At 58.5% G+C, this 56298-nt stretch carries 56 protein-coding genes and 2 pseudogenes (1 of these 58 cut by a window edge); 30 read left to right on the forward strand and 28 right to left on the reverse strand.

Annotated features, from left to right (window positions below):
- Positions 1-909 carry the 5' portion of a TAXI family TRAP transporter solute-binding subunit gene (locus ACH79_RS00300; protein ID WP_161849238.1) on the reverse strand. Its footprint begins 519 nt before the window's first position, so the window shows 909 of its 1428 coding nt (coding positions 1-909); its start codon is at positions 907-909; its stop codon lies beyond the left edge, outside the window.
- Positions 910-1459: 550 nt separating this feature from the next.
- Here ACH79_RS00300 and ACH79_RS00305 point away from each other — a divergent pair.
- The 4 genes from ACH79_RS00305 to ACH79_RS42805 all read left to right on the forward strand — a co-directional run bounded on the left by ACH79_RS00305 (position 1460) and on the right by ACH79_RS42805 (position 3835).
- Entirely contained in the window at positions 1460-1693 is a 234-nt protein-coding gene (locus tag ACH79_RS00305; protein ID WP_161849239.1) for a hypothetical protein, read from the forward strand.
- Positions 1694-1921: 228 nt separating this feature from the next.
- On the forward strand, positions 1922-3184 hold the full coding sequence (locus ACH79_RS00310) for an acetamidase/formamidase family protein (protein WP_161849240.1): 1263 nt from the start codon (positions 1922-1924) through the stop codon (positions 3182-3184).
- Between the two features lies 1 nt (position 3185).
- On the forward strand, positions 3186-3641 hold the full coding sequence (locus ACH79_RS44955; RefSeq protein ID WP_161849241.1) for a twin-arginine translocation signal domain-containing protein: 456 nt from the start codon (positions 3186-3188) through the stop codon (positions 3639-3641).
- A complete protein-coding gene (locus ACH79_RS42805) occupies positions 3596-3835 on the forward strand; it encodes a hypothetical protein (RefSeq protein ID WP_202639385.1) in 240 nt (79 codons plus the stop codon). Before ACH79_RS44955 ends, ACH79_RS42805 begins: the two co-directional genes overlap by 46 nt.
- 498 nt (positions 3836-4333) lie before the next feature.
- On the opposite strand, the gene ACH79_RS00320 is transcribed toward ACH79_RS42805, so the two are convergent.
- Positions 4334-5365, reverse strand: a complete 1032-nt coding sequence (locus ACH79_RS00320) for an IS110 family transposase (protein ID WP_161849242.1) — start codon at positions 5363-5365, stop codon at positions 4334-4336.
- Positions 5366-5625: 260 nt separating this feature from the next.
- On the reverse strand, positions 5626-6009 hold the full coding sequence (locus ACH79_RS00325) for a PRC-barrel domain-containing protein (protein WP_161849243.1): 384 nt from the start codon (positions 6007-6009) through the stop codon (positions 5626-5628).
- 322 nt (positions 6010-6331) lie between these two features.
- On the opposite strand from ACH79_RS00325, the gene ACH79_RS00330 reads away from it, so the two are divergent.
- From ACH79_RS00330 to ACH79_RS00340, 3 genes are all read left to right on the forward strand, one after another.
- Complete coding sequence (locus ACH79_RS00330) at positions 6332-6553, forward strand: hypothetical protein (protein WP_161849244.1); 222 nt, start codon at positions 6332-6334, stop codon at positions 6551-6553.
- A gap of 285 nt (positions 6554-6838) precedes the next feature.
- Entirely contained in the window at positions 6839-6982 is a 144-nt protein-coding gene (locus ACH79_RS44960) for a hypothetical protein (protein WP_371419348.1), read from the forward strand.
- 389 nt (positions 6983-7371) lie between these two features.
- A complete protein-coding gene (locus ACH79_RS00340) occupies positions 7372-7566 on the forward strand; it encodes a hypothetical protein (protein WP_161849246.1) in 195 nt (64 codons plus the stop codon).
- Positions 7567-7673: 107 nt separating this feature from the next.
- Here the strand turns inward: ACH79_RS00340 and ACH79_RS00345 are convergent, their stop codons facing one another.
- The 5 genes from ACH79_RS00345 to ACH79_RS00365 all read right to left on the reverse strand — a co-directional run bounded on the left by ACH79_RS00345 (position 7674) and on the right by ACH79_RS00365 (position 11187).
- Entirely contained in the window at positions 7674-8600 is a 927-nt protein-coding gene (locus ACH79_RS00345) for a GcrA family cell cycle regulator (protein ID WP_246738784.1), read from the reverse strand.
- Positions 8567-8881 carry a hypothetical protein gene (locus ACH79_RS00350; protein ID WP_161849248.1) on the reverse strand — a complete coding sequence of 105 codons (315 nt, stop codon included), beginning with the start codon at positions 8879-8881 and terminating at the stop codon, positions 8567-8569. Before ACH79_RS00350 ends, ACH79_RS00345 begins: the two co-directional genes overlap by 34 nt.
- Before the next feature lie 199 nt (positions 8882-9080).
- On the reverse strand, positions 9081-9380 hold the full coding sequence (locus ACH79_RS00355; RefSeq protein ID WP_371419349.1) for a hypothetical protein: 300 nt from the start codon (positions 9378-9380) through the stop codon (positions 9081-9083).
- Positions 9381-9601: 221 nt separating this feature from the next.
- Positions 9602-10273, reverse strand: coding sequence for a hypothetical protein (locus tag ACH79_RS00360; RefSeq protein WP_161849249.1), 672 nt, complete (start codon positions 10271-10273; stop codon positions 9602-9604).
- A gap of 710 nt (positions 10274-10983) precedes the next feature.
- Entirely contained in the window at positions 10984-11187 is a 204-nt protein-coding gene (locus ACH79_RS00365) for a hypothetical protein (protein WP_161849250.1), read from the reverse strand.
- Between the two features lie 429 nt (positions 11188-11616).
- Here ACH79_RS00365 and ACH79_RS00370 point away from each other — a divergent pair.
- Positions 11617-12140, forward strand: a pseudogene (locus ACH79_RS00370) (SOS response-associated peptidase family protein); the annotation flags it as partial.
- Complete coding sequence (locus tag ACH79_RS00375) at positions 12137-12346, forward strand: hypothetical protein (protein WP_161849251.1); 210 nt, start codon at positions 12137-12139, stop codon at positions 12344-12346. The pseudogene ACH79_RS00370 and the gene ACH79_RS00375, both read left to right, overlap by 4 nt.
- 1080 nt (positions 12347-13426) lie before the next feature.
- Here the strand turns inward: ACH79_RS00375 and ACH79_RS00380 are convergent.
- Positions 13427-13576 (reverse strand): hypothetical protein, encoded by a 150-nt coding sequence (locus ACH79_RS00380; protein ID WP_161849252.1) that lies wholly within the window; start codon positions 13574-13576, stop codon positions 13427-13429.
- A gap of 418 nt (positions 13577-13994) precedes the next feature.
- Here ACH79_RS00380 and ACH79_RS00385 point away from each other — a divergent pair, with 418 nt between their 5' ends.
- Together ACH79_RS00385 and ACH79_RS00390 are read left to right on the forward strand one after the other, a co-directional pair.
- Positions 13995-14336, forward strand: a complete 342-nt coding sequence (locus tag ACH79_RS00385; RefSeq protein ID WP_161849253.1) for a DUF1236 domain-containing protein — start codon at positions 13995-13997, stop codon at positions 14334-14336.
- A gap of 654 nt (positions 14337-14990) precedes the next feature.
- Entirely contained in the window at positions 14991-15215 is a 225-nt protein-coding gene (locus ACH79_RS00390; protein ID WP_161849254.1) for a hypothetical protein, read from the forward strand.
- A gap of 6 nt (positions 15216-15221) precedes the next feature.
- Here ACH79_RS00390 and ACH79_RS00395 read toward each other — a convergent pair whose 3' ends face one another.
- Both ACH79_RS00395 and ACH79_RS00400 read right to left on the reverse strand, forming a co-directional pair.
- Complete coding sequence (locus ACH79_RS00395) at positions 15222-15434, reverse strand: hypothetical protein (protein WP_161849255.1); 213 nt, start codon at positions 15432-15434, stop codon at positions 15222-15224.
- 5 nt (positions 15435-15439) lie between these two features.
- Positions 15440-15688: a hypothetical protein gene (locus ACH79_RS00400; RefSeq protein WP_161849256.1), complete on the reverse strand. Its 249-nt coding sequence runs from the start codon at positions 15686-15688 to the stop codon at positions 15440-15442.
- A gap of 302 nt (positions 15689-15990) precedes the next feature.
- Between ACH79_RS00400 and ACH79_RS00405 the strand changes: the two genes are divergently transcribed.
- Positions 15991-16158, forward strand: coding sequence for a hypothetical protein (locus tag ACH79_RS00405; protein WP_371419350.1), 168 nt, complete (start codon positions 15991-15993; stop codon positions 16156-16158).
- A gap of 252 nt (positions 16159-16410) precedes the next feature.
- Here ACH79_RS00405 and ACH79_RS00410 read toward each other — a convergent pair whose 3' ends face one another.
- Positions 16411-16611 (reverse strand): hypothetical protein, encoded by a 201-nt coding sequence (locus ACH79_RS00410; RefSeq protein ID WP_371419351.1) that lies wholly within the window; start codon positions 16609-16611, stop codon positions 16411-16413.
- A 206-nt stretch (positions 16612-16817) separates the two neighbouring features.
- On the opposite strand from ACH79_RS00410, the gene ACH79_RS00415 reads away from it, so the two are divergent.
- Positions 16818-17162 carry a response regulator gene (locus ACH79_RS00415; RefSeq protein WP_161849257.1) on the forward strand — a complete coding sequence of 115 codons (345 nt, stop codon included), beginning with the start codon at positions 16818-16820 and terminating at the stop codon, positions 17160-17162.
- Here ACH79_RS00415 and ACH79_RS42810 read toward each other — a convergent pair.
- Positions 17113-17352, reverse strand: a complete 240-nt coding sequence (locus tag ACH79_RS42810; protein WP_202639154.1) for a hypothetical protein — start codon at positions 17350-17352, stop codon at positions 17113-17115. The genes ACH79_RS00415 and ACH79_RS42810 overlap by 50 nt on opposite strands.
- A gap of 319 nt (positions 17353-17671) precedes the next feature.
- On the opposite strand from ACH79_RS42810, the gene ACH79_RS00420 reads away from it, so the two are divergent.
- From ACH79_RS00420 to ACH79_RS00430, 3 genes are all read left to right on the forward strand, one after another.
- On the forward strand, positions 17672-17869 hold the full coding sequence (locus tag ACH79_RS00420; RefSeq protein WP_161849258.1) for a hypothetical protein: 198 nt from the start codon (positions 17672-17674) through the stop codon (positions 17867-17869).
- Positions 17870-18740: 871 nt separating this feature from the next.
- On the forward strand, positions 18741-19121 hold the full coding sequence (locus tag ACH79_RS43565) for a hypothetical protein (RefSeq protein WP_246738363.1): 381 nt from the start codon (positions 18741-18743) through the stop codon (positions 19119-19121).
- 101 nt (positions 19122-19222) lie between these two features.
- Positions 19223-19723 (forward strand): ferritin-like domain-containing protein, encoded by a 501-nt coding sequence (locus ACH79_RS00430; protein ID WP_161849260.1) that lies wholly within the window; start codon positions 19223-19225, stop codon positions 19721-19723.
- A gap of 178 nt (positions 19724-19901) precedes the next feature.
- Here the strand turns inward: ACH79_RS00430 and ACH79_RS00435 are convergent, their stop codons facing one another.
- Positions 19902-20138, reverse strand: a complete 237-nt coding sequence (locus tag ACH79_RS00435) for a hypothetical protein (protein WP_161849261.1) — start codon at positions 20136-20138, stop codon at positions 19902-19904.
- A gap of 145 nt (positions 20139-20283) precedes the next feature.
- On the opposite strand from ACH79_RS00435, the gene ACH79_RS43570 reads away from it, so the two are divergent.
- On the forward strand, positions 20284-20796 hold the full coding sequence (locus tag ACH79_RS43570) for a hypothetical protein (RefSeq protein ID WP_246738364.1): 513 nt from the start codon (positions 20284-20286) through the stop codon (positions 20794-20796).
- A gap of 5 nt (positions 20797-20801) precedes the next feature.
- Here ACH79_RS43570 and ACH79_RS00445 read toward each other — a convergent pair whose 3' ends face one another.
- Both ACH79_RS00445 and ACH79_RS00450 read right to left on the reverse strand, forming a co-directional pair.
- The gene (locus tag ACH79_RS00445; protein ID WP_161849262.1) at positions 20802-20978 is read right to left on the reverse strand and encodes a hypothetical protein; all 177 of its coding nucleotides are present in this window, start codon (positions 20976-20978) and stop codon (positions 20802-20804) included.
- Positions 20975-21400 (reverse strand): hypothetical protein, encoded by a 426-nt coding sequence (locus ACH79_RS00450; RefSeq protein ID WP_161849263.1) that lies wholly within the window; start codon positions 21398-21400, stop codon positions 20975-20977. Before ACH79_RS00450 ends, ACH79_RS00445 begins: the two co-directional genes overlap by 4 nt.
- Before the next feature lie 345 nt (positions 21401-21745).
- Here ACH79_RS00450 and ACH79_RS00455 point away from each other — a divergent pair, with 345 nt between their 5' ends.
- The 3 genes from ACH79_RS00455 to ACH79_RS00465 all read left to right on the forward strand — a co-directional run bounded on the left by ACH79_RS00455 (position 21746) and on the right by ACH79_RS00465 (position 24705).
- Positions 21746-22213: a Phasin protein gene (locus ACH79_RS00455; protein ID WP_161849264.1), complete on the forward strand. Its 468-nt coding sequence runs from the start codon at positions 21746-21748 to the stop codon at positions 22211-22213.
- 1767 nt (positions 22214-23980) lie between these two features.
- Complete coding sequence (locus ACH79_RS00460; protein WP_161849265.1) at positions 23981-24178, forward strand: hypothetical protein; 198 nt, start codon at positions 23981-23983, stop codon at positions 24176-24178.
- 326 nt (positions 24179-24504) lie between these two features.
- The gene (locus tag ACH79_RS00465; RefSeq protein ID WP_161849266.1) at positions 24505-24705 is read left to right on the forward strand and encodes a hypothetical protein; all 201 of its coding nucleotides are present in this window, start codon (positions 24505-24507) and stop codon (positions 24703-24705) included.
- Here the strand turns inward: ACH79_RS00465 and ACH79_RS00470 are convergent.
- A protein-coding gene (locus ACH79_RS00470; RefSeq protein WP_246738128.1) for an IS3 family transposase occupies positions 24702-25879 on the reverse strand; the annotation gives its coding sequence in 2 pieces (ribosomal slippage) (positions 24702-25582 and positions 25582-25879; 1179 coding nt in all). The two genes, ACH79_RS00465 and ACH79_RS00470, sit on opposite strands and share 4 nt — an antisense overlap.
- A 201-nt stretch (positions 25880-26080) precedes the next feature.
- Between ACH79_RS00470 and ACH79_RS43575 the strand changes: the two genes are divergently transcribed.
- Positions 26081-26278 carry a hypothetical protein gene (locus ACH79_RS43575; RefSeq protein ID WP_246738365.1) on the forward strand — a complete coding sequence of 66 codons (198 nt, stop codon included), beginning with the start codon at positions 26081-26083 and terminating at the stop codon, positions 26276-26278.
- Positions 26279-26456: 178 nt separating this feature from the next.
- On the opposite strand, the gene ACH79_RS00480 is transcribed toward ACH79_RS43575, so the two are convergent.
- Together ACH79_RS00480 and ACH79_RS00485 are read right to left on the reverse strand one after the other, a co-directional pair.
- On the reverse strand, positions 26457-29093 hold the full coding sequence (locus ACH79_RS00480) for an AMP-binding protein (RefSeq protein WP_161849267.1): 2637 nt from the start codon (positions 29091-29093) through the stop codon (positions 26457-26459).
- A gap of 544 nt (positions 29094-29637) precedes the next feature.
- The gene (locus ACH79_RS00485; RefSeq protein WP_161849268.1) at positions 29638-31053 is read right to left on the reverse strand and encodes an exopolysaccharide biosynthesis polyprenyl glycosylphosphotransferase; all 1416 of its coding nucleotides are present in this window, start codon (positions 31051-31053) and stop codon (positions 29638-29640) included.
- Between the two features lie 1206 nt (positions 31054-32259).
- Between ACH79_RS00485 and ACH79_RS00490 the strand changes: the two genes are divergently transcribed.
- Positions 32260-33063, forward strand: a complete 804-nt coding sequence (locus ACH79_RS00490) for a Crp/Fnr family transcriptional regulator (protein WP_161849269.1) — start codon at positions 32260-32262, stop codon at positions 33061-33063.
- Between the two features lie 414 nt (positions 33064-33477).
- Positions 33478-34281, forward strand: coding sequence for an FkbM family methyltransferase (locus ACH79_RS00495; RefSeq protein WP_161849270.1), 804 nt, complete (start codon positions 33478-33480; stop codon positions 34279-34281).
- Positions 34282-34346: 65 nt separating this feature from the next.
- Here ACH79_RS00495 and ACH79_RS00500 read toward each other — a convergent pair whose 3' ends face one another.
- The 8 genes from ACH79_RS00500 to asnB form a co-directional block, all read right to left on the reverse strand.
- Complete coding sequence (locus ACH79_RS00500) at positions 34347-35150, reverse strand: class I SAM-dependent methyltransferase (protein ID WP_161849271.1); 804 nt, start codon at positions 35148-35150, stop codon at positions 34347-34349.
- A 44-nt stretch (positions 35151-35194) separates the two neighbouring features.
- Positions 35195-35932, reverse strand: coding sequence for an FkbM family methyltransferase (locus ACH79_RS00505; RefSeq protein WP_161849272.1), 738 nt, complete (start codon positions 35930-35932; stop codon positions 35195-35197).
- Positions 35933-36123: 191 nt separating this feature from the next.
- Complete coding sequence (locus ACH79_RS00510) at positions 36124-37413, reverse strand: hypothetical protein (protein WP_161849273.1); 1290 nt, start codon at positions 37411-37413, stop codon at positions 36124-36126.
- A 137-nt stretch (positions 37414-37550) separates the two neighbouring features.
- Positions 37551-38870, reverse strand: a complete 1320-nt coding sequence (locus ACH79_RS00515) for a glycosyltransferase family 4 protein (protein WP_161849274.1) — start codon at positions 38868-38870, stop codon at positions 37551-37553.
- A gap of 9 nt (positions 38871-38879) precedes the next feature.
- Positions 38880-40259 carry a nucleotide sugar dehydrogenase gene (locus tag ACH79_RS00520; RefSeq protein ID WP_161849275.1) on the reverse strand — a complete coding sequence of 460 codons (1380 nt, stop codon included), beginning with the start codon at positions 40257-40259 and terminating at the stop codon, positions 38880-38882.
- Complete coding sequence (locus ACH79_RS00525) at positions 40256-42037, reverse strand: heparinase II/III family protein (RefSeq protein ID WP_161849276.1); 1782 nt, start codon at positions 42035-42037, stop codon at positions 40256-40258. Before ACH79_RS00525 ends, ACH79_RS00520 begins: the two co-directional genes overlap by 4 nt.
- Entirely contained in the window at positions 42034-44208 is a 2175-nt protein-coding gene (locus ACH79_RS00530; RefSeq protein ID WP_161849277.1) for a bi-domain-containing oxidoreductase, read from the reverse strand. The genes ACH79_RS00525 and ACH79_RS00530 overlap by 4 nt, the downstream gene beginning before the upstream one ends.
- Positions 44209-44261: 53 nt before the next feature.
- On the reverse strand, positions 44262-46184 hold the full coding sequence (gene asnB, locus ACH79_RS00535; RefSeq protein ID WP_161849278.1) for an asparagine synthase (glutamine-hydrolyzing): 1923 nt from the start codon (positions 46182-46184) through the stop codon (positions 44262-44264).
- A 222-nt stretch (positions 46185-46406) separates the two neighbouring features.
- Between asnB and ACH79_RS00540 the strand changes: the two genes are divergently transcribed.
- The 3 genes from ACH79_RS00540 (at position 46407) to ACH79_RS00550 (ending at position 50959) form a co-directional block, all read left to right on the forward strand.
- Positions 46407-47411: a glycosyltransferase family 2 protein gene (locus tag ACH79_RS00540; RefSeq protein WP_202639155.1), complete on the forward strand. Its 1005-nt coding sequence runs from the start codon at positions 46407-46409 to the stop codon at positions 47409-47411.
- A 105-nt stretch (positions 47412-47516) separates the two neighbouring features.
- Positions 47517-49064, forward strand: coding sequence for a glycosyl hydrolase family 28-related protein (locus ACH79_RS00545; protein ID WP_161849279.1), 1548 nt, complete (start codon positions 47517-47519; stop codon positions 49062-49064).
- An 11-nt stretch (positions 49065-49075) separates the two neighbouring features.
- Positions 49076-50959 (forward strand): AAA family ATPase, encoded by a 1884-nt coding sequence (locus tag ACH79_RS00550; protein WP_161849280.1) that lies wholly within the window; start codon positions 49076-49078, stop codon positions 50957-50959.
- On the opposite strand, the gene ACH79_RS00555 is transcribed toward ACH79_RS00550, so the two are convergent.
- Positions 50929-52272, reverse strand: a complete 1344-nt coding sequence (locus ACH79_RS00555; RefSeq protein ID WP_161849281.1) for a polysaccharide biosynthesis/export family protein — start codon at positions 52270-52272, stop codon at positions 50929-50931. The two genes, ACH79_RS00550 and ACH79_RS00555, sit on opposite strands and share 31 nt — an antisense overlap.
- Positions 52273-52613: 341 nt before the next feature.
- Between ACH79_RS00555 and ACH79_RS00560 the strand changes: the two genes are divergently transcribed.
- The 4 genes and pseudogenes from ACH79_RS00560 to ACH79_RS44965 form a co-directional block, all read left to right on the forward strand.
- Positions 52614-53945, forward strand: a complete 1332-nt coding sequence (locus ACH79_RS00560) for a hypothetical protein (RefSeq protein WP_161849282.1) — start codon at positions 52614-52616, stop codon at positions 53943-53945.
- A 9-nt stretch (positions 53946-53954) separates the two neighbouring features.
- Positions 53955-55175: a glycosyltransferase gene (locus ACH79_RS00565; protein WP_161849283.1), complete on the forward strand. Its 1221-nt coding sequence runs from the start codon at positions 53955-53957 to the stop codon at positions 55173-55175.
- Between the two features lie 311 nt (positions 55176-55486).
- Positions 55487-55930: a pentapeptide repeat-containing protein gene (locus tag ACH79_RS00570; RefSeq protein WP_161849284.1), complete on the forward strand. Its 444-nt coding sequence runs from the start codon at positions 55487-55489 to the stop codon at positions 55928-55930.
- 199 nt (positions 55931-56129) lie between these two features.
- A pseudogene (locus tag ACH79_RS44965) lies at positions 56130-56210 on the forward strand (DNA ligase); the annotation flags it as partial.
- Positions 56211-56298: the final 88 nt, after the last annotated feature.

Here is a 56298-nt window from a genome sequence, read left to right on the forward strand (position 1 = left end):
GACGGCGAATAGTTGCCGGAAAAATGCCGCCACCGTCGTTTCAGATAAAGCCTTTCGCGCCATGATCAGGTGGCTGACGCTGACCGTCTCGACCTTGTCATCCGGCCTGGCCGGATTCGCATTGAAGACGCTGGGTGGAATTTCCTCGGACTCGTAGCGCGGGTGCTTCAGGGCGATGGCTTCCGATGCCTCGATCGCGAGAAACTTCGGCTCGCCTCGCGACCGGACCGTCGCGGTGATGGCGTCCGAGGTGATCTTGCTGTCGAGCGGACCGACCGCCATGAATGCATCGAGGGTCGGGTCGCGTGCGAGCTCCTCGATTTGGTCCGTGCCAAATTGCGTAACCGCGACCTTGTCCGCCTCCACGCCGGAGGCGCTCAGGATGACCCGCAGCAACGCGGCGTTCGCCGGCGTCCGGCCGATCACGCCGACCCTGTGCCCTGCGAGATCGGCGACCTCCTTGATTTTCGGCGTGGGCTTTCTTTTGGAGCGCTTGCCCGCGAGTCCGGAAGGCGACCACAGCACAGCAAAGTTCTTGCGCACGATGGCGACGGTCTGCGCGTCGGCCGGCATCTCCAGATCGCCACGACCGACCGCAAGGTCGGCCTTGCCAGCACCAAGCAGGGCGAGGGCTTCGACCGCTCCGTCGGTCGTGATCGGAGATAGCTTGACAGTCCTGCTTTCGCTGGCGAAGGCCTCGGCCGTCGCCTGAATCACTTTGTGGTCGTCGCTTCCCGGCGGTCCGACGGCAATCCGGAGAGTTACCGGCCGCAACACATAATACAGTGCGCCCGCGGCGGCGCCAAAAACAAAAAATCCAACGGCCAAGACCAACAGTAAGGAATTGCTCCTTCTCCGCCGTCGGCGGGCAGCGTCACTGGTTTCATTTGTACCATCGGACGAGGACATTGCCGCTGCCAGTCGGAGATCAAAAGCGCTTCCTGTTTTGCAGGAATATCACGTTTTTCCGAGGAAAACGTCGGAGCAGCGGCCCTGGTTTCAGGCGGAACACCTGGTGGCCTGAAAAATTCGCTGGCTGGCTCTGGGGTTGAAGACGTGTACGCCGAACAGCGCGACACCGAATGACGTCCGATACTGGCAACGGTCGATGGCGGAATGGGACGACATACCATTGCCTAGAGGCCGCATAGGTCATTCGCAACGGTTTGGTCGGCCGCCAGTCACCTCCGGTCTTCCCCGAACTTCGGACATAATCAGATCGCCTCAGCATGTCTCAAAAGTGCCAGAAGCGGACGTCGCTATGAGTTGGCGCCGGTGGCTTCATGCGTTCACACTCGACCAGAGGCGACAGGCGCGCCCCCGCCCTCGAACTGCTGAGCCGCCGTCTTCTGGAAGCCATCGGCGCATGGCCGCTCTTTCGCGCAATCCGCGGTGAGCCGCACCGTCACCGTGGGACTTGTGGCGGGTCTCGTACCGTGCCCGCCTCACGTTGTTCGCGATGGTCTACGCCTTGGTAAACGGTGTCCCAGCGGTCGGCGTTGCTTTCGCCGCCGCGATGCTGCTGGGCGTCGCCCTGACGCTCTGCGTCGTTGCGTTGCTGACGATCTTCGCACGCGAATGGTGCGTGCGCAGCTGGACCCGGCATGGCGCATTCCTAGCCCATCAGTCCCGTCTCCTGGAAGGTGCCACGGGCGTCGCCCTAGCGCCGACGCTGAAAACGCTGCACATTTGAGGGCAAGGAAATGCTGGACCGACAAGAACGCTATGGCGGTGAAGAAGGCCGTTGTTCTTCCGCCCTTTCGACCTATGGTGGTTGGCACTTACCCCAAAGGGGAGTAGCTTCGCCGGACGGTCGTCAGGACGAGATCTTGATCTCCTCATCGTGCCGCCGGGCGCCCAAGGCGTTGCCGATTGTCGTCCCGACCAGAATAGGGTCACGATTCTGCTGAGGGAGGAGCGAATGGTGCAATCCGGGCAATTCTGGATCATCACTGCGGCCGCGACTTTGCTGCTCAGCGCAACCGCAGCGCATGCGGATACGACGTCCGTTAAGGCGTGGCAGGTTGTGCGCGTCGCGAAGACCGGCGCGCACTGCGTCGACGACAAGAACTGCATGAACCGCATGCACCCGGCCATCAAGCCGGTGAGTCGCGCCAACCCCGGTCAACATATCGTCTTTGAAACGCGCGACGCCTTCGACTCCGACTTCAACCTCGGCTCCAAGCCCGAGGATGTGTCGGCGGCCGATCTCAATCTCGTCCACCCGCTGACCGGCCCGGTCTTCATCGAGGGTGCCCAGCGCGGCGACGTACTGGCGGTGACACTCCTCGACGTACAGCCGGACGACTACGGTTACACCGTGATCGTCCCGGGCTTCGGTTTCCTGCGCGATCGCTTCACCAAGCCGTTCATCGCCAATTGGAAACTCAACCGCAAGGAGGCGGTCTCCGACCAGATCCCGGGCGTCGTCATCCCCTTTAACGGATTTATGGGCACGGTCGGGGTGCTGCCGGGCCAGCCCGAGGTGGCCACGATCCTCACGCGCGAGGCGGCGCTGCAGAGCGCGGGCGGCGTCGTGCTGACTCCGCAGCCGCTCGGTGCGCTGCCGAGCGATGTCTGCGGTCAGAACGGAAGCAGCAAGAATGAGTGCCTGCGCACCATTCCGCCGCGCGAGAACGGTGGCAACATGGACATCAAGCAGATGGTGGTGGGCACGACGCTGCTGCTGCCCTGCTTCGTGGACGGGTGCGGGTTGTTCGTCGGCGACGTCCATTTCGCGCAAGGCGATGGCGAGGTCTCCGGCACGGCGATCGAGATGGGGGCGACGGTCACGCTGGTCACCGAGATCCGCAAGGCGCAAGTCGCGAAGGTCAAAGTCCCGCACTTCGAAGGCGGCGATCAGCTCATCCGGTTGGCGCCGACCGAGTTCTACGCCACCACCGGCTTCCCGCTGAAAGCCAAGGGCCAGATCCCGCCTTACCATACCTACCTCGACAGCCAGAAAATCGGCCCGCTCGAGAACCTCTCGGAGGATCTGATGCTGGCGGCGCGCAACGCCCTGATCGAGCTGATCGACTGGATGGTTGGCGAGAAGGGCCTCACGCCGGAGCAGGCATATGTCGTGGCGAGCGTGGCCGCCGACCTGCGTATCGGCAATGTCGTCGACGTGCCGAACTACGCAGTCTCCGCCATCCTACCGACCACCATATTCCGCAAGAAGTAGCATGTGGCATAAGACCGAAGGTCCTGAGGTTGGCGGGAGGCCGAGCCGCCGGGAATTCCTCCGAACGGCGGGGGCCGGCGCCGCAGCCATGTTCCTTTGTGGCCACGCACCCTATGGCCAGTGGGGCGTCTACCGCCGGCGCCACCTGCTGATCCTGACTTCGCGCGCCGATCCTCCCTCGTTCGAGCTCGGCCAGCGGGTAGCTGAGGTCCTCGCGGATCGCTTGCCGAGCAGCAAGGCTCAGGTGAGCAGGGCGCCGCACAAGGAGCGCATCGCCAGCCTGATCAGCTCGCAGCAGTTGGACGTCGCACTGATGCGGCGCGACGATGCGGCAGCCCTTCGACAAGGGAGGCCCCCTTCGCCGAGCACGGACCAGTCAAGCTGTTCACCGTCGTCGGCATCGGAGAGTATTTGTTCGTCTGCCGCGACGACTTTGCAGCACGCCATGCCTGGTTGATCGCCGAAGCATTGGACAAGAGCCGCAGCGCCCTTCCCGAATTGCTGCTGCCGAGCGGTTCGTCCTCCGAGCCACCCGACTCGCGCATCCCGCTGCATCCTGCCGCTCTAGGTTATTTCACGGGCGCGCCCATGCCGGGCCTCGAGCCACATGCCCATGAAGATCACACCCACGAGGTTGATGTCCCGCAATGAATCGCGCCACTAAACTGGAGGTCGAAGGGCGGTAACGGAATACGAAAAAGCGCAGGAGGCTTTCCAAAAGAACTACGAACGATTGCGGGCTGAGCGATTAGCTAGGGAAGCCGCGAAGCCCAAAGAGAAATAGCACCGTTGCTCCGTGGGTCACATGAAAGCGCTGGACGGCACTCTATACCCACGCGCCCCTAGACTGCTCATGACCGCAGAGCGCCCATACCCGCGTAGTTTCTCGCGCAGGTGGCCAGAGTCCGTTGTGGGGGCGCCCTGGCAAGAACTTTCTGACGTTTTGCAGCATTGGTCGGGTGCGGTCACGTGTCCGGCCTGTTGATGCGGCAGGTGTGGCCGCTGGCCCTAATGCTCTGCGCGGATCGGGTCCCAATCGTTCGCATGCACTTGAAAGTGCGTTGACCCAAACGGGCTCTCCCAATCCCCGGAACAACCGTATCTGCATTACGTCGTCATGCCCTCGCCAATCGTTGAAACTCCTATTGTCTATGCTGCTGGCAGCAATCTTGGCTCTTTGAACTGCTCTCCGCGTACCATCATGGCCCAGGCCATGCGCGCGATTTTATTGGCAAGCGCCACGGCGGCGACCTTGATCGGCCGGCGCTCCATAATATGCGCAAGCCAGAGGCGCCGCGTGCCATGCTGCCGCGCGTATCGGATAACGGCCATGGCGCCCGTGACGAGCAGCCATCGCAAATATCGATTTCCCTGCTTTGAGATTCTACCCAGACGTTCCTTGCCGCCGGTCGAATGCTGCTTGGGAACAAGCCCGATCCAGGCCGCCAGGCTTCGTCCGGACGAGAACTCTTTCCAATCACCGACTTCTGAGACCAGGGCGGTGGCGACGATGGGACCAACGCCTGGGATCTGCTCGAGCCGGCGGCTTTCTTCGCTTGAACGATGCCAGGCATGGATGCGCTTCTCGATAGCTCCGATCTCAGCTGCGATCGCGGCGTGTTGGCGGGCAAGAACCTCGAGGCTGAACCGTGCGGCCGCGGGTATCCGACCATCCTTCTCGTCAGCAATGATCTTGAACAGCTCGGCTGTGCCGTTGCGCCCCTTTGCCGAGATAATGCCGAGCTCGGCCAAGTGACCGCGGATCGCGTTCGACAGCATCGTTCGCTGACGGACCAGTAGCTGTCGGCTGCGATGCAGCATCAGGCCTGATTGTTGCTGCTCGCTTTTGGTCGGCACAAAACGCATCGACGGACGTGTCACTGCCTCGCAGATCGCCGCAGCATCATTAGCGTCGTTCTTACTGCGCTTGAGATAGGCCTTCACATAACTGGGCGGCATCAGCCGCACCGTATGGCCGAGCGCCCGGAGCTCACGGCTCCAATGATGGGCACTTGGGCAAGCTTCAATGCCAACAACGCAAGCCGGCAAAGTCGAGAAGAACTCCAGCACCTTGGCGCGGCTCACACGCTTGCGGATCACAACCGCGCCATCAACATCTGCGCCGTGAACCTGGAAGACTGACTTCGCAATATCGAGACCAATCGTGCTAACCTCGCCCATGGACGGCTCCCCTCAAAGTGGTTTGCTTCAACGCAACCACCCCTATGGCACTTCGATGCCGCAGAGTGGGCGCCGTCCACAGCATCATTCGCGTCGGTTTGGCGGCGTACCGATGACTTCCGGTCTACCCCTATAAACAGGCCATGCGAGACTGATCCATTCCCGGGCGAGACTGATCCATTCCCGGCGCTCCAGGCCATTGGCTGGGACTGCGAGCTTCATGGCCGCTTCCGCTTGGCTCTCAGGTCGTAATGCGCTGCCTAGCGTAATAGGCCACCTCGCGACTCGCAGTACTCGGGTGTCCCGTAATACTGGTGGGTGCGCGTTTCCCAGTCTCGATCCTGCCACGAGTCATCACTGAACTCAGGCGCGTCCCTCAACTGTTGCTCGGTGATATTTGTTCGGAAACCACCAAGCGACGTATCATATGTCAGAGCGCCCCAGGGTATGGGATAATGGCTGTGGCCTAACCCAACAAATCCGCCAAAACTCATGACGGCATAGGCTACGCGACCTGACACCTTGTCGATAATGAGATGATCTATCTCACCGATGTTCTTTCCACCTGCCCCATAAACCTCGGTTCCCTGAATGTCTTCGCTTGAGATGCATTGATGATCCGGATGGGCTGTCGCACCGGCCATGGCTTCGTCCCTCAATAGTAAGTTTGTCGCCTTAACTCGGCAGCTACCGGGTCGTTCCTAGGCGCTCCGGACAACAATTTCACAAAGCAATTCTGGAAATCCGATTTAGGGCCCGCGACCGTTGTGCGCCGTGGGACGAGGCGAAGGACGTTGCAGCGACCGCTGCCAGACAAAGTAATGGAGTTGGTGGCACGCGTGCTGGCCGCGCGTTCGGGCACACGAGCGGCGTCTTCCGATTGGAATGTTCTTCTCTTGAAAGTCCGCCAAGTCGGTCGGATACTGGTCGGGGTCCTTGGCTGCCATAAATCTGAGGAGGACGATCATGGCGATCCAGATCGTGATGGACCGCACCGGCGACAGCCGTCACCCTTTTGACTCCCACGACGTAGAGGAAGTGGCGAAGGCGGAGCAGCGGTTCTATGAGCTGACAAGGGCCGGCTTCACCGCCGCGATTCGGACGGGTTCAGGTCAGACCTCGCAGATCCGATCGTTCGATCCCACTGCGGAAGAGACCCTCTTCTTCCCCAGGTTGGTCGGCGGTTAGCTGGCCATGTTCGGTTTTCGACCGTTGCCGCCGGGCGCCCGCTCCCGCATGAGAGCAACGCGAACCCTCTTCCTAAGGCACGGCGCCGAAAGCACGCCAGAGGGACGTTCGCTGCTGGTCTTGCGGAGATGGCTATCGCCCGCGCAGCGGGAGCAGTTCACCAAGGGAGGCTACTTCGAAGTCTTCGGAAGCGACAGCGGAAAGCGGTACAGGATTCACGCAGGGGCCTCGGTGAACGTGTGCGAGATCGACGAACGAGGTCGCCTGCAGGAGGGGTTGTGTTTCATGCCTATCGGCGCGCTGCCGATCGGAGACGTCATGCTTGCCCAGAAGATCGCGCTGGAGACATGCGAGGACAAGGCGCGCGCCGTGGCCCGCAGGTTCACTCCGAACGGTTTCCATTTCAGACAAAGCCGACCTCTCGGCTGACGCGGCGGACCGCCCCTCCTCCCGCTTCCCGCACAAGTTACTGCTTTTAACGGATTTTCCTGCCGAATGTTGCGCGAACTACGGTCCTAACCCACGATTGCTTCAACCCGGCGCAACCCTACTGGACGGTAGAATAGATCGTCCGCTGCTCGGAGCGCACTGGTTTGCCCGCTTCCGCCGCCCGCCGCGCCCCGGCGTCCCCACGGCTAGCGCGAAGATCGCCTGGAACGGCAGAGATGGCGATCTCCAGCAGGACATCCTCGCTTGCTTGCCAGGTGTCGTGCGGATCGAGTTCATTGTCCGGGAGTCGGCATCATGACCGCGGCCACCGCAAGACAGGTGCGAACCGCCGGCCAGGAAATCAAACTGCCGTTCGGCAAGGATAAGCCGTGACCGAAACCACCGACCTGACGCGCCGCCTATTCGACCACGTCACTACTATCGGCACGCTCGACTTGCGCGGCTGGTGCGATTTCAAGCGTGAGCACCACGTCGAGCCGCAACAGATCGAGCCGGTGCTGGTCGATGTGATCGGCCACCTGTGCCGGCTATGGCCGACGTCACGGCCGAGGCGAACCGATTGAGCCACGCGCTATCGCGGCGCGGCGGTTGACGACCGAATGACGGGGGGCGGTTCCAAAATCCGGCCCTCGGCACCCCGAGCGGCGGCGGGCCATTTCCGCATGTTTATTTAGAATTTTGTCGCCAATTTCGTCCAACCGGCAGGGGACCCTCGGCAACCCCGACTGAAACCTCTGTTAACCCGATGTGGACCGCGATCGGATTGCGGACCGCTATCATATCGCGCCATCCGCAGATGGTGCTGGCAATAGGGAAGCCCCGGCATCGCGGCGTCGCCGCAGAATAGCGCCGCGGCCTGGCGTACGTCGCCGAGCGGCCAGCGGCATTGGCCGTTATCGAGTTCGAGCAGCGAGCAGCGCCGCATTTCCGGCTGCGGCACGGTGGCATCCACCGGTGGCATCGGCTTTGCCGGAATGATCGATGTGACCGTTGTCGTGGCGCAACCCGGCCGCATCCGCACCGGTTTCACCTCGAAGTGCTTTTGCACGCCGACTGGCAACAATTTACCGCGGCGCAGCCGCATTGCCTTTCCGCATATCGACGCGCGCGAGCGGTTCAACCGTCGCGAGATTTGCGCGGCGGATGCGGTCGGCCAAAAGCTAATGAGTAGGGAAATTTCCTGGGTGGTCCAAGGCATCATTCGGGAACCTCGCCAAAAGTATCGTGGTGCTCCGACGAGATGCGCGCGCTCGGTCAAGGGCCCGGGGCTGGCGATTTGAACCAATGCGGTTTTCTCGCCGGAGACGCGCACACTATGAAAATCAAAACGCCGTTGGGAAAGCCGGCAGTCTGAATGTACCAATTTTGGTAGTCGTCGGTGGAACGGTTTTCTAACCTTGATCGAGTGATCGCAGCGATCCCGAGGGCGGCCACCGGCGGCGCGCGTGACGTTCGGGTGGATCAGCCCGTGCGGGCCGCGCTCAATGGCGCTATCAATTCTGCGGGCTATTGGCGCGACCAAGCCATGGTCGACGCGGTCACGCAGATCGCGCTGCACCTGGATCAATTCGCCGAACCGGGGGGTGGTGCTGGCCATGGTCGGCACGTCGCCAGCGCTGCCCGGTTTTGCTCAACCGTCATGCCCGCTTTGCTGACCGCCACCAGCATTGCCATCGCACTGAGCACGACCACGAACCCCTCGGTCGTGGCGACCAAATAGGCCGGTGAAGCATTCTCCCGAAAAGCTTGTTCGATTTCGAACAGGTTCGTTCCTGGGCTTGCCACCAGCACCTCTGCGACAACGGTGTTGATAACGCCGACATCCCGGGTGCGGCCGGCTAGCAACACGGCGTGGCGATGTTGCTCGGAAAGGGGCATTGGCGTTTCACCATTCTGGGCGGCTGTCAGAACTGGCGGGTTGACGCTGGATGGCGACGGTTCTTGACCTTGATCCAGTGATCGCAGCGACCGCCGCGAAGGCGCTCGCAGAGGGAACCAGTTCCTGTTGATTTTCCGTTTTTCCTGCGCCGGGCCTGAACGTACGCTAATCGAACAGGTCCGCGCGATCCGCCAGGCGTCAATTGCGCTCGCGCTGATCGTCAGGATACCACGGCTCGCCGTCGTCTTTCGTCGTGAGCTTGCTGCGGCGCAGCCGCACCAGATGGCCGCGCTTGTACGGATAGCCGCGTTGCTCCGAGCATGGCTTGCAACGCATGCGTTGTTCCAGTTGCCAGATCGGCGTCGCCGCTGGCCGACGAATGATGGTTAGATCAACCGCACTGTGGGTGCCGCAGCCGTCGCATTTCACGTCCAGATAGCGATAACCGGCGTTGAGTGCGTCGCCGAGCAATGGCGAGGGCTGCGCCGGGGCGGCCATAGCCTTTCATGCGCAAATTCCAGGCCTCGCAGGCGCCACATCGGCGCCCTTGCGCGCTTCCCCGGCGCGTTGCTCGGCCTCGACGGTCGCGCTGAACAGACGTTCTTTCGAGACTGAACCCATCCGCTATTGTTGCGCACCGCGGCTGGCAAATCCACGGGGCGAGATGCCGGTGCCGGCGCAGCCGGCGCGCAAGCGGTTGGTCAAGGGCCGTAGGGAGTTTATTGAAACTCGGCCTTGATCCAGCGTGTTGCGGAACGGACGGCCAAAAACCACAGGCCCAACAAGTTGACGACACCGAATGCGATAAGGGCAAACACCAGCCAAATGCCCATGGTCGGAAAATAAATCGCCCAATATGAATTCTCGGACAATGCTGGCGCAGGTTGGTTCATAGCATCCCGGATTTCATCGACGCGCGTAAGAAACTTGCCGTCAGAACAGCCTGCGCGGCCAATATCAATCAAGCCAAATTCGTTTGTGTAGGCGGTCATATCCTTGCCGAGAAATTGGCTACCACATCGGAGGCCTTTCCATATTCTCGTGTCCTCCGTCCAACTTTTGATGACCCGGTCTTGCTCCTTGAAGGCTTCAAGATGGCTCGCCACGCCACCGACAATTGCCACCGGGATTGCGGCGACGACCGAATTCTCAACATCCCGCGAACGATGTTCATAGGGACACGAGCCGTAATACTGCGAGGGCGTCACCTTTCCGCCGATCAGTGTGTGTCGGCTGTGAACGGATGAGCCGTCTTTGGCTATGGTAGTGGTCTGGACCGCGCCGCTGCCCAGCTTTTCTTGAAACGTTATGCCCTGGCTACCGCCCACGGCCTCGACATCGGACATTCCGGCATTGCCGATTATAACGGCCTTTCGGGTGACTGTGTCCAACGCAAATTTCGAGCGCAAAATTATCGGCTGATACTCCGGAGGGCGTGGCCATCCGAATAGCTGCAATTCCATCGAAGTGTTTCACTGTGTGCCAAATGCGGCACGACGATAGCCATGGCTGCGATAGCCAACTTGGACTTGGTCCCCACCTCAACCCCCCGCTTCCCTTCATCAAATTACGCAGTTCCCTGCGATCACGCCAGACTTTCATGATCGAACTCGGTGTACTGCACTCGGTGGGGTGGTTTCGTCGCATGCCGGCATCGCGCAGCACCTCGGACTTAGGTTTGATGGCGTTACCTAAGTTCGCGCCTTTATTTTTCGGATTAGTCGAGTGCTTGCTCATATCAAGCGCTAAACGCCGAAGCCTGACTTGCATCGCCTGTGAACAGTCCGCGCGCGATAATGCCACGGCTCGCATCGCTGGCGAACCGGTGATTTCGACGCCGATGTTGAAACACGTCATGGCCCCTCCAATCGGCACGGCCGTTTGCAGGCATTGGCCACTTGCAAAACAGACCACCGCGCAAAGCCCGGCGTCTTAGAGGGACCGCCGGGCGATGCGCAAATATTTACTCTGGTGCTGGAACGAGAACATTGAACCGGTAAAAATGGCAATGTCGGTTCGCTTTACGACTCTATGTAAGGGATTTCTATCGGAGCCCGTCGCGCCCGTTCGCTCCCGCCATGCTGCGGCCGCCGAGCAATCGTTATCGGGTATGGAACGCCAGTAAAGCTCCGAGAGAAAACAGCAACATCGAAGCGGCCAGTGATGTCGCAAGGATGGTAGCGTGGGTCGGTTTTGGATTTCGGAAGGCAAATCGCTGGATCAGGTAGCCCGCAAGTAGCCAAATTGCGGTGCCGGCGGCGAGTGTTGCGCCGCCAATTGCGGCCTCCACGACCCCATCGTTCATACCGATCCTCCATCAATGATTTAGCCGGATGCCATCCGGTGATGAAAGCCCAATTGAACTCGGCGGCTGGACTGGTGTCGGTTCGATTTGTAACCGTCGCGCCCGGCTGTCCCCGGCTTTCGTAAAAGTGTTGTGCCGGCGCATCAGGGTGATGCGATCAATCCTGCACCGGCCTCGGCGCGGGCTCGGCCAGGTGGTGCCATGCCCTGCCGCTGGCGGTCGTAGCGGCGTTTCAATCGCTCGCCAAATTCCTCGGCCGATTGGCAGCGCATCGCCAATCGGACCAGATAAGGAAACGACGGTGCGCGGGGGCCCCGCTGCCGGCGTCGCTCGGTGTCGCCTTCCGGCGTTCACATCTGCGCTACATGAAACCCGCACCCCGTCGAGCAACTGCGGCACAAGCGGCAGCGATACCGAGACATAGCGAACGCCGTCGCCGAGCGCGAGTTCGTTCTGATGCGCTGCGGCATGCCGCCTCCTCCGCGGACCGGCGGCCCGCCCGTGACCAACATTCGCAATACCTCTTCGCCACACTGGCGCGGCTGGCTGAAGCCCGGAAATCCCCTGGTCCCGTTCAACAGCTTCGCGGAATACGCGCAGGAGCCGAACCCGGAGATTAAGAAAAAAGACGTCGTCTGGTTCGCGATCAACGATGATCGCCCCCTGACCTGCTTCGCGGGCATCTGGACCGAGTTCAGGGGCGACCGGGGGACGAAATCGAAACCGATTCCCGGCCCGCACAACGTCTACGGCTTTCTCACCACTACGCCGAATGCTGTCGTCGAACCGATCCACCCGAAAGCCAAGCCGGTTATCCTGCTGACAGACGAGGAGCGCGACGTCTGAATTCGCGCTCCGTGGGACGAGACCAGGCGCTGCAGCGGCCGTTGCCGGACGATGCAATCAGGATCGTTGCGCGCGGTGTGGACAAGGAAGACAAGGCCGCCGCATGAAACACGCCACCGATCGCCCCTACGCCGACCCGGAAAAAGCCGCGCGTCGGATCCTTGAAATCGCCAACGCGGTCGAGCCACTTCAGGGCCGCATCCATATCGAAAAGATAAACGGTCCCTTCCTGTTCCGCGACGGCGGTAGCCCGGCCGAATACGGCGCAGGGCTCAAGCTCGCATCGCACCGCTGGCTAGTCGGGCGGGAATAGCACGTACAGCACGAGCACGACCACCGCCACCGCGGTGATGACTTCCAAGACGATCGCAGCACTAGATCGCTGCATACCGGAGGCCTGACCCACATCGAGCACGGGACTTGATGAAATGGCTCTGGCGGGGCTTGGGGGCTAATGTGCCAGAGCCGTCCCTCAAGATGCACTCTTTCGAGCGCCGAATCATCATGCCGGGATAAAGCGGCAAAACCGTGTGAACGCTCGAACGTCAACTCAGCTGGTCAGCTGCGAAAAGTAGAAACAGACCAACATTTGTTAGTGCGTGCAGTCGAATCGGGGACAGTCGTGTTGCCTCGAACTGTTCGCCTGATGATGGCGCTCCTTGCTTTGCGCGATCTGTTTCGCGACCCAACGCGGTAACCAAAAGCCCGGCAAACGGGCCGGGCGATCGAAAGTAATTTTAGGTGTTGAAACGGGAGCATTCTATGCGTTCGCGGTTCAATGTGTCTGGGTTCAATGTGTCTGTCTGGTAGCTGACAATCCTGCGCTCGATTGCCGCTTCTTCCCGAAGTTCCGGCCACGGAAGCGCCTGCTCTGGGCCCAGCGCCGCGGGGCAAGAGGAGCACGGCGCTGGGCTTCCGGCAATGCTAGTCGATCGGAGAGACCCAGCAGCATCGCCGGAATGGCTCAACGCAATCCCTAGTGCACCACACGAAGAAAATAGTAGATGCCACCTAGCACGAGGACCGTCGGGACGGCCCAGAGAATGAATACGGGCATGGCTTCCTCCTCCTTCTCAAAACGGAGGAGATAGGTTTGCGTTCCGGGAATTGGGAAAACTGGAGCCCCTGGAAATAGGTCACTCCAGCAAGTTCTTACGTGTATGAAAGCACACGTCTGTGTCGCGCACATGACCCAACGTGCCGGTTTGTAGTCTCTGTTCGATCCTCACCAATCAGAGCCCGATCGCAAGACAATGCTGAGTTTGAGTTCGAAACAGGCGCGGGCTGCTTGTTAGCCCCGTTTTGAATGAAGCGTTGTCCTGCTATCCACATGCTCGTAGCGAATGCGACAATAACTGTCGCGCTCGCACACTGCATCGTCCATCCCGGTGAGCTACTCACGAACGTCCCCCAATTCGAGATATTTGGCGTTGACGCTGCTCGCGGCGTGACCGGCCACGACTACAGCCGCCGTCGAGATAACCATTAAGGTCAACGCGGCAAACATGATGCCAATCAATTTCAAGGCACGTTTGTCTGCCATCGCAAATCGTCCTTCCAATGGGCGGCTGAGAAAAGCCCGGTCGGTGTTCCGACTCGGACCTTTCCCTCCCTCTAGTAATTCAGCTTAGTGAACAGCACGAACCAAATAGTATCCGACACCGCCGACAACGATCACGGCTGGAACGGCCCAAAGCAACAAAACTGGCATGTACGCTTCCTCCTCATTGTGCCCTCAACCAGAAAACGCAAGCCAACTACCACTTGTTCCCGGTTCCTATCCTCATCGTAAATGGCGGCACCAGCCGCATCGCCGACAATCCGCTATCGGCCCCGTGCGCACCTTGGAAGCCAAGGTGCAATGGAGAGCTGCGATCGCTCCGCAGGGCCGGGAGAAATAGGAACCTGGCTCTCTCTTTCGCGTTGTGCAACGCCGCACTAACGCGGCCTAGGAGATTGCGATGAAGAGGGTTTTGATAATTGCCGCGGCCGCTTCGCTGCTGGCTACCGCAGCCAACGCTCAGACCACTGTGACGACGACGACCGGCACTGGAAATGCGGCCATACAGATCGAGCCGCAGTATCGGACCAAGATCAAGAGTTATGTCACCGAGAAGAAGGTTAGACCCGTGACGACACAGGAAAGAATTGTCGTGGGCGCTAAGGTCCCGGCTAGCGTCGAGCTTGAAGCAGTGCCCGCAGATTGGGGACCCACCGTCACCAAATATCGCTACATCTATTCCGGCGATCGAGTGATGCTGGTGGATCCCGGCACCCGAACGGTTGTTCAAGAAATCGACTAGGTAGCTCGTGAAGATGCGGCTCGGTAACGGGCCGCATCCCTACGTTAGGACGACGTGAGTATGAAGGCTGGAAGCATTGAGTTTAGCGAGCACGAGATTGCCTGCCTCATTCGTAACCAGTCTGAGACTGGCGCGCTCTTGCAGTTAGGTAGCGCAATCGAGCTTCCGGCGCAATTTACCTTGGCGGTCGCCTCAGACCGCATCAGGTGCAGAGCTATTTGGCGATCGGAAAACATGATCGGAGTCAAATTCCTCATCTAAAGTCGCTGAGTCAGAAAAATAGTCCGAGCGCGAGCCGCGCGCCGAGGCCATGCAAAGTTGCTTCCATTCCAGCCAGACAAGTGCCTCCTGGCTAGCGTGATAGCTGAGAGAAAGTCCCTGTTTGCATCTTTTTCCCAATCCAAGTTCCGCCGCGGAGCACCGTGATCTTACTGCTTGAAAACTGTAGGCTTACCGGGCTAGCGCGGTTTACGGCGAAGGGCCGCGCAAATGCGGCCGTTCAGCCTGTCTCTGGTCCAAGGCTCCGCGCCCATTTTCGCCAAGAATCACTTTCAGTCTGATGAGGCCATTCCGGGGGTGAACCGTAGTGGCATGGCCCGACGCGTGTCGTCCGGAAACGTCGTGCGTCGGGCCGCCTCTGAGCGGCCTTAACCGATGCCCATCTATCGCCTGTTGCAAAGTTTGCCGAGGGGACCCGAAGAAATCAGCCGCTTGACGACCGCCTATGAGCAAGCATTGCGAGCCATCGGCATCGTTGACCGGGGCGATCCATTGGCTGAGCTTCTCGCCAAGAAAATCGTCGAAGTCGCACAGACTGGCATCCGTGAGCCGGCCGACATCTCTGCGCAGGCGGTTAAGGAAATCGGCATCCCAACGTAGAATCCTTCATGTCGCGCCAACCTCGTCGATCGTCACCAGGAAGCGCTTCTCCTTAGCCATGTCTTGAGTGATCTCGACCGATTGCACAATGCCTGTGAAGGTCGCGAAGCTGCCGCTCAGGTCCAGACCGGAGACGCTGATAGCCTCCCCCGTCCGCCGCGACTGATTGCAACGGCGAACCGCACTTGCGTTGCCCTCGCTCAGATAAAGCTGCGGCATAAGCCCTAGCGTATCGGCCGGTCTGCAGCGACGGTGAATTTGGCCTGAAGCAGGGGCCCGGCTACATCGCGGACTTCGATTGCCAAATTGTGGGGGGTGGAATCCCCGGAATTTCTGCGAAGCGCATCCCTGGCCATGTCCACCAGCGATCGCGCCGCCGCTTCCTGCGCAGCCTCGATATCCAGCAGCTCTATTCCCTCCTCATCGACTGCGAGGCTGCCGGCCTCACGCACATCAAAATAGTAACGTGGCATGGGGCCCTCAAACTACTTTCGCCGAGTAAAGATCTTCACCAACCGAGCGCAAAGGCCCCAGCTCAGACGGCTGAGCTGAGGCCCTTGAGGAAGAACCGCAGCCTGACACTCCAGCAGGCTGACGCTACGAAGCTGCGCCACCTCTTCTTATCCCGCCATAACAAATGTTGGGCTGATCAAGGTCTCCCGTGGTTGCGCCTCCAATCCTCTTGACAGGTTGCCGCCCGCGCCTAATTTTTTCGCCGGGGCACCGCCCCTCTAGCCAAAGGGAAAGCTGTAACGACCGTCAAAGGATGACGACGATGATGGACGAAAAACTGGCTCGCTTGCGAACTCATCGCAATAATGTCGCCCGCTACCGGCGTTTGCTCCAAGCCAAGCTTACTGATCTTGAGCGTCAATTTATTGAAAGACGCTTGTCCGAAGAGCAATCGGACTACCGCGTCTGTCGGCAAGCACCTTCCCCATGACATTCAAAATTCCGAAGGCTCCTGCAAAGCAGCCATCAGCTTACGAGGCCGTTTAGGGCTCGCCAATCTGCCCAGTTTGGTGGTTGCTTCTCCTTGAACGCGAAAAGGGCCCCAGCCAACCCGCTGAGACCCTTTTCTTGGACTGAGGAGGCGTCGCCAGAATGCGACATCGCCCACCCCACCACTCTAGATCGCGTTCCTAACGGCTTAGCCGGCGTTCAGGCGGGGAGTCGAATTAAATCGGTCCGTCTTCTACGGCGGCGGTAGGCCGGGCGACTTAAGCCAGTCGTCCATATGGGCCGCGGCTTCGATCTGCCGCGCCTTTGTCATGGCTGCATCGCGAACGGGTCCATAGGGTAGCAGCTTCGCCTCGTCTCGGAGATTTTGGGCCTCCTCGAGAAGCCGTTGTTTAAGCGGTCTTGTTTGTTTGAACCGACGCCGCTTGATAATCATGGCGCGCTCCTTTCCGTTAGCAACAACGTACCGCTAACTAACGCGCGCGTATGTCCACGAGTGCACACAAGTTGGATCCAAACAGATCCCCTCCCCGCATAACGTCTTCACCGAAAGCGTCAGGAGAACCAGTCCATCCGAACGCCAGCCGGCCGGATTGCAACTATTGCGAATTCCAGGATTTGATTTCTTTTCCGGAGGCGATGATGTCGAACTTCGTAGCCCTCATTGTGGAGGATGATCCGTTCCAGCGGACGTGCCTGGCTGACCTTCTGAAAAGCGAGGGGCTTGAGGTGGTGGAGTGTGACGATGCAGCGGCCGCGGAACTTGTACTAGCTTCAACAGGCACTGAACTCCGGGCGCTGGTTACCGACGTACAGCTTGGTGGAGGGATGTCCGGCGTCGAACTTGCGCAGTATGCCAAGCGCAAATTCCCGGACCTCAACGTCGTGATGGTCTCAGGACACAGCGCGCCCTTGGTCCCGCACGACACCCACTTTTTTATGAAGCCCTATGAGCCGCAGCAGCTATTGGACGCGGTGCTGAGGTGAGCGGCCCGTCGTCGGGTTTTGTCTCGTGGCCAAGCAAATATTTGAGCCCTTCGACGGCTAGGGTGCGCTCGTCTCCAACCTTTTCTCTCAGGAAATTGGAGACCTTCTGCCGAGCTTCAGCCTCCTGCACCGGCGTAATGTTCACCATCATGCCGTAGCTTTGCATCACGCGATCAATGGCTGCTTGCATGTGGCGTCTCCGAGTTTCCGAAATTGGAACTCCCCACGCCAGCGAGAGTTCCGCAGTGAACATCTCCCTACCGAAAGTGCCAAAGATGCGCGGGTGTTTCGTTGCGCGAAAGCAACCTGCGCGGCACGTTGTCCGCCCCTACTCAAATGCCGCCACCTGAGCCGAAGTCAAAACGTTCCCGGGGGAAACGAAATAAACCGGTGGCTCCCGCGCTTGGCAGCGCGCAAAAATGTTTCCCTGACCGCACGACCCTACGGCAGCTATCGGTGATGAGGACGCCGATTGCGCTCCCGCCAGGCTCACGGAGTGGAGTAGCGCCATGCAGCGACGCCGTTTCAAAGACATCGTGTCCTTCCCCGATGACCTTACCCAGGAGGCCGAACACTTACGCGCGGAAGCTGAGAAACTACCGCCCGGCCCGGAGCGGCATGACCTCGAACGCAAGGCCCGGCAGGCCGAGACCGCCGCACATATTCACGAGTGGCTGAAGTCGCCCGGCTTGCGACCCCCGGAGTGACGAGGGCAAGGTGCGTAGCGTCGCGGAGTATTTGGAGAGAGCGGCCGAATTCGAAGCGCTCGCCGCAGCGGCTACCGTTGACGCGCTGAGAAAGCGATATGCCGACATCGCAGCCTGTTACCGGCTGCTCGCAAAAGAGCGAGAATGGCTGATCGGCACCGGTGCTATTGAAGGCGAACCGTGTTGAGCAGCCAACTCCCGTCTCGGCCGATTGCGCATCGGCATAAGAACGCGAGAAGGGCCCCCGCGGCGGGGCTGGGGCCCTTCTTGGTTATCGCACCCTGGGGGGATACGGTGCGACATTCGTCAACCCACCACCTGCATTCGCGTTCCTAACGGCCGAGCCGGCGCTCGAGATCGCTCGTCGTCGACGGCTCACGAGGTTTAGCCGCTGCATACCGCAAAGGCCCCAGCATGATCGCCCGGCTTGAACCGCGCGATCCAGACTGAGGCCCTTGAGGAGACCGCCAGCCCGAAGCGCCTAGGCGCCGGCTGACGCTATGAAGCTGCGCCTATCCTTCGGGCCCGGCTATAACAATTGTTAGCTGATCAAAGACCCCCGCCGGACCGGCAAGCCGGACCGATTACTGTTTCTTCCTTTTCATCTCTTGGTCGGGCGTGCTCGCGTCGGCAGGGCTACCGGTTGTGCCAGCTGCTCCAGTTGTTCCGGCTGGGCCTCCTCCGCCGGCTGCGCCTGAGCCAGTACCTGCGCCACCCGCGGCCCCGCCACCTGCGCTGCCGGCACCGGCGCCAGCACCCGCGCCGCCAGCGCCAGCTCCCGCGCCGCCGGCTCCCGCGCCGCCGGCTCCCGCGCCGCCTGCGCCCCCGGCACCTTGGGCCACGGCCAACGTTGAGCCGAGCGCAAAGAACAATGCTACCGCAATCGCTGATACTTTCATGGTCGTTCTCCCTATACCTATTGAAGAACGGCAATTTTTTAGGCGCAGCCTTCGTTCCTATTTTTGCTGCGGCCAATGCGCAGATGCCTCTCGGCGCTGTAGGAACCATTCCTCGCGTGGAGCCTAAGCTAGAGCAGCAACGCGCAAGCGCGACCGGGGAGGAAGACATGGCATCGAATTTAAAGAAGCCACTACGGCCCGAAGACTTTCCCGTGGATGCCGAAGGTCAGAAGATAAAGAAGCAGGACGGTACTCCCATCGCCGATGCGGACAATCCCGCCGTCGCTGACGAAATCGTGGAGCGCCTCAATGACGACGAGGCCAGGCGTGAAGAAGACAAATGGTCGGCCTGACCTTATGCGACATGCGAACATCGGCCGCGCTGAGCTCGCTATCCGCTAGGAACCTAGCGGCATAATTCGGTTTGATTCAGCATGCCAACGGGAGATGCGACATGACAACGACAGCACGAGACGTATTCATAGTGGGCCTCCGCAACGCACATGCGATGGAGGTGCACGCCCGAGAAATGATGGAAAGGCAATCGGAGCGCCTGGATGACTATCCGGACGTACAAGCCAAGGTGAGAAATCATCTGGCCGAGACTAACGAGCAGCTCAAGAGATTGGAGCAATGCCTCGAATCGTGCGGTGAAAGTTCTTCCACGCTAAAGGACGCCACCTCATCGGTGATGGCCAACACGACAGCCATGGCCAACGCAATGGCCGGTGATGAGATCCTGAAGAACACTTTCGCCAACAACGCCTTCGAGCACTTTGAAATCGCCGCCTACAAGTCGTTGCTGACTTTATGTGGTCCGGCGAGCCAGGAAAAGGCGCGTCCCCTTCTGGAAGCAAACCTTAGGGAAGAAGAGCGAATGGCCGCCTGGATCGATGCCAATCTTGGCAAGGTGACTCAAGACTATCTCACGGTCGAGGAGCGCAAGGCCGCCTAACTTCACGGGTCTGAGAAAGCTGGCGAAGCTATCGCATGCTAGCAAAGAGCAGCTCTTCGGAACCAAACAGGCTGGGAAAAATGAGAATTTAGTGCCGTCGCCACGGCACACTACTGTGACGACGGCCTCAGCTCCCCCCGCGCTGGGGCCGTTTTTTCTATACACTCCCGAGTGCGGCTTACCGCCGGCCGCCAGAGCGCGCCTTCTTCTTCCCGGCCTTCTTTTCGACCCGCACGCCCTCGAATTTTTTGGCTGCCTTGGACTTTTTCGCCGGTTTCTTCACCGCGATGAACTCACCGGACTTCTTGCTGCGCTTTGTCCAGGCCGTCGCGCCGCCCGGCTTGGCCTTTACCTGCGATCGCTTCTTCACTGCGCCTTTCCTGGCGTTGTCGCTTACCGGTTTGTTGACTGCCACACTCATCCTCCCGTTGTTATATCTGGTGACGAAGGGAGAATCCTCGACACTTCCGATTGTTCGGCTTGGAGGAACAGGGGGAAGGCGGAGGCTCGCGGTCGGAACGATTCAGCTCAGGTCAATCTCGTATTGCGTGGAGTTCATGATGCGTAGGTCTAGTTGGACGCCGTCGATAGTCCCGAACGACAATGATGAAACGGTTTACCTGGTGGCGGACGATTTCGGTCGATTTGGCTACGCCTGGTGCGAAGCCGATTACGAAACCACCGACCTCGAGACGGTAATTCGGGACCTGCTGACCGGCCAATATAGCAACCCGATCCGCGTCGTCGCCTTCAATACCGCCGAACGTTGGTCGGAAGACGTTTCAGAAGACGTCGCGGCCGAATTACGTCGTCGCTGCGATCTGCAGATGCGCGAGCTTCCCTCTACGATTTCTGATTTCGTTGAGCGACACGAGGACCGCGATCGGCGTCAGTTGACCCTTCGAAGTCTAACTCCGACTCGCATTTCGCGAGCGGTTGCCTATTTATCCCGCATGCCTACGCCTGCCTTCGATCCCTTGCGCAAAGACAGGCGACAGCAGCACGGCGCCGAGGCAGCCGAGGGTCCGCTGCCGGCAACGATGCGAGCCCATTCAGCTTTCCTTCTGCATTGATTGGTCTAGGCGCGCGCCTTGATCAGGTCGGCGAGCAGCTCGGCGCCTTTCTTGACGCTGTTGGCTGCGTCATGCAGGTGCGCGAGCACTTCCTGAAGGCGCTTTTCCTGCTCGCTGAAATCGCGATCATCGCGACCGTCATCGAAAAAGATGCGGCGGATATTGTCGAGGATCATCCTCATTTAACCAACCTCGCCCTGATCTCGATCGTCAGCGCATCAAGCGCGTTGCGCAAACCGACATTTGATTCGGCGATGGTATCGGCAGCGGCGATCCGCTCGTCGTAACTCTCATTCAACTTGTTCTCGAGCATCTGGATCCGCGCGTCCTTTGCCTTGTCTCGCTGCTCAGATTTGAAAATCACCCAGAGCAGGACGATGCAGATCGCGCCGGCCGTGCCCAATTTCACGATTTCTTCCGTCATGCACGCCGGACCCCCGCGATCTGCTTTATGGAGCATGCGCGGGCTTTCGAACCCCTCCAGGATGACCGCATCTACATCGAGAAGATCAACGGTCCATTCCTGTTCGTAGACAAGGCGACGCCCGCCGAGTACGGCGCCGGTTTGGAGTTCGCCATGTCCCGCGGCTGGCTTGAGTTGCACGAGAGCGGAACGTTCGTGAAGCTAACGCAGAGCGTGAGAGTTCTTGGGTGACAGGGCCTGCGGTTGCGGCGGCGCTGGCGCACCTTGCCCGGCCTGCAACAAGGTCGATGTCACAGATCCGGACGACGTGCCCGGGATGCCTGCGGGCTTTAAGCCCGATCTTAGTTAGAGCTTCGACCCCAAGCCGACCAAACCACCGTCCAATACCACCAACCGGTCATTAAGGCTTTCAGCCAAATTGCCCACTCCAACTGCTGGAGGAAGGCTCCCATAATTTCGCGTTTTGGAACGCTAGATCGCGACGTCTGTTGTCTTTTCAAAGATCTACGACCTTTGGAGCCTCAGATGAGTAAGCGTAAACCAGCCAAGTCGTCAAAGCGCGCCCGCAGCCCCGCCATAGCCACGCGGGCCCATAGGACTAAGCAGGATGTTGTTAAAAGTGCGAAAGACAATCTATTGCGCTCTGTTGCGGCTGGGCCGATTGAGTCGCCACCTGAGCGTCATGGCGATCCAGAACAGGAAGCTCCCAACGTCGAGAAACAAGAAGCTCCCATCGCTGCGAATCCGGTGCAACACGGCCCCGGTCAGATGCGACGGTTTGATTTTGCTTCAGCGACGGGAAACATGTTGGGTTATCAGGTGATGCTTCTGGGAATGACACAAGCCAACATGCGATTTGCTTTTGATTTCAGCCAGAAGCTTCTGTCGATCAGGTCGCCATTCCAATTCGTCGACGCGGTTGTAGAATTTACAAAAAGACGGGCCGACATGGTGGTGAAGCAGTCGACAGAACTGGCTGCACTCTCACGATGACTTCAAGCCGTTCAGCCCGGCCGCGCAACACCTAAGCGGCTGTCATTCGGTATGATTGACCTGATCGTCAAGATGCAAAAGAAGCGGACAGAGAATTGAGTAATCTCGCGGACACTCGATGTGAGACGACTCAAAACTCACGGCTCCTGGGCTCCAGGGGCCGTTTTCGTTAAGAATGATCCCGCTTAGCATCTGTGGTTTTGTAGACGGGACGGGACAGCCGCTTCCGCGATGGAGACGGCTCCCGGGTGAGTGGAGCCGTCTCCTGCTCACCACGGGGCGGCCGTCAGTGAGCGCGCCGACGCTAACCGGAGGCCTCCGACGCCGCGAGTGCGGCATCTATGTCGCGGTCGGCGGCAGACCATGACTCCGACGCCGGCTCCGTAAAAGTGAGCCGCTCTGACCTACGACGAAACTTTTGACCCGAGAGTGAGTGATGTCTCTACACCAAGAGCCCCAGCTCCGGTGGGGGCTGAGGAGTGGAGCCAAGGCCCCTGGAGGCCAGCCCTTGCATGTGACCAGCACAAAGGGCCGCGCCGGAATTACAGCACCGGACAGCCGTCTCTCGCTACAACAAAGGTTAACCGCGCCGGAACGCAATGACAGCACCGGCCATTGGTTTTCCTTTGCTAGCGGCGGATTTGATGCGGTACTGTCCTCGCCGGCGGGCTCCAAGCCCGATCCAAGTTTAGCCAGTAGTCAGCTAATCACCGCAGCGACACTGCAAAATAGAGCTTTAGATGGAACAGCCTCTGTTGGTGCCCGCTACAACGGTTCACCCCCAGGGAGGAAACTTCCCATGTTTAGGATCGCTATTGTCGTGGCAACAGCCGCAGCGGCGCTGACAACCGCCCCGCTGGCTACTCCGGCAAAGGCTGAAGGCGTCAAGATGGCCCAAGTCGATGTTCAGATCGGACGGGACCGGGATAGGGACCGTTACCGCTCAGATCGGGACCGCGACACCACGGTTGGTGTCGGCCCGGGTGGCGTCACCGTGGGCCCACGGCAGCGCTGCCGCACAGTAACTACAAGGGTCGAGAGTGACGATGGCCGGATGGTTACGCGCAAGGAGCGACGCTGCGACTAGGTGCCGCGCCGTGCGTGAAAGCTGTTAGTCAGCCTACTTACCCGGACGTCCCGAAACTTGGAAGCCCTACCATTAGGATAGCCCTAGCGCGGCGTCGACTGCGGCCCTGACTTCCGCACGCGAGGACGGGACTTTAAGAACTTTAAGAAACGGCTCTGGCGCGGGGCTGGGGGCTAATGTGCCAGAGCCGTCCCTCGGCGTGCACTCTTTCGAGCGCCGAATCATCATGCCGGGAGCGGCAAAATAGTGTGAAGGCCCGAGCGTCAGCTGCAACAATTACATCGAGACCAACATTTGTTGGTGGGCGCAGTCGACTCGGGACGCCGATACGCTAAGGGCATCCGGCTCAATGGTCTAGGCGCCCTCGGGACTGAAGGGAGGCTATCCCGCAGCCACCGCTTTCATCAGCTTCACAATGCCGATTGCCATCTTTTCCTGATAATTCACCTAGAGTCACGTACCGTACAGACGCCAAGGTCAAGCAGCGCTTTACTGTCCGCGTTTCAATACCTACAGGTACTTCGGAGTTAGCCCGGCCAATCGCCGGGCTTTTCGTTTTTAGCTCAATTCCGTATTTTCCCGAATTATGTCTGCCTACCTTACAATTCGTGAACAGCAAGAACCTGCTTTCCTGCACATATGTCATAAGGCAAGTGCCCCGGAAGTGCTTTACCGGGTGCATGCATGATCCGATCAAACAGCCGAAGTACTGGCGCGATCGCGCAAAAGCGACCCGCGCGAAAGCGAATCAGTTGCGCTACGCTCCTCGAGAAATGCAACGAATGCTGCGGGTCGCTGAGGAGTACGACAAGTTAGCCGACCGCGCTGCTGAGTGGCAGGGCGATTCACAATTGCACGGGGCAGAACCGCCCGACTAGGTCACCCTAGTGCGCGCTATGAGGTTCGTCACGTGACCTTCACGCCGGCCCATGAAGAATTGTTCGCCCAATGGCAAAGAGACCGAGCCACAATTCAGTCTTACGCGCCATCGGCTACGGTCACTCAACTTGAGTGAAACGGCTTTCGTTCCACTCGGCGCACTCATACCAACTCCTCCAAAGGAAAGAGATCGTAAGTCGGGTAGCGAACAGCCGACGTTTCCAGTTGGACTATCATACCGACCATCACCGCGCGGCCCAGGCATTTTCGGTGATGAGATCGCAACGACGCGCTCCCGCCTTCACCAAATGGAATGGAGCAGCGTATGCAGAAACGTCGCCGCATCAAGCACGAGAAAAGCTTTGGAGAACGGTTAGCGGAAGAGGCTCACCGCTTTAGAGAGGCGGCCGAGGCGCTTCCTCCCGGCACGGCTCAGGAACTGCTCCTGAGGCGTGCCCGACAGGCTGAACACGCAGCGCGCTTGAATGAGTGGTTGATCTTCCCCCGAAAAAATGGACAGGGTTAAGCTGCTTTTAGCTCCATCTCGATCGGGCTGATAAAGCCGATGGCGGAGTGACGACGAGTCCGATTGTAGAAGCCCTCGATATAGGCAAAGATATCCCGTGTGGCTTCTGCCCGTGTTGCATAGTGCCTGTGGTGGACGAGCTCCGTCTTGAGCGTGTGAAAGAAGCTCTCCATCGGAGCATTGTCATAGCAGTCGCCCTTGCGGCTCATTGACGCCCTGAGGCCGGCGGATTGCATCAGCTTGCGGTAATCCGCCGAGGCATATTGAACGCCGCGATCGGAATGGTGGATCAGGCCGGCACTTGACCGCTGCGCCGAGATCGCCATCCGCAAAGCCGCCAAGGGCAGGTCGGCGCGCAAATGATCCGCCATCGCCCAGCCGACAATCCTGCGGCTGTACAGATCCATGACGGCGGCCAGATAGAGCCAACCCGGATCGGTCTCGATGTAGGTGATATCGGCCAGCCAGATCTGGTTCCGAGCAGTGGCGATGAAGTTGCGGTCGAGCAGATTCGGGGCGATCGGCAGGTCGTGGCGGCTGTCGGTGGTCCGCACCCGGCGTGGCCGCGCCATGATGGCCCTGATGCCGTGACGCCGCATCAACCGCTCGATGCGACCACGGCTCGCCCCGCGGCCCTGAGCCTTCAACTCGACATGGATACGCGGGCTGCCATAACGCCCGCGGGTGTCGCGGTGGACCCGCCTGATGTCGTCGACGAGGTCACGATTGGCAGCAGATCGTCGGCTCTCCGGGCGCGAGCGCCAGGCATAATAGCCGGCCGGCGAGACGCCGAGCACGTCGCACAGGAGCGTCACCGGATAGTCGGCGCGGCGATCTTCGATGAAGCGGAATCTCATGTCCGTGTTCCAGCAAAGATCGCGATCGACTTTTTTAAAATGTCGCGCTCCATGCGCAGCCGCTCGTTCTCTCGCTGCAAACGCGCGATCTCTGCCGCGTGGTCCGCCGACGGCAGCGTCGCCTGCGTTGTGGGGCGCCGCGTCGCCGCCGTCGGCTCCAGCCGAGCCCCTCGCTGCTCCATCCACCGCCGCAGCACGGAATCGCGCAGCCCAAGCTCCTTGGCAACAGATCCGATCGAGCGCCCGCTCGACGCTACGAGATCAACCGCTTGCCGCTTGTAGTCGTCCGTAAACGACCGACGTTGACGTCCTTCCATCCGACACCTCCTGGCTCTTCGAGCCTACTACAGGTGTCCATCAATTCGGAGGAGGTTCAGGTTGAAATCGCCAGGTCCGCAGCCCTCGAAACATGATCGTTGCGTCTGATCGGATGAAGCGTATTGAAATCTGGAAGCATTGAGTTTAGCGGACACGCAATTGCCTGCGTCGTTCGTAACCGGTCTGAGACTGGAGCGGCCTTGCAGTTAGTCAGCACGAACGCCGTTCCGGCACAGTTTACACTGGTGGTCGCCTGCCATTTGGCGAACGGAAACGATGATCGGAGTCAAATTCCTCCTATAATCGCCAGGGCCATAAAAATTGCCGCCTTGATTGGCGGCCTCTTCGTCGTGCTCGGCGCACGCAAAAAAAAGAAAGGGCCTCAAGCGACGGCCTGAGCCCCTTTCTGAGAACTGAGGAGTCGCACCCTGGGGGCAAGATGCGATATCGGCTCAACCCAGCAGCCTCGATCGCGTTCCTAACGTCCAAGCCGACGCTCGACCCGCTTGCGGCTGCTGCCTACAGCCTCTCGCGCAAGTGTTGAACCTGCCAACGGCCCTGAACGCGGGAAAGGCCTCAAGCGGCTGATTTCCTGGGAGGCGCGGCATCAGCCAGAGCATCAATTCTTTGCCGCAGATGATCAACCAGCCGTTCAGCGCCAGAGGTCAGGCAGTCACTATGTCCCGCAGGCACCTCAATTACTTCGAGTTGGGAACTGAGACGCCAAGCCCGACCGTCGGAGCCGGCCGCGTAAAAGCTCACAGGTACCTCGAGCGGCGCCGGAAGATATTGCGCCATTGCGATTGAATAAGCGTCCCATAACGCCGGCGGAATCTCATTATTGGTGCTGGACAAACCGTCATGCAGTTTGGCGATCCGCAACCGCGTCAGCACCTTAGCAATTTTTTCGCTCGTTGAAGCTCCCTTGAAGAACACCTCCAGTTGGACCATCAATTGATAGGTCCAACGCAGAAGGTAGGGCGAAACCATGGGCTTCATCACCGCGATGATCGCCCGCGCTGCCGGACGGGCACTGACGGTTGGGGGATCGACCATCGCAACTATGTCCACCTTGTGGCCGGCTGCCATCAGCAGGCGGGCTGTTTCGAACGCCACCATGGCGCCGTTGCATCGGCCACCCAGGAGGAAAGGGCCGCTCGCCTGCCTTGCCAGGATTAGCGGCAGGCGATCGGCGGCCATCGCCTCAATCGACGGCGGAATCGGCTCCCCATGGAGACCATGGGAGTCGATGGAAGTGATCGGGTAATCAGGCCCAAAAAGGTCGACAATCCGGCGCATACACGGGTGGCCGCTCACGAGATCTCCATTGAAGAAGTACAGGGTCGGCCGATTGCCAGACGCACTGAACTGGAAGACCGGCGTCGTCGGCGTACCCGTCTGCGCGGCGATTTTTGGAGCAAGCTGGCGAATTGTTTCTGCCCCGAACAGAATCGTTTCCGGTACGGGGTTGCCGATGAGCCGTTCGACCTCGATGAGCATTTCCATCGCCAGAAGGGAGTCTCCACCGCAGGCAAAAAAATCATCGTCGATCGTCACAGAATCGGACTTGAGCAGCCTGCGCCACAGGCTCAGCAATTCAGCTTCCAGATCCAATGGCCCTTTGTTCACGGCAGGCAGCGGCATCGCCCCCTGATGACCCAGCAGCCCGTCGAGCGATTCACTCAACCGCCGCCGCTGAACCTTTCCCGTCGGCCCCTTTGGCAGTTGATCGACGATCAGAATGCGCCGCGGAATCTTGAACGAGGCCAACTCGAGTTGCAGGAACTGGCGAAGCTCCGCGGGTGTCGTCTGCGCGCCAGGATGGGGAACGACGGCCGCCGCGACGTCATCGCCAAGGCGTGGATGGAGGATTGCGAAAGCCGCGGCTTCGGCAATGGCCGGATGGCGTAGTAGTGCGGATTCCACTTCAGCAGGGGCGATCTTCTCACCACCGCGGTTGATTACTTCACTGAGGCGGCCGTGCAGGGTCAGGAAGCCGTCTCCGTCGAGGCTGCCGATATCGCCCGTGCGAAGCCAGCCCTCTCTGAAAGCAGCATGATTGAGTTCCGGCGCATCGAGATAGCCAGATATCACGGTGGGACCACGAACCCAGATCTCACCCCGCTCGCCGGTTGGCAAGGGATGTCCATCCTCACCAACAATGGCCACGGTATCAGGCCAAGGTTGCCCGCAAGTCCCTGATCTGTTCGGCCCGGGCGCCGGCAGGTTGGCGGCGATCTGTGCGGCTTCGCTGGAGCCGTAATGCTCCAGCACCGGCACGCCCAACATGCGCTTTAGGTCGTCGTGCACCTCCTTCGAGAGCGGCGCGCCACCCGATAGGACGAACCGCAGCGTGTGCGCCGCCGGCGCATCCTCAAGGCTTCTTGCCTTGTCCAGCACGGCCGCGTGAAGCGTGGGACCTCCCGAGTACCAAGTCGGCCGCAGGACATCGAACCACTCGTCCAACGCCAGGACGCTACTGTTCGCCGGGACGGCAATGCTGCCGCCCGTCAGCAGCGGTGTGAAGACCGTTACTTTGAGCCCATGGGAATAGTAAGGGGACGAAACGCTCAAGCACCGGTCCTGGCGTGTGAGGCCAAACCAGGCCTGAAGCCGCGCGGCCGCCGCCAGCATGTTGCCATGACTGAACGGAATGAGCTTCGGCTGCGCGGTCGTGCCCGACGTCTGCAGGATGAATGCGGGCGATCCCGGATCAGGCTCAGCGTCGATCGCAGAGGAGTTGGAGACCGGCGCTGCGATATCGAGTCCAAGCTGGCCGTGCCCGACCGGAACGGCTTCGATGATGACGAGCCCTCTCCGCGCAGCAGCCTGGCGAGCTTCAGAGGCATTGCCTTGCGGCACGAGAAGAGCGTTCAGGCGCAGCATGTCAAGACGCTGATCGATCTCCACTGGCGACAGCCGCGGATCTAGGGGTACTGCAATGCTGCAGCAGGCGACTGCCACAATGCCGAGAACCGCCTCCGGCCCGTTCGGCATGAGCACTCCGATCCGGGCGTTGCAATCGAACCCGGCCACACGCAACTGCCGGCGAATGCGATCCAACTGGCGCTGAAGATCGCGGTACCGGAGGGTCGCAAACGTAGAGGAGACGATCGCGGGCTGACGCGGGAACGAGCTGGCAATCCGACAGATGACTTGGCCCAGCGTTGATTTGAATTCAGTGTTATCGCGAGAGGACGAGCAATTACTCATCCGCAACCTCTTTATGACCCACTCCCCTAGCCCCCGTTCCTGGCGCTCGAGACGCCATTCTACGCGCTCGCGGCTGGGGTCCGCCTCCTCGCCTCCTTGACCGCCTTCTTCACCGCGCTGCTGACGTCCGAGCTAAGCGCGGACATCTCGTGCCTTGTTGTCCCGCGCCGCTCGCCCACCCACGCGATTGTGCAATAAAATACTGCACGTGCCTGCTGGCGACCTTCTGAACAAGCAAATGTTATCATCCAGGACCTCGCGGACTACGAAATCACCCAGTGGGGGCCTTCAGTGTTCGCTTTGGTAATAGTCAGCTTCATTGTGGGACTGTGCCTGGCGCGGTAACAACGTTTTCGCCGCAGCCACGGCAAGTACTGTCCGTGCCGCGGTTTCGCTGCCGTATCTTGACTGGCGACTTAACCGTCGTGTACTCACTTCTCGTGAGCGTCGGTACGGCATGCACGGTGCAGCTCGGCTCTCTCGTTGGCCAGCTATTCCGACACCCGAGACCATAGTTGCCGCAATTCGCGCGACGCTCGACTCCCTAGTAGGCATTCTCATAGCTACTCTTTGAAAGTACCGTCATCAGAACGATCTTCAGGTCGAAGGCAAAAGACCAGTTATCGATGTAGTACAGGTCATACTCTACGCGGGCGCGCATCTTCTCGAAAGTGTCGGTCTCACCGCGTAGCCCATTCACCTGAGCCCAGCCGGTAATGCCGGGCTTGACGTTGTGACGTCGGGCTAATCGCGCGATCCGCCCTTCAAATATTTGATTGTGCCAAACTGCGTGAGGACGTGGTCCGACAATCGACATGTCTCCCCGGATGACGTTGACGAGCTGAGGGAGCTCGTCGATGTTTGTTCGCCGCAATATCCGTCCTATGCGCGTGACCCTGGGATCATCCCTGATTGCCTGACGATCCTCCTGGCTCGCGACCATAGTGCGAAACTTTAGAACCCTTATGGGCCCGTTGTTATAGCCGTGACGAGTTTGTTTAAACAGAACCGGACCTCGCGAGTCCAACTTGATCAGCGCAGCCACCATCAGCATCAGGGGCAAGAGCAAGAGGCCTGCGGCCGCAGCGACAAAGAGATCAAAACTTCGCTTGAGAAAACGGTCCAGCACCCAATCGGGTCCCGATGCGATTTCAAATACACAGGCGTGGCCGAAGCATCCAATCCGGCTGCAGCCCATGAAGTCCAGCATGCCGGCGGGAAGAAGTTGAATCCTAACCGGCATCTCGGAGAACATGTCCACTGCGCGAGTGACCGCGTTCATATTGTCTGAATGAAACAGCAACAACACCGCATCACATTGGTTGGTGCGAGTGTCACACAGGATCGTTTGAAGCTGCAACTCAATATTCGTCGAGTCCAGGCGATAGAGTTGCCGTATGTCATCCCGCCTGGATGACAATTGCTCAAGGAGTTGGGTCGGCTTTTCAACACCCGGAAAGACAAGGACTGCGGCGCCCCGCGAATTCCAGTGGCCGCGTTTTCGACCAACGTCTATCGCATGCAATAGTGCTGCTCGAGTGAAGACCGCGGCCGGCAAGGCGATGGCAAACTGCGCGAGGAATGTTCCTCTCGAGTAACTCGTGACCATCCCGGTGATGAACATGAACGCGAGAGCGAAAACAAAGGCTAACGCCAATGCAAGCGCTGCCCGATGCGCTTTCCGATTCCATTCCGCACAAAGAAAATCGTATTGCTTGTCCGACAGACAGATGGTGCCGTAAATTAGCGCCAAATACATCGATATCCATCCATATGGAATGGTATCCGGCAATCCACCCCAAACTGCCAGATGATATGCAAAAAACGCCAGGTAGCTCGAACTTGCGACGACCGCCATCTCGGTTAGGGCGACCATTGCGGCGAGCACTTGGCGATTATCGTGGCTGTGCGTGATTTGCTGCGCGCTGTCCGCCGGTTCGATGAAGTTGGATTGCAGCATCCCTTGACCTCCGGCGAAATCAAGGTCGTGCTGGCGCGTGCCAAATTGTACCGCCGAGCAGCGATGCGAGCATTCGTCGGCGATGAGGACGTTTCGTTAAGGCAAGAAAGCCGAGGCGGGAGGGGATGGCATGGACATGGACGACATCAGCGCCACTGACAGCATAGAGCATGGGCCGCTCCCGGCATCACGCAGCGCCCTCACCCAATGAGCAGTCGGAGTAACTGCAGCGGGTGTCCCTTACCGCTCAAGTTAGACTTAAATCCAATAGATAGCTTTGGGCTTTTATCAGAAACCACGCCGGCCGTCGGGCCCTCCCCCGACAATCTTCCGACAATCTTCAAAACGATCGTCATAGATTTATATCTGTTCCCCTATCTAGGCACCACGCCGGCTGGGCGCCTGAAAAGCATGGCCCCAATGGACACACTCAATGTCATGTCATCCCGTCAGGTGCTTCAGGAAGCGTTTGCAGGCCTTTGGGACGAGGCACCGTCGGAATGTCCATGAAGGATCCGATCCTCGACAGTCGCGACGGGAAACGCTAACGACGGTTCCGCTGCGTCGGGCGCTCACTTGAGTCATCACAGGCGATCTTCGAGGAGATTTAGCCCGCCTTCTCCGGGGCACGATGGAAAGTGGGACCAGCCGTGAGTTTGATCCAAATCAAAGAACGGCACCCACGAGGACCACGCTCGCGCCATGGCGCGGGCTTACCCGGCAACGCTCACCGTCATGATAACTTCATGGCTGTCGATTGCCGCTTGTTCCCAACGAACTCTCTTTAAGTCGGCTGCCGTACAGACACGAGCGGTTTGCGGGTTTGGCGATTTGCCCGGCCCGCTGCAGGCCGGGCTTTTGGTTTTGTTTAAGCGCCGCGTTGGCGGTGCTGGGGCCGCAGCCGCATAGAGTTAACTTAGGCTCGCGTCGCCTAGGGAACCAGCGAAAGCTCTCACCGCTTCGGAGAGCGAGGAAGTAGGCCCCGAACGCCATGAAATGGATGCTTGTAGTTCTGGTAGGTGCGTCGCTCCGATAAACACCGATTTAGTGTTCGACAATTCGCTGACTGTCTCGGCGATATCAGTTCCGCCGGTTTGGAACCTTTGGGCCCGCCACGCGTCTTTTGCCAAATATTCCCGGGTCGACGGGAGACGTGATTGATAACGCGCGGTGGTGCGCTGTTCAGTAGCAATCTGGTGATAGCGTATGCAAGCTGGATTCGCGTTCTCAAAATTCGCTGATCGCCTAGTAAGCATCGTCGAGCTAACGCCGGGCGATCTTGACCTGCTCACGAATATGCCGAGCAGCATACGCTACTATGGCCCCTGTCACCATATCCTTCAAAAGGGCGATCGGCCGGACCACTGCTCACTGGTGCTGCAGGGCTATCTTTGCTGGCAGCATGTGAACAGCAGCCACCGACACATCACGTCGATTCATGTGACTGGTGATGTGCCAGACCTGCACACGTTCTTCGATCCACGCGTCGACTTCGATTTGGTCACACTCAGTCCCGCCGTGATCGCATCGATTCCGCATTCATTCTTTCGCGAAATTAGCGCCCTGTCGCCCTCAATGGCGCGCGCGTTCCTATTATTGTTCCTCACGGAGGCAGCCGCTTTACGGAACTGGACCGTCACCCTGGGGAGCCGGGACGCGCTGGCCCGCGTGGCGCATCTGCTGTGTGAGGTCGTAGAACGGTTGCGCGCAGTCGGCCTAGCCAGGGATTTTCGGATACCTTCACCTTTCACGCAATCGGGACTCGCCGACGCCTGTGGCATTTCCCCGGTTCATGCCAATCGGGTCATCCGGGAATTGAGCCGCAGCAATATTCTGCAATGGCAGGCAAGGACGATCACAATAAACAACTGGAACGAGCTGGTTCGTCTCGCCGAATTTGCCCCCGACTATCTGCGGCTACGCGGAGGAGATGTGACTGAGTTGTACAGGAACTCCTTACCGAAGTCGGCCATCGGACGCTGCGCATCCAAGGACGCAGCGCTACACTGAAAACACGAGATTTGGTGACTCACTATTGTTTGGGTGCCTCCATGCTCCTCTTCTAAGGGCCGACGCTCGCCGGACAGGTGTCTGGCAAGAGCAGTTCGTCATGAGCAAAGCCATGCTATGTTAAAACTATCCTACATAATGTCCGGCCGGGATGCAGCCAGATTAGTCTCCGGCCGCATGACCAGAATTTCAGATGGTCGAACTGTAACTGCCTCGGCGGCCTTGATTTGGGCTTTGGGGCCGTGCTGGCGTAAGCCTGGTTGGTAAATTCCCGCCACGCACTTTTCTTCGGCCTTACCAATCAGCTACTAACGGAAGCATGCTGCTGACGGAAATTTGACCGAGCTCGCCTGACGTAAACATGCTGTCCAAGAAGGTGACACCTTCGGTGTCCCTGGCTGACGGAAATCAACGATGGGAATCGGAGCGCAATCCCCGTTCTACCGGCGCGCGCTGTACAGGTTCTTCAAGTCCATATATTTTCGCCGGACCGCCAGAACGGATGACCGTGTTTTCGCTGCCTATGTTTCGCCGAGCAGCAGCCTGAGCGTACTCGACGTACGCAAATCTCTTGTTGATCCCGTCCATGAGCGTTTCATTCGCGAATGGGTTGAGGCGGACACCGTCGTGTGGGACATCGGCGCTAATCTGGGGCTGTTTGCATTACCTGCCGCACTTATGGTCCGTACCGGCCGTGTCTATGCTTTTGAGGCAGATCTGGAACCTGCCTGCAACTTGATGCGGAGCCTCAGGCTGAACCAGAACCGAACTCTCAAATTGTCGGTGATGAGTGTTGCGATTTCGAACGAGGATGCTGCAGCCAATTTTCAGATATCCAAGTTCAGTCGGGCACTCAATAAGCTGGAGGCAATTGGCAAATTGCGTGAAACGTTCGTCGTTCCGGAGGAGACGAGACCGGTACCGACAACGCGGATCGACACGCTCGCCAGGAGTCTGGCCGCGCCGACGGTACTCAAGATAGACATGGAAGGCGCGGAAATGATGGTTCTCCACGGCGGCGAGCAGACAATCGCGATGGCTCGTCCCAACATCCTGATCGAGTGCCAAAGCGAACTTCAGGATTCGATGGCAGCGTTCTTTCAAAAGCATCGCTATGTGTTGTTGGACGGTGAAGCGAAGGGCCGGTCTCCATTGCAACGCCCCGCTTGGAATACGGTTGCGATTCCAAACGAGAAGCTCGCGGTGGCGCCTTCGTGACCACGTGCTGCACAAAAGCCAGCGGCCAACGAGCGTTTGCAAGAACGAAGAGACCAGGCGCAGCTCTATTTCACCGCGGTGATCAACAGGTACAAGCCGTGCCGCTTCAGCAATCTGCGGATGAGCCAACGAGGCCATAGTTTCTTTGCAATGCTGAGGAGCGGGCCTCGGTGCCGACGGCCGACCTCACTCTGGAGCAGGTCGCCGTAGTTCACTTGGATGGCGATGCGAACGTCGGAAAATTGCCCAAACAGTTGGCGCGCTTCGTCGACGGTGTAGGCCTTGGTTCCAGGGCTCTCCAGGAAATTCGCGTAGATATACTCGAGTCCCCACCAAGGTCGCCCTCGCATGAGGCCATAGCGCATCCAGAGCATGTAACCGGTCAGCGACCATTTGTGATAGATCATGATCTTTGCGATACCACCGGGCCGCAGCACCCGGTAGGCCTCTCGAACGGCCTGACCGGTATCCGGGGTGTGATGCATTACCCCCCACGAATAGATAATATCCACGCAGCCAGAAGACAGCGGCAGACATTCGCAGTCGGCCAAAACTAGATCGGACTTCAAATCGAACAAATCGAACCGTTCGCGCGTGTAGGCGATGGAACGCCAGCTCAGGTCGGTGCCGAGCAGACGTCGCGGCCGCGCTCGCGCCCATTGCTGATGGTCGCACCCCATACCGATGCCGATTTCGAGCACGACCCGATCCGCCGCGGCGGCGAAGTCGGCGAAAGCGGGTATGAAAGGTTCAAACTCATAACGAGACTTTTCCTCAGTGAGGAAGCGCAGCTTCGTCTCCGATCCGACAGCCCAGAATTCACCAGCGGAGCCTTGGTCCCAGAAGCTGCGAACGTCGCTCTTGAGCATGGCGGATGTGCTCCTGACGCTCTTGAGGAAGCGTGGTTAGTTCACTACGCCGCTCGGACCGCGGCCATCGATCTCAACGATTGGAAGAGGAAGTCGGCTATCACAGGCCCCTCCTCCGGATCGCAGTGCTGGTTGAAGATGCCCCGGAGAGCGAAGCCAAATTCTTCCAGCCGACGCAGTATCTCGTGAGCGAGCGCCTGACGCGCATACAACTCGACATAGCAGCATTCGACGTACAGATAATCAACGAGGGGCAGTACCTCACGACAGCCATTTATGACCTGCAGCTCATAGCCCTGGACATCAATCTTGAGCAGGCAGGGCGGACGTATGCAATCAAGGCGTAGAAAGTCGTTGAGTCGGCCGACATGAACCGTCTCCTCTCCTGTTTCTCGAGAGCCAAATATCTTTGACTGCTTGTGCGCTTTCAGGATCGAGGACGATGCATGATGATCGTCGGCAACGAACATTTTGGTGTCGCGCAGAGCCTCGTCAATGCCCACTTGGAAAAGCTGCACATTAGTCTTATCTGCGAATAGCGCGCGGAACTGTTCAGCAGGACGCGCGAGCGGTTCGAATGCATAAATGGTCGCCGCGGGGTAGAGACATTGGGCAAGCAGCGTAAATTGGCCTCTGTTGGCGCCGACGTCGAGCACCGTCCTTATGTTCAATCTCTGCAGTGCTAATTTGTGCTCGATGCTTGGAGTTATCCCATATCGTAGTCCATTCCAGTATGTGGGGTTTGATAGCGCTTCCACCAACTTGCCCATCTTCTTCAGCATGAATCCTGCCCTCTGTTGCCGTTCAAGCGTCACGTCGACAGGAAAACCACAGTTAAGCGCGAGGCTTTTCTGGGAGGATTTGCGCGGTGGTGAACACGCTGGCTGCGCAGGAGTTCCAAACCACGCAACACAAGCCCTCGGCATCTGGCACCAAATGCGGCTCCTTGGGTGAACCGCAAATGGTCGAAAAGTCAGTCTGGCTGACGTGACATTGTTCGAATCGGTCCGACGTACCGCAAGAAAAGTGGGACATGCAGTACTGCGCTGATCCCGTAAACCAGAACATATGCCCCCAGAAATGTCGGGAACGCCAGTTTGAATAGGTAACTTGCAAGAGCAACTGCAGTCAGTAGGAACACCACGGCCACGTACAACTTTGCCATTGGTTCAAAGAAGCCGAAATTGATGAGTATCAGCTCGAGCGTAAGGTGGATGATTTGTAGAAAGAGCATCGCGACCATCATCAACACGATTGCTTGGCTAATCTCCACTTTGCCGTTGAGCAGTGCTGGAAAGATCTGGTCCGATCCTCCTAACAAGCAAATTGCCAAAACCAGGAAGATGATGGACTTCAAGGCCAAGACCGTCCCTACCGATGACATCAGATCTCGCGCTCTGCCCTCATGCACTGCCCGTGTCTGCAACGGCAGGAAAGCCTCTCCTGCAAATCCGTATGCCGTCGCACCGAAGCGGCAGACCTTATAAAACGTGTCAAATACTACCAGAGCTTCCTTGGGAAACGACATGGCAGGGACCATGAAGTACGGGGAAACCAAAATGGTCAGCGCACTCACGTTCCAAGCTGCGACGGCCCTCATGCTGGACAGCCGATCACGATATAACCGAACCATGGCCGCCGAGATCGACCCTTTGCCGGCGCCGAGATCGTCAAACAGGCGGCGAGCGTAAAACGCGGCGACCAGAAAGCAGGCCACCCAAGCAATATTTATAGCGATTACATAGTCTCGGACCTCAAGTCCGGTCAAAAGCAATATCATGAGACCGGTCACCAGCAATCTGCGCATCACCTCGAGAATTTCGAAAGGGACATAAAGGTCGACCGCATTCGCGGTGGATCCTACGATCCTCCAAGGCAACAGCAGCAGCCAGAACAGCAAGTACAGAATGAGATTCAGCGGTGCTCCGTGATTTTTAATAACGTCAGCAATAATCAGTGCGCCGACGATGAAGAGCACTAGCAGGACGACGGCGCCATATGTAAGCAGAGCCGCCAACGCCTCTTCCAACGCTGTCCCCAGATGTTGGCCAGCCAAATACGCCTTCCGTATATTAACGTACATGAGATTCGAACAACCAAAATCGGCTACATTTGAATAGCCGCCTATGGCAGAAATCAAAATGTAGGCCGCAAACACATCTGGTGAAAGGATCCGCAGGAAGACGTATGTGGTGAGAATTCCAAACACGACTTGGAGCCCAGTGCTAGCGACCTTTAATGCAAGAAAGCCATAGATGCTCATCAGGACGTTCCAACCCAGCTTTGCCGAGGACGCGCACCCGCTCGCTTAAGTGGATGCGGGCCCGCATCCGAGATGCTCGATCCGCTAATCGCGTACTAGCAACCGATTGTTGACCGCAGCCGGAATGCCTTGCAAGATCACGCCGCCGACGCGCGATAAGGCGACGCCATCACTAACATCTCAGATTCCAGCGCTGAAAACAGCTTCTCCCATGTCCAATTGCGCTGGATAAATTCGCGGGCGTTCTTTCCTAGAGCCGCTCGCATCTCCGGACTGCGCAGAAGTGCGACGACAGCATCCGCAAATGCCTCGGGACCGGCGGCTTCGAGGAGGTGCGTTCCAGAAATTGCACGAATCCCCTCATTGGCCACCGGGGTCGTGACGACAGGCTTGCCGCAGGCCATGTACTCAATCAGCTTGTTCTGCATGCCGGCTCCAATTTGTATGGGATTTATGCAGACCGTCGCGCGCGCAATGTAGTCTGCAGTATCCGGAACCTCGCCGGTCACCGTGATTGCGCGGTCGAGATCGGCCAGACGGATGACCTCAGTCGCCGGCTGCCGACCGACGATGAGCAAACGCACGCCAGGGATCTCCGCCCTTATGCGCGGCCAGCAGTTCTTCGTGAACCAGGCGATTGCGTGAATGTTGGTGTTAGTCCTCATCACGCCAGAGAAGACCAGCGTGGCTGGATCGGGGTCGATGTCGGGGCGAGGCCGGAATCGGCTCGCATCTACACCGTGCGGAGAAAGAATGTAATTGCTTATCTCTGGGACCGACCTTTCGCGACAGGCCAAGCGAATTTCCTCCGCATCTCTCTCGCCAATGAGAACCGTCTTGAAGAAGTCGCGCCAGATGTTAGCCTCATATCGACGCACCAGGCCCTGCTCTACGGCATATATGACCTTGTCTCGTAGCCTGCCGGAGTTTTGCGCTAGCCGTCGCGTATTCAGCGACTGGGAGAGCTGCATGCCAAGGATCGTGGGAGGATGTCCCTCGTCGGGTTTCGCGTCGGCGGGGCAGACTGCGCGGAGCGCCTCGGCGCTGCGAATGTAATAAGCGTAGGCGACATCGTATTGCCGGAGCGAGATGGCTTCCCGGACGGCATGGATATGAGCGCGATTGGTGAACCAGCCAACCTGCATAGGTTTGCCGACTGCAAGAGCGCCGATCAACCCGAAAATGCTGCGGCCCTTGGGTTGTCGGAAAACAAGGAGTTGACGGCAGCGCTGATCCAGCCACGCGATCTGCTCACGCGTCGGCTCTTCTCCCGTGTCTAGCGTGAACAGGTCCAGCGCGTGCCCCCGCGCGGCCAAGAATGAGATCAGGTGCGCGACCGTTAATTGATCTGCACGCGTCATGGGTAACGGCAACCGGCTGCACACAAGCGCAATTCTTAGCCGATGGTTCGCTGGCAGCACGTTCATGGATGAGGGCAACATTGTGTTGGGCGTCATGGCTAACTCCTAACGTACCGCAGTGCGAACCCGGCGGGGCTTTCCGCCGCTACCGTTGTCCGCCCCGATCAAACCGCGAACGTCGTCCTCGTCACCGGCAACCCAATCGCTCAATGGATCGCTTAAGCGATAGAGATTGAGCACCTGCTTGCCCGACGGCAACTTAACGCCAGGCATAGACTTACCGAGTATGATTAGGTCGGCTCTTGCCGCCGCGTTCTTGAAATCGGTTACCAGAACGTCTGGTAGTCGCGTGAAATGAGTTCGCACAAACGCCAAGTTGGCGCCGATGAGCTGCTCCGGCTTCAGGTCGGGTTCGAACAGGGACAGATCGTATCCATGATCCAGCAGGGTGGCGGCCAGTTCAACCAGCGGACTTTCGCGCAGATCGTCCGTATCCTGCTTGAAGGTAAGTCCCATTTGTAGGATGCGCGTCCCTTTAGGCGCGTGCGCCAGAACCAAGCGCGCAATAAAGGACTTGTGGGCGGTGTTGCTGGCGATCACGCTTTGCAGGAGCGGCACGTCCACTCCGTTTTTCCGCCCAAAGGCATCGAGAGCACGAACATCCTTGGGAAGGCATGATCCGCCGAACGCATTGCCCGGACGCAGGTAGTAAGGAGAGATGTTGAGCTTGGTGTCCGACAAGAAGATGCTTATTAGATCTTGCGGGTTAATAGTGCTGGTGAACGCCAATCTCCCGATTTCATTGGCAAACGCGACCTTGAGCGCATGGAAATAGTTGTCCACATACTTGACCATCTCAGCCACGGCAAAGGACACTTTGAACACGGGCGCATCGATCCCATCGTATATTCCGTACATCTCCTGTGCTGCGCCAGGAAATCGCTCGCCCACGACGATCTTCGGAGGATGGAAATAGTCGGCGATCGCGGTGGATTCGCGCATGAACTCCGGATTATAAACCGGCTCATAACGGTGACCGGCCGGCTCTCCGGCCGCCATACTCAACTTGGGTATGACCACCGTTTCCATGGTGCCAGGCAGCATTGTCGATCGGAACAGGCACAGCAGTGGCCGGCGTCCGGGTGATCGATGCCGAACGGCCATACCAATTTCGTCGGACACCGAAGAGACGTACGACAGTTCAAGTGAGCCGTCCTTACCGCTTGGAGTTCCGACGCACGCGACCACGACGTCCGCGTCGGTTAGCGCAGTACCCAACGTCGTCGCAGCGGTCAGACGATTTTCAGTTCGGGCCTTCGCAAAAATTTCGTGTATCCCAGGCTCTTTGACGGGAGAGCGCCCAGCATTGGCGATCTCCACTTTTTCCGGGTTCACGTCGATGCCAACCACCGTGCCACCCCTGCGCAGCATGCAGGCCGCCATTGTCACACCCACGTATCCTAGTCCGCAGACGACAATTTTCATGGCAGACGTCCTTGGCAGTGTGCAAGCAATGTCCTTGCTACGGCGCGGGCTTCAACAATCCCTACCGGCACCTGTTCGCCCCAGGTCCACAAAGTCGCTGCGACCAAACCATCATGGTCCCACGATGGCTGTACGAATATGCTGTGCGTAGATTGCGCCTCACCGAACTTCGGCCACCAATTGGCACTTTCGATATGAGGTGCGTTTCCAAAAAGCACGGCGAGACTTACCTGCGTCGCACCGGCTGCGAATGCGCTGGAAGGCGACGCAGCCCACGTTCCCGGCACCAGGAATCGAACGCCTGCACGGGTGGGCTCGGCACCACGCCAAACGTCAACGATGAGCAAAGCGCACCCGGGCCACAGTCCGACCCAGCGTGCGACATCAACTCCGACCGGACAAAAGCCGTCTTGATATCCCGCCGTCCACAGCGGCGCCACACCCCGAAGGGTCGGATATTCTAGAGGAAGGGCGGATCCTCGGCGTCCGACACGGAATGAGTCCCAAAACTCGATCGGCTCGGCGTCGATTACGTGTGGTCCATTGTGACAGGAGGCGGATCGGCAATTGTCCCGCGCAGAGCCCCGAGAATATGTTGGTACACCGGGGTCTACGATGAACCGCTTGCGAGCGACCGAGAGTTCAACACTTAGGAAATCTGCGTGAGCGTGTCCCGGATTGGATTCAGGCCCGCAGGGCCCGCAATCGAAAATGACGGCATCGTTCTGGCCGGACAGTCGAACGTACCCTGTTTCTGGTAGTGCGATTCGACCGTCCGCTGGCGGTGGCGCCAGTTCAACGGCCGATGGAGTGTCGCCGAGCCACGAATCGTTGAACAGGCTTATGTCGCCGTCCGGATGGCACATGACGCCAAGAGCCGACTGCATCGCTGAAAGGGCCGTATCCAGCCAGGGGCAAGCGGCCGGCAAGTTCGTCGCCTGCAACGTTCGCAGGTCGACGAGACACAGCGCGTGATACATCGGCGATCTCTCGGCATGGCCGCCATCGCTCAGCACGACCTGATCCAGGGTCTCTCGTATCGCGAGGTCCAGGAACTCCAGGCGAGGCGCGCTCCGTCCGAGAGCCGCGCGATACATCGCCAGCGCCACGTAATTCTTCAGCAAATGATTGAACTGGAGGTCTCGCTCCAGATTGCAAAGCACGAATGCAGCGCAGAATTTTGCGTGTTCGAGTAAAGCCGCAAGGTCGTCGGAGTGGCCCCCACCCGCGGCACGAAAGAGTGCGTAGCCCGCAAGCAGGTTTAGCACTCGGTGACTTGCAGAGTATGGATGCCAAACATCTCGAAAGACGCCCGGTACGTCCCACTGGTTCTGGGCCTCAAGTCCATCGATTGCCCGACGTATCATTGCTACGTTGCTGGGCTCGCCTCGGGCAAGGAGTGGTACGGCCCAGCCCAGATACGACAACGTCATCCGCCAAAGGCGGTTGTTGCCTTCGCCCATTTCGACGCGCCACGCGATGCGATCGATCCCGCCGAAATCCATCGTCCTGCCGAGAAGATGGAATCTTCCCTCCAGGATTTCCGAGAGGTGCGTGCCGTAAACGCAATTTTGCAGGTGAAGAACATGTTGCGCCGCCTGGCGGAGTGGATCGCGGAATTCCGGATCAGGAAGCTCGCGAGCTGTCTTTTCCACCGATCGACGGAGCAGCGTTGGAAGCTTCCCGGCTATCGCCCATCGCCCGCGCGACCACACGCGAAAATACAACTGCTCTGCACTCAGGTGCCGTATCGTCCGGATGGTGCGGCCGGGCTTCATAGATGCACGACCGATCCGGTTCGAAGCGACTCGACAACGGCAATTGTTGCCAAACTCGTTTCAACAATATCAGCTTCCGGAACGGGCGGCCCGGTGTTTTCTACGACCGCCGCGACGAACGCATCGAGCTCAGCGCGATGGCCCTTATCCTGCTTCAATCTGCTCGACTGGCGTCGGATGCTGCCGTTCGCGACAATCTCCAGTGTGCGGAAATTGTCGATGGTAGCCACCGTGCCCCCGGCGTAGCATTCAATTCGTTCCTTGCTGTAGGTCGGATCGCCTAGCGCCGTGTACACCAGGGTGCAGAGACTGCCATCACTGAACCGGATGGCGACGGTGACGTCCTCACACAGACCGCGACGAAGTCGCGCGGCATCGGCTCGGACCGCCCCGATCGGTGTACCAATCAGGAGACGCGCCAAGTCGACGAAGTGACAGAGTTCGCCGAGAATGCGGCCGTTCCCCTCGTCCGATTCTCGCTGCCAGCTGTCTGGTGCAAGTTGTCCTGCATTGATGCGCATGAGAACGTTTCTTGGCCCCGGTAAACTCGCCAAGTGCCGACACAAGGACGCGGTCATCGGCGCAAACCGTCTGTTGAATCCGACTTGAAAAAATGCGGAAGACGTATTGCGCGCTTGGACGACTGAATTCAGCTCGTCTCGCGTCAAGGCTAAGGGCTTTTCGACCAGGACGGCTTTGCCCGCGGACAGCGCGCGAGCAGTGAGAGCCGCATGGCTACTGTGGGGCGTGGTGATCACAACTGCATTGATTGCGGGATCGTCAAAAATCGTCGAATCGTCGGTCCCGCAATGCCGAAACCCAAATTTGCGCTGGGTGTCGTCGGCCGAAACGCCGCGCTGCGTCACAACTGTGTGCAGCATGACCTGTGGGTGCCGGGCAAGTGTAGGCAACAATTTTGATCGCGCAAAAGATCCCGCGCCGATCACCCCCAAGACGCATCCCTTACGAATAGGATCCGGATGCGGACCAGAGCGCATTTCGATAGCCGGAATCGGCTCGGCTTTTGCGTGCTCATCAATCGGATATTCGATCACGACCCCCAGATGCGGTTCTGCTCCTTCGGTAACCAGTTCATAGGCTCTCTCCGCTTCCTGTATCGAGAAGCGATGGGTCGTGAGTGCTGCCGGAGTGAGCCGGAGCGTGCGTCCCGAGCTCATCAGACGAACGCACTCAGTCAGATTGTCTGCTTCAGTCCAGCGTATCCAGCCGACAGGGTACTTGAGATTGCGCTTTTCGAAATCGCTGTCGTATCTTCCTGGCCCATAGGATCGCGAAACGACGACCGAAAGCTCTTTCTTCATAAACTCGCGATACGGAAAAGCCGTTCCGGTGATACCGACTAGACTGATCCTCGCGCGGTCGCGCGCAATGTTCGCCGCTGTCTCAAACGGCTCGCTTGAAGGCGTAGCGGCGGTGATCACGACACCATCACAACCGACGCCGTCGGTCTGAGATTCGATGAACGCGGAGGGGCTGCCATCAGCAAGATTCCAGGTGAATTCAGCACCTAGGGATCGGGCCAGCGTAAGCCTTTGGGCACTGTAATCCAGGCAGACTACGCGACAGCCGTGGATCGCAAGCAGCTGAGCGGTCAATTGACCGACCAGACCGGCACCGATGACCCCGACAACGTCACCCAGCTTCGGTTCCAACAGACGGATGCCGTTGAGCGCTATGGATGCGAGAGTACCGAAGCACGCCTCGAAGTGGGATACGTCATCTGGAACAGACGCTGCGAGGTTGCCCGGAGCAACATTGTACTCAGCATGATTAGCGATCCCCGCTCCTGCAATGGCAACCCGATCACCAACCTGAAATCGGCCTTCGAGCCCAGAGCCCACTTCCAGAACGACGCCCGACGCGGAATACCCGAGCGGCAATGGCTGATCGAGACGGGCTCGCACAGCGTCCAAGGTGGCCAGGAGTCCATCACGATGAATTTTCGCTATTACCTGCTTTACCAGATCAGGCCGGCTCTTTGCTTTCCCGATCAGGCTCTTTTTCGCAAACTCAACGACCATTCGCTCTGTGCCGGCCGAAATCAGGCTCGCCGCCGTGCGAACCAGCAGATGTCCCGGCATCACCCGCGGAACAGGGACGTCCCGAACCGACAACGCGCCAGTACTTGCACTTTGGACGATCTGCTTCATCCTTGCGCTCCAGTAAGGAACGTTGCGCTGACATTCAGAAGCCTGTCTTGCGACTAGGCAGCATTTCTCGCATCCGTGCTCGCTAGCGATGGTCTGCAGCTGAGCTGCCGACACCAGATTTCAATGCATACGAGCGTGAAGAGGATGAACGCCACGTCGTTCCGATTTTGATCGAACGCCTTGCGCAATCGGGCGACGGCGGCAGGATCGAACAGGCCCCTTGCTGCGACGACGCGCGGCGATGTCATTTCCGCAGCCAGCTCACGTCCAGGACCGGCCATCCAGGCCCTGAGAGGGACGCCAAAACCCTGCTTCGCGCGATGCAGAACAGCGCGGTTCAACCGGGCTGCCATGGCCTTTCGCAAGATCCGCTTCGTTTGCCAGAGACCGATCTTTTGTGAGACCGGAACGCGCATCGCAAACGCGACAAGCCGGACGTCAAGCAGAGGCACGCGAAACTCGACGCCCTCCTGCATGCCCATCTTGTCGGTGTAGTTGAGATTGAGATCCGGCACGAATCCGTGAAGATCCAACTGCAGTAGTCGGTCCACCGGATGCAACGCGCGCGTCTCGCCCAGCAGTCGGCCGAACGGAGCGCTCTGGCCGTCCAGTGACTGGCCCGATGCTTTCGCCAGAAGCAAGGCCCGCTCTTCCGCCGGCCAGTTCGAGAAGCTCATGGCTTCCGTCAGCATCTCGTCCTCGCTCCAGCTCAACATCTGACCAAGGCGGCCGAGCCGACGACCGAGCACGGAATTGCTGGGAAACCCGCTGATCAGGTACGAGGTGAGCCGACGAGCATAAGGTAGCTGATCGAGCGTTGCCCAGATGAATGCTGCCACATGCCGGCCGTATCCCGTGAACAGATCATCTCCTCCGGTGCCCGTCAGCAAGACCTTGATGCCATGTCGCCTCGCTTCTGCAGCAATCATCCGGGTCTGGAGGGCGGCAAAGTCGCCGGTCGGCTCATCCAAATCCCAGAGCATTTGGGGAAGCTGTTCAACTAGCTGCGCCGTAGTCGGCACTTCGACCAGGGGCACCTCCAGCCTCTTTGCCATATCGCGTGCATGGACAATATCGTCTCCGAAATTATCGGCATGTGTGCGGTCCTTCGACACGCTTGCACAGAATGTGACGACGCGAGAGGGATCCGTCGCTCTGCACATCGACGCCACAACGGCGCTGGAATCAACGCCTCCGGACAAACACGCGCCGACGGAAACGTCGGCGACCATCTGATCCGCCACGACGCGATCGAACATCGTCAGCAAAGCCGCCGGCTCCACTCGCTCGCTGCGCGGGGGCGGGAGTGGAATGTCGTAGTATCGCTCAATCGTCAGCCGGGCGTTCGCGTCAATCCAGGCGCAATGTCCAGGTCGCAGCTTCCGAACAGACTTGAGCATGGTGGAAGCAGACGATGACCAGACGAACGCGAGGTGGTTTGCCACGCATCCAACGTCGATGTCGCGGGCCACATCCGGACACACCGTCAGTGCCTTGAGTTCTGATGCAAACAGAAACCCGTGAGGCAGCGCCGCATAGTACAAGGGTTTGACGCCGAGATGGTCGCGAGCAATGAAGAGATTCCGCAATGCCCGATCCCAGACTGCGAATGCGAAAATTCCATTCAGTCGACGGAGGCAGGACCGGCCCTGCCGTTCAAACAGACAAAGAAGCACCTCTGTATCGCTCTTGGTGCGAAATACGACACCGGCACTCTCGAGTTCACGACGCAACTGCTTGAAATTATAGATCTCGCCGTTGAATGAGATGACGTAACGTCCATCAACCGTATGCATCGGCTGGTTGGCGGCAGCACTCAGATCAATGATTGACAGGCGGGCGTGGCCGACCGCGAAACTCGCGTCCCAATCCCGCCAAGTGGCGCTGCCGTCCGGGCCACGATGATTGATCCGATCAAGCATCGCATCGAGCAGCCGGTCGCTCCAGGGGCCGACGAAGCCTGCAATACCGCACATACGAGGATCATCCTCTCACCGGCGTCCCGAGCAAATGGTCCGCGCAATCGGCGTCCCGAACAAATGATCCGCGATGGCGTTCCATTTCCGCCACCGGTCTGGTTGGGTCCGATAAACATAGGTTCGAATGGGTTCCGAATTGGATCGAGGGTTTACCTCGTAGGAACCTGCCGCCGTCAATCGCGTTTAGGGCCAGCTTCCTCTGACTTGCGGGAGACGGATGTGGCCGATATTGGCGCTCGCGAATCCGCGAAGGTGGCTGCAAGAGATACCGATTGGTCCTCCGGACTGTCGCTCACAGCGATCATCCTGACTTTCGAGGAAGAGCTGCACATAGAGCGCTGCATTCGAAGCCTCAAACCTGTCGCATCACGAATTTATGTCGTCGATTCGTTTTCGACAGACGCGACGGTCGAGATCGCCCGCGGCCTCGGCGCTGAAGTGATGCAACGGAAATTCAAAAATCAAGCCGATCAATTTCAATGGGCGCTCGACAACCTGCCGATCGACACGAGTTGGGTCATGCGTGTTGACGCAGATGAATACATCTCGACAGGACTCGCAGCATCGATGACGAAAGTCCTTCCTCGCGCGCCCATATCGGTCTCCGGCTTTTACGTTGACCGGATGGTCGTATTTCTCGGGCGCCCGATTCGCCACGGGGGCTTCTACCCGATGAGAGTCCTGAAAATCTGGCGGACGGGATTAGGCCAGGTGGAACAGCGCTGGATAGATGAATACTGCGTCGTCAAGCACGGCCAGGTGGAGTACTGCCCGGGCGACTTGATCGACGAGAATTTGCACGACCTGACCTGGTGGACAGAAAAACACAACAAGTATTCAAGCCGCAGGGTGATCGACCTGCTCGACCGCGAACTCGAACTGGGGCTGTCGCAGCATGCAGTTAGCGGCAAGATGTCCGGCCGGCAAGTCATCTACCACAAGGTCAAGACCAAGATATATCCAGCTCTCCCGCCCTATCTGCGTGCCTTTGCATACTACCTGTATCGATACGTGTTTCGACTGGGATTCCTCGACGGGCAGCAAGGTCTCGTCTTTTGCTTCCTGCAGGCGTTTTGGAATCTTTTTCTGGTGGACGCCAAGCTCTACGAGGCCCGTCGGATGATCGCTGCGGATGGACTGGAGTCATTCATCAAACACTTGCGGGACGCGCAGGGGCTGGATGTCGGACCTCCTTGGAAGAGCAGATCGCACCGGAGCGCTTAGGTCGGATTGCCCGGACGATTGTTTAAGTTCGAACGAAGAGCCGCGGTTGCAACTCAAAGTTCGCGCCTGCTCGCCGGGTACAATGGGAACGCCAGGAGAGATGAGATGAACCGCCGCAACTTGCTCATCTTAGGCGCTTCGAGCGGCTTTTTCGGATCGGCTCGCGCGAAGGAAAAAGTAGCCGGAAGCATTGAAGCGCGTCTGGACGTTCGGAGATTCGGTGCGGTCGGCGATGGCGTAAACGATGATACAAGTGCGTTTCAGCGGGCGATCGATTATGCCTGCAACAACAAGATGCAGTTGGTCGTTCCCGGTACGCCCAAATCTTATCTAATTTCCGACTCCCTACCCATTCCGCATGGCAAGCACGATTGGGCGATTTCGGGAGAGGCGGGGCGAGTCAAGATCACACAAACCGCCGACAACAAGCCCATCTTCCTGTTTTCCAGCCATGGCCACGATTATCGAGATACGACTAATCGCTCCTTCAGCGTAAGCAACCTGAAGGCCGCGTGGACGCGCAATCAAGGCATTGCGAATAACGAATCCAACATGTTCCTGTTTGACGACGGAGGGTATGCGGATTTTCAGATCGACAATTGCGAAAATTCCAATGGTTGTCGGCTCATCTCAACTCGCGAAATGCAGGCATCTAATCGCCGTCTGAACATATGGGGCTGTGTTTTTTCGCGCCTGTTTAGCGGTTATTCGGCGAGTGGCGCGGCTGTCCGCTTGAAGACCAACCCTGTCGAAGGGATGCCAAATATCCTGATCTCGCATCTCTACGCCCTTCGGTATGCGGCGAAAGAGGAACTCATTCACCTGGCGGGTTGTTCAAGCGTCAACATTGACAACGTCGAGATCAACTTCGGCCGCGGGCCTCAGCTCGTCTGCTGGGCCGGAACGACAGAAGTCAATGTGCGCGCGTGGCGCATGGAGGAATGCACAATAGCGGACGGTCCACGAAACGTGATTTTTGATCTGAGCGGTAACGGGCCGGGTCAACAATGCAGCTACCGTATCCAGGGCGTCGAGATGCGGTTTACGACCATCGACACCAAGCAGGCTCATTCCGTCTTTCACGCGCACGACGGCGCGCAAGTGATAATCGACGGCTATCAGGAGGTTGCAACCAGGCACAAGTCGGGAGCGCTCACGGTGGCCACTACACAGGACGCACGAATTCAGTTTCGCAGTGTTGCGGATATCATTTCTCCCCACGTTCTTCTCTTGAACAACCCTGATCTGGCAGCCGTCACATTCGCAACCTCGGAAGTGCTGCGCTTTTACAAGAACAGTCTGACGTCGCGCATGGACCGCGTGCCAAACGACTCACCTAGCGCGATCAATGGCCAGGCCGTGGGAGCTGCCGGTTGGATATGGGCGATCGAGCTCAGCTTGGATGCGGAAGTAACGGCTGGGCAGATAGAACTGGAGCTCTTCAAGAACGGACTGCCGCTCGATTCCGGAGCGATGAAGCTCGCCATAACGTCGGGAGCCGGCGGCCTGAAGGCTGCCGCCGTCGTCAAAAACACCAAACATTCGGATTATCGTGTAACGCCCGGCGATCGTGTCCACTTCGAGCTCTCGACGGATCAGGCGTTTGCTGGCCCCAAGAACGCGCTTTTCAACCTCGTGATTGCGAACATCTAGGAGCGCCCCAGATGTTGCAACCTGACAAGTCGGCAGTTCTTCTCGGCGACGTGGAACAACCGCCCGCTAGTTCGGCGGCCGAAATGCTTACGTCCAGTACCGCATTCCTCCGCCGCAACCTCCGACTGATCCTGACACTTCTTGGCCTAGCCGTCGCATCGTCCCTCGCCTATCTCCTGTTCGCGACGCCCCGCTTCACGGCAGAAGCCGTTCTGTACATTGAAAAGCCGCACATCCGCCCAGTTCAGTCCGAACCCGTGAGCAGCGACAATTCCGTCGATTCTAAAACGATCGATAGCCAAGTCGAGATTCTGAAGTCAGATGCAATCGTACTGTCAGTTGTCAAACGTCTTCAACTGGCGGAAAACGCGGCTTTTATAAGCGCAGGGACCTCACGTCTGACTCCCGAACAGGAGGCCATGCGCGTCCTGCGACGAAATCTGTCTGTGTCGCGAGTTGGCCTTTCATCGGTCATCAAGATCAACTTTACCGATTCTGATCCCCAGCAAGCCGCACGAATAGCGAATGCCGTCGCCACCGCATACATCGAAAATCGGATCAATTCCACGTCTCAAGCCGCGGAGAGCGCAGCCAATTGGCTGGAAGCTCGCCTCCGAGACCTGCAGAAGAAGGCAGCCGATGCGGAGAAGCTAGTCCAGGAGTTTCAAGCGAAGAATGAAATCGAGGAGCAGGCAAAGCTAAGCGAGCTTCGGGCAAATGCAAGGACGTATCGAAGGCTCTATGACAGCTTTCTCGATCGGTACGCCGAAGCCGGTCAGCAGCGGTCGTTCCAGTTCACCGCGGGTCAAGTCGTAAGTCCAGCTTTGCCGCCGGCATTCAAGAGCAGACCGAATGCCCTGTTGGTGCTGCCGATTGCCGTATTCGGCGGGCTCTGCATCGGTCTTGGGATTGCGGCCTGGGCAGAACTATCGGATCGGACTTTCCGGACGCCCGAGCACGTTGCAGAGCGCCTGAAGATCGACTGTCTTGGAGCGCTCGAATGGATTCGACCTCCCAAGCGATCTTTAGCCTTGAGCGAGCGGTTTCGGACGTTCCGAACGCCCGGGCATGTTGCAGAGCGCCTGAAGATCGACCGTCTTAGTCGGCTCGAATGGATTCGAAAATGGCCTCTGGCTGAGCGGTTCTTGGAGCGGTTTCGGAGCAGGTTGGCGGCCCCTCAGCTCATACACTCGGCCCTCTTCGCGTATGTGTTGAAGAATCCGGCATCGCATTTCGCTGAAACCATCCGTTCGTTAAAGCTATCCTGCGATCTTCTCCTTCCGGAACAGCCGTCGAGGATTGTCGGATTTACGTCCGCGCTGGAGGAGGAAGGCAAGTCGACCGTCGGTGCGAATTTCGCGCAGCTCCTTTCGCGTGCAGGACGCAAAGTTCTTCTTCTTGATATGGACTTCCGCAAGAGGACGCTGTCACGCTCGATGACACCGCGTGCCTCGAAGGGCTGGTGCGACTTGGCCCTGCAGTGCGGCAGCGGGGAGGAAGTGCTCCGGACCGATGATGCGAGCAAGATGCATTTCTTCCCCCTGCTGGAAATGCCCGAGCCGTTCGAGCCGATGGAATTCTTGGCATCTAAGAATGTCCGCACGATGTTTGAAGCGCTTCGACGTCAATACGATTATATTGTTGTTGATTTGCCTTCCCTCGAGTCACCTACCGATATTCGGGCTTCAATCGTGACGATCGATGCCTACGTCCTCGTGCTGGAATGGGGCAAGACCTCGACCGAGACGGTACAATGCGCTTTGGCGTCGGTCCAAGGGGTGCATCGCAAGTTGCTCGGTGCGGTTTTGAACAAGACCGACCTTGGCTTGATGCACCACTATACGCCCCATCACAAAGGCGAGTGCTACTTCCGTGCTCCGACGGGTTCCTTTTGATCTTCGTCGGGCGCCGGCGCGGGCGATCCAGAATCGGTAAACTTGGGCAGACCTTCCAGCCGTAGCCGCACCTCAACAACGTCGCCCGGCATCAGTCTGGTACCTTCATCGGCAGCGATGTTGCCCGACGTGTCGTTGTCATTTCTGTGCACCTTGATCACCGGGTCGCCACCGGTTCCGCGGGCGAGTTGGGATCGCACCACTCCGGCATAAAACAATTTGTCGCCGACCGCTTGGAGTCGAGCCCGGATCGTGGCGAGGCGAACGTTGGCGTCCTGCAGTTTTCCTAGCAGACTGTCCCGTCTCTGGTCATCCACGCGCTCCAATCGTCTGGCGAATTCGCTGCGGTGACGCTGTACCTGGTTTATCAGCGCGGTCGTCTGAAGTACCCGAGTGGCTGAAAACAGCGTCTGTCTGCGCGTCTCCGAAAGTCGCGTCATTGGCACGAGCCCTTTACTGAAATTGGCCTGCAGTTGACTGTACTCAGCAGCGTCACCGTCAGCGTCCTTCTGCTCCGTCTCTCGTTGACGCTGAAGCGTGGCTATTTGCCCATCCTCCTGCTGAACGGCATCGGTTAGATATTGCTTCTCTTTTTGATGATCGGAATTGTCGACGCTGAGCCGCTGTGCTTCGACATCTGCTATCCTTGAAGTCACCGCCGATGGGAGCGGCAGATCATCCAGCTTCGGTTGCCCGAGCGCGCTCTTACCGTCGAGCTCGGCTTGGAAGCGGTCGGCCTGTGCCCGCACCTTGGCAAATTCCGTCCACAGTTCGTAGTAATCACCGCGAAAATCCGACGAATCCAGAAAAGGGTCCCGTCCCCGAAACCGCATTGTATCAAAGCCGCCTGCGAGCGCGATGGCTTGGCGCACAGTCATTCCTGGGCGGTAGGCCTGTGTCCCTGGATTGGCCACGTCGCCATTGACGTATATCGGCCGATACTCCGCCACGTTCAGAATAACCTCATCGGGAGAAACGGTGACCACCTGGTCCAGTGACACCGAACGCCCCTGCTGATCTAGTTGCCGAGAACGAAAGGCCTTGGTTGAAAGTATGGATTTTACTTGCCTCCGCAATTCGCCCACGCTCACGCCTGCCGCCTTGATGTCTCCGATCAATGGAAATGAGGCTTGACCATTCAGATCGATCATCACCCGGTGCCGAAAATCACGAAGGCCCACCACCTCGATCTCAAGCACGTCGCCGGGTGCCAGAAGGTATTCGGCGTGTGCAGCGATTGGGGCGAGCAGAACGGCGATAAGCATTAGGAGTTGCCGAGCGGACCCAAACAGGCGCAAATTCATTGCGTTCATCCTGCCCTCCAGCGTGGCCCGGGAATGATGGTTGCTACAACGAGCCCGCTGCCCCGGAGTTCCTGCGCCGCAGTTCCCATTGGGTCAATTTGGAACTCGACTTCAAAGGTCGCCGGCCCCGCGCAAGCTGCCTCGGGACAAAGGAACCGACCGACAACGCCTCCGTTTATTGATCGCAGCTGGGATTCCTTCAGCCGGCGGCACGCGACCGCCGCTTGGGCGGGCCGGTACCAATGTATACCGGAAGGCACATGCACGCTCCAGCGCAACTACGCACAACAACCGCGCGTCTCGTCGGGACGCGTCTTCGCACATTTCTATGCGTTGCCACGCTACTCTCGGTGTTCCTGTCAATCCATCTTTCCGCCTCAGGACGCCTTCTGTTCCCCTATGTTGCGGCTTTCGCCACGTCTCTCGCTCTGATTTGTCTCGAGTGGCGGCGTGTCTCGATAGGGGTGGTTATTGCTGCCTTTCTATTATTGATCGCTACCGTCGCATTTTTTGCTTTGTCGATCCCGTATGCGGTTGCCCCGTCACGTCGCCTACTCTCGCTAGTCCAGATGTACGTGGCGTTCATAGCGAACTACGGCCTTTTTCTTGGGCTATCCGCGTTACCATCGCGAACGGTTTCCCGCCTGTTCATGTATTTGGCGGTCGTCGTGCTGATCGTCGCGACATTGGAGGTGCACTTCGGTTTACGACCATTTGTCGACGCCGTTCGCTCGATGATTCATCAGCAGTACTACGATGACACGATACGAGATCTTGAGCTCTACGGCGCCGTGCGGCCAAGCGCTTTTTCGTCCGAACCTTCGCTGGTAGGTATTTTCTGGGGCCTATCGCTGTGTGGGTGGTTACTCGCCGATCCGGACAAGTGTGGGTTTAGACGGCTGGTTGTCGCTGCACTGCTGACCGCAGCTGCGATTTTTGTGATTCGCTCGCCCACCATATTCTATGCTGTCACTGTCACCGTGATCGGGTTGATCGTTTATCAATTAAGAAGAAGCGCCAACCCTGGCGTGCGATTAATCAAATCGGCATCACTATTTGCCTGTTTCGTGCTGGTCGTCGCCTCGACTTCGCTGCTTGCATATGCCTCCAATGCGTTCGGAGGATTGATCGAGGACATAGTCACGGGAGATAGCTTCTATTCTCGCCAGATTGGACCATATCGGCTTGCGTCAAGCATGGTCGACCACAGTCCTTTCTTTGGTTTCGGATTGGGAGGTGACGCAGAAATGACTCCTTACGCCATGGATGCGTTTTCGCCCGTCATCGAAAACATGTTAGCGGGAGCCTATGAGGCGGACGTCGCCAGCGTTCCGGGCATGGCCATCAACTTCAGTGAGGGAAAGACAAGTCACTTACTCACAAACTCGTTCTGGCAGTTTTGGATTTCATTTGGTATCTTAGGCGGCGCCATCATCGCCTCCATCGTGGCATTTGCGTTGGCACAATTGGGCGTGCGCGAAATTGGCTTCGTGTTGCTCGGGGCGACACTTATGGGGCAGACCATGGGAGGCATCGTGATTGTGCCCGCTTGGGCGCCTCTGTTTGTCATCGCCGCTCTCACGACTCATTGGGACGACGCTTCGCGACGCAGGCAGGTCGGCCGGCGGCTGTTCATGAAGCCTCCCAATCGGTTGAGCGCTTACAGCCAGCTGGCGGTTTAGAACGAGATAATGGAGCGCGACATGCACAGAAATGCCGCTGCAGAGATCGCCGGACGATGTGCGCATAATGGTTGTCGGCCCCTCCGACTCGCATTCCTTTGGGCATACTGGACCGGTTATATCGATGCGACCGTGCAGTACCTTCGGTCCGAGCATCACGTGGTAGTTTTTCGTGCGCGTCAGCGGGGACATGTCGGCAGTCTGAAAGACCAATACAGATTTGCCGAGGAGAGCTTCGGGCCGGTCGAGTCTGAATTGACCTACGCCGCTGAAATAGACGTCGACGCTCTCGACCAAGCCCTACATGAATTCGAGCCAGATGGAATCATCGTTCTGTCATGGCGCAGGCCTGCCTACCGCGAGTTAATGAAGCGGTGGGCCGGAAGGACCGTGCGCATCGTGTGTTTCGATAGCCAATGGCGCGGCCATCTGGGTGCTCTGCTGAGCAAGAGAGAGTTTCCACTCTACCTGAAACAGTTGGGGGGGCGGGCCCTGCGGCGATACTTTTTCCACTCGTTATTTGATGGTGCCCTCCTCTCCGGTCCCAAGTATGTCGACGGTCAAGGAAGTCCCGCGGCACGCCAGACGAGACAGATGACCTTCGCGCTTAAAATGGGCTTTCGTCCGGACGACATTTGTGAGGGCTTTGCTGTGTGTGATTGGCACACGCTGGCGCCCGGGCGACATCCCGGCGAACGAAAGAACTTCCTATTTGTGGGCCGTTATGCGCCTGTGAAGGGCGTTTCGATCCTGGTGGAGGCGTATCGATTGTATAGGTGCAACAGCTCGCAACCCTGGCCCCTCATTGTTGCCGGCGACGGGCCCCTCAAACATCTCTTTTCTGGAGTTCCTGGAATACAAGACGTCGGATTTGTCCAGGCGAACCAACTGCCTGACGTGCTCGCGGAAGCGGCGTGCCTCGTCCTCCCCAGTGTTCTGGAGCCGTGGGGTGTCGTGATCCAGGAGGCCGCTGCAGCTGGTCTCGGAGTAATCTGCAGCGATGAATGCGGAGCCGGAGACGTATTCGTGCAGCAAGACATCAACGGATTTGTCGTGCCGACCGGCAACTTCGAGGCGCTGGCAGACGCCATGAGGAGGTTTTCCGGATCCGAGAAATGGCTCGACCGCGTTCCGAACGCGAGTATCGAAGTATCGAAACGGCTGCTGCCCTCGAGTTTTGCAGAAACCGTCATACCGTTTGTCCAAAGAAAAAGGAAGTTCGGCTCATGAACTCGCAAGTCACCGTTAGTGCTGCATCGGTCGCCGCGCTTTCAGTGCCCGATACTAGGCCGGTGAGAAAGCCGTTTAGCAATTCGCTTGTCAGCTCGCTCGAAGATCCGACCAGTTGGCCATAAGCTTCTTCGCCCATGCTTCAGTGGAACCGGGGATCCATTGTCCAGAATCGAGTGGCAGGGATTGCCAGATCACTAATGAACATCTGGCGCCATCCCAAAACGAATTGCCGGGAGCGCTAGTCGTGTCGATAATTCCCCGCAATTCTCATAAGCGGAGTAGCAGCACCATGAGGAAAATTCGCCACCATGATGGTGTCGAAATCCTTACTTACCATCCGAAATCAGGAAGCGATCTGGGACCCAATAGAGCTGCCAGGTGCAAATCTCGCATGCGCGAATTTGGAGGGTAGAGAACTTAGTGATGCAAATCTTGAAGGCGCAAACCTGCGCGATGCCGACCTCTACTGGGTCATTCTATTCAGAGCAAATCTGAGTGATGCCGATCTTTCAAATGCCCTGCTTTGCGGGGCTGACTTGAAGGAAGCGAACCTGCGGGGAGCGAAATTGACGGGGGCTAATCTTGGTTTGAGCAATCTTGGCGGTTCAACGCCGCTTCAGGGAGCCGATCTACGAGGTGCAGATTTAACAGGAGCCGTGTTGAATGGAGCCGAGTACGACGAGCGCACACAATTTCCTGAAGGCTTCAGACCAGATGCTTCAGGAATGATTCTCGTTCAGTCGGGATTATAAGACTACGCGCGGACGTAGAAGATTGCGCCACTCTTTATGGACGATGCGAAAAGATGCGCCGAAATCGCCCTTGATATCCCGGCTAGCTTGCGCGCCGACAAGTTGGTCCGAGTGAATGTCTCAGTCTGGCCCATCGCGTCATTCCGTAGCGATGCGGAATTTGGTCGCTATCGGCGTATTTGCGGACATGGATCATGCCGTGGCGGGAATCGAGTACCGGGCGAAGTCAGCGGAAGGCAAGATGCGACATCCATTTTTCGAGGGCATCCGAGAAAGACTTATGAAGGCCGCGTCGTCCGAAACACGGCCATCGCGATTGGCATCACATTCGTCGCCGCGGTTGGCGTCTACCTTGCGACACGATTTCT

Source organism: Bradyrhizobium sp. CCBAU 051011 (genome assembly GCF_009930815.1).
Lineage (GTDB): Bacteria > Pseudomonadota > Alphaproteobacteria > Rhizobiales > Xanthobacteraceae > Bradyrhizobium.

What these genes read in the sequence shown, in the direction of transcription:
- ACH79_RS00305 (WP_161849239.1), top strand. Translation starts at nt 1,460, where the DNA reads ATGGTCTACGCCTTGGTAAACGGTGTCCCAGCGGTCGGCGTTGCTTTC.
- ACH79_RS00310 (WP_161849240.1), top strand. Translation starts at nt 1,922, where the DNA reads ATGGTGCAATCCGGGCAATTCTGGATCATCACTGCGGCCGCGACTTTG.
- ACH79_RS44955 (WP_161849241.1), top strand. Translation starts at nt 3,186, where the DNA reads ATGTGGCATAAGACCGAAGGTCCTGAGGTTGGCGGGAGGCCGAGCCGC.
- ACH79_RS00320 (WP_161849242.1), bottom strand. Translation starts at nt 5,365, where the DNA reads ATGGGCGAGGTTAGCACGATTGGTCTCGATATTGCGAAGTCAGTCTTC.
- ACH79_RS00325 (WP_161849243.1), bottom strand. Translation starts at nt 6,009, where the DNA reads ATGGCCGGTGCGACAGCCCATCCGGATCATCAATGCATCTCAAGCGAA.
- ACH79_RS00330 (WP_161849244.1), top strand. Translation starts at nt 6,332, where the DNA reads ATGGCGATCCAGATCGTGATGGACCGCACCGGCGACAGCCGTCACCCT.
- ACH79_RS44960 (WP_371419348.1), top strand. Translation starts at nt 6,839, where the DNA reads ATGCCTATCGGCGCGCTGCCGATCGGAGACGTCATGCTTGCCCAGAAG.
- ACH79_RS00345 (WP_246738784.1), bottom strand. Translation starts at nt 8,600, where the DNA reads ATGGCCAGCACCACCCCCCGGTTCGGCGAATTGATCCAGGTGCAGCGC.
- ACH79_RS00350 (WP_161849248.1), bottom strand. Translation starts at nt 8,881, where the DNA reads ATGCCCCTTTCCGAGCAACATCGCCACGCCGTGTTGCTAGCCGGCCGC.
- ACH79_RS00355 (WP_371419349.1), bottom strand. Translation starts at nt 9,380, where the DNA reads ATGGCCGCCCCGGCGCAGCCCTCGCCATTGCTCGGCGACGCACTCAAC.
- ACH79_RS00365 (WP_161849250.1), bottom strand. Translation starts at nt 11,187, where the DNA reads ATGAACGATGGGGTCGTGGAGGCCGCAATTGGCGGCGCAACACTCGCC.
- ACH79_RS00375 (WP_161849251.1), top strand. Translation starts at nt 12,137, where the DNA reads ATGAAACACGCCACCGATCGCCCCTACGCCGACCCGGAAAAAGCCGCG.
- ACH79_RS00380 (WP_161849252.1), bottom strand. Translation starts at nt 13,576, where the DNA reads ATGGCAGACAAACGTGCCTTGAAATTGATTGGCATCATGTTTGCCGCG.
- ACH79_RS00385 (WP_161849253.1), top strand. Translation starts at nt 13,995, where the DNA reads ATGAAGAGGGTTTTGATAATTGCCGCGGCCGCTTCGCTGCTGGCTACC.
- ACH79_RS00390 (WP_161849254.1), top strand. Translation starts at nt 14,991, where the DNA reads ATGCCCATCTATCGCCTGTTGCAAAGTTTGCCGAGGGGACCCGAAGAA.
- ACH79_RS00395 (WP_161849255.1), bottom strand. Translation starts at nt 15,434, where the DNA reads ATGCCGCAGCTTTATCTGAGCGAGGGCAACGCAAGTGCGGTTCGCCGT.
- ACH79_RS00400 (WP_161849256.1), bottom strand. Translation starts at nt 15,688, where the DNA reads ATGCCACGTTACTATTTTGATGTGCGTGAGGCCGGCAGCCTCGCAGTC.
- ACH79_RS00405 (WP_371419350.1), top strand. Translation starts at nt 15,991, where the DNA reads ATGATGGACGAAAAACTGGCTCGCTTGCGAACTCATCGCAATAATGTC.
- ACH79_RS00410 (WP_371419351.1), bottom strand. Translation starts at nt 16,611, where the DNA reads ATGATTATCAAGCGGCGTCGGTTCAAACAAACAAGACCGCTTAAACAA.
- ACH79_RS00415 (WP_161849257.1), top strand. Translation starts at nt 16,818, where the DNA reads ATGTCGAACTTCGTAGCCCTCATTGTGGAGGATGATCCGTTCCAGCGG.
- ACH79_RS42810 (WP_202639154.1), bottom strand. Translation starts at nt 17,352, where the DNA reads ATGCAAGCAGCCATTGATCGCGTGATGCAAAGCTACGGCATGATGGTG.
- ACH79_RS00420 (WP_161849258.1), top strand. Translation starts at nt 17,672, where the DNA reads ATGCAGCGACGCCGTTTCAAAGACATCGTGTCCTTCCCCGATGACCTT.
- ACH79_RS43565 (WP_246738363.1), top strand. Translation starts at nt 18,741, where the DNA reads ATGCTACCGCAATCGCTGATACTTTCATGGTCGTTCTCCCTATACCTA.
- ACH79_RS00430 (WP_161849260.1), top strand. Translation starts at nt 19,223, where the DNA reads ATGACAACGACAGCACGAGACGTATTCATAGTGGGCCTCCGCAACGCA.
- ACH79_RS43570 (WP_246738364.1), top strand. Translation starts at nt 20,284, where the DNA reads ATGCGTAGGTCTAGTTGGACGCCGTCGATAGTCCCGAACGACAATGAT.
- ACH79_RS00445 (WP_161849262.1), bottom strand. Translation starts at nt 20,978, where the DNA reads ATGAGGATGATCCTCGACAATATCCGCCGCATCTTTTTCGATGACGGT.
- ACH79_RS00455 (WP_161849264.1), top strand. Translation starts at nt 21,746, where the DNA reads ATGAGTAAGCGTAAACCAGCCAAGTCGTCAAAGCGCGCCCGCAGCCCC.
- ACH79_RS00460 (WP_161849265.1), top strand. Translation starts at nt 23,981, where the DNA reads ATGCATGATCCGATCAAACAGCCGAAGTACTGGCGCGATCGCGCAAAA.
- ACH79_RS00465 (WP_161849266.1), top strand. Translation starts at nt 24,505, where the DNA reads ATGCAGAAACGTCGCCGCATCAAGCACGAGAAAAGCTTTGGAGAACGG.
- ACH79_RS00480 (WP_161849267.1), bottom strand. Translation starts at nt 29,093, where the DNA reads ATGAGTAATTGCTCGTCCTCTCGCGATAACACTGAATTCAAATCAACG.
- ACH79_RS00485 (WP_161849268.1), bottom strand. Translation starts at nt 31,053, where the DNA reads ATGCTGCAATCCAACTTCATCGAACCGGCGGACAGCGCGCAGCAAATC.
- ACH79_RS00490 (WP_161849269.1), top strand. Translation starts at nt 32,260, where the DNA reads ATGCAAGCTGGATTCGCGTTCTCAAAATTCGCTGATCGCCTAGTAAGC.
- ACH79_RS00495 (WP_161849270.1), top strand. Translation starts at nt 33,478, where the DNA reads ATGGGAATCGGAGCGCAATCCCCGTTCTACCGGCGCGCGCTGTACAGG.
- ACH79_RS00500 (WP_161849271.1), bottom strand. Translation starts at nt 35,150, where the DNA reads ATGCTCAAGAGCGACGTTCGCAGCTTCTGGGACCAAGGCTCCGCTGGT.
- ACH79_RS00505 (WP_161849272.1), bottom strand. Translation starts at nt 35,932, where the DNA reads ATGCTGAAGAAGATGGGCAAGTTGGTGGAAGCGCTATCAAACCCCACA.
- ACH79_RS00510 (WP_161849273.1), bottom strand. Translation starts at nt 37,413, where the DNA reads ATGAGCATCTATGGCTTTCTTGCATTAAAGGTCGCTAGCACTGGGCTC.
- ACH79_RS00515 (WP_161849274.1), bottom strand. Translation starts at nt 38,870, where the DNA reads ATGACGCCCAACACAATGTTGCCCTCATCCATGAACGTGCTGCCAGCG.
- ACH79_RS00520 (WP_161849275.1), bottom strand. Translation starts at nt 40,259, where the DNA reads ATGAAAATTGTCGTCTGCGGACTAGGATACGTGGGTGTGACAATGGCG.
- ACH79_RS00525 (WP_161849276.1), bottom strand. Translation starts at nt 42,037, where the DNA reads ATGAAGCCCGGCCGCACCATCCGGACGATACGGCACCTGAGTGCAGAG.
- ACH79_RS00530 (WP_161849277.1), bottom strand. Translation starts at nt 44,208, where the DNA reads ATGAAGCAGATCGTCCAAAGTGCAAGTACTGGCGCGTTGTCGGTTCGG.
- asnB (WP_161849278.1), bottom strand. Translation starts at nt 46,184, where the DNA reads ATGTGCGGTATTGCAGGCTTCGTCGGCCCCTGGAGCGACCGGCTGCTC.
- ACH79_RS00545 (WP_161849279.1), top strand. Translation starts at nt 47,517, where the DNA reads ATGAACCGCCGCAACTTGCTCATCTTAGGCGCTTCGAGCGGCTTTTTC.
- ACH79_RS00550 (WP_161849280.1), top strand. Translation starts at nt 49,076, where the DNA reads ATGTTGCAACCTGACAAGTCGGCAGTTCTTCTCGGCGACGTGGAACAA.
- ACH79_RS00555 (WP_161849281.1), bottom strand. Translation starts at nt 52,272, where the DNA reads ATGAACGCAATGAATTTGCGCCTGTTTGGGTCCGCTCGGCAACTCCTA.
- ACH79_RS00565 (WP_161849283.1), top strand. Translation starts at nt 53,955, where the DNA reads ATGGAGCGCGACATGCACAGAAATGCCGCTGCAGAGATCGCCGGACGA.
- ACH79_RS00570 (WP_161849284.1), top strand. Translation starts at nt 55,487, where the DNA reads ATGATGGTGTCGAAATCCTTACTTACCATCCGAAATCAGGAAGCGATC.